The 52987-nt window shown below is 65.0% G+C and carries 41 protein-coding genes, 2 tRNA genes and 3 pseudogenes (1 of these 46 running past the window's edge); 27 read left to right on the top strand and 19 right to left on the bottom strand.

Annotation, left to right across the window (positions count from 1 at the left end; all coding sequences use genetic code 11):
* On the top strand, positions 1-133 hold the end of the coding sequence (locus ASF25_RS15455) for a serine hydrolase (protein ID WP_244473044.1). It extends 1166 nt beyond the left edge of the window; the window shows 133 of its 1299 coding nt (coding positions 1167-1299); the start codon falls outside the window, past its left edge; the stop codon is at positions 131-133.
* A gap of 174 nt (positions 134-307) precedes the next feature.
* On the opposite strand, the gene ASF25_RS15460 is transcribed toward ASF25_RS15455, so the two are convergent.
* Positions 308-820 carry a TetR-like C-terminal domain-containing protein gene (locus tag ASF25_RS15460; protein ID WP_056177026.1) on the bottom strand — a complete coding sequence of 171 codons (513 nt, stop codon included), beginning with the start codon at positions 818-820 and terminating at the stop codon, positions 308-310.
* Between the two features lie 391 nt (positions 821-1211).
* On the opposite strand from ASF25_RS15460, the gene ASF25_RS15465 reads away from it, so the two are divergent.
* From ASF25_RS15465 to ASF25_RS15480, 4 genes are all read left to right on the top strand, one after another.
* Positions 1212-4625 carry an acyl-[ACP]--phospholipid O-acyltransferase gene (locus ASF25_RS15465; RefSeq protein ID WP_056305653.1) on the top strand — a complete coding sequence of 1138 codons (3414 nt, stop codon included), beginning with the start codon at positions 1212-1214 and terminating at the stop codon, positions 4623-4625.
* 75 nt (positions 4626-4700) lie between these two features.
* Positions 4701-6101, top strand: a complete 1401-nt coding sequence (locus tag ASF25_RS15470; RefSeq protein WP_244473045.1) for an MFS transporter — start codon at positions 4701-4703, stop codon at positions 6099-6101.
* 144 nt (positions 6102-6245) lie between these two features.
* Entirely contained in the window at positions 6246-7103 is an 858-nt protein-coding gene (locus tag ASF25_RS15475; protein ID WP_056305732.1) for a DUF4239 domain-containing protein, read from the top strand.
* Between the two features lie 307 nt (positions 7104-7410).
* A complete protein-coding gene (locus tag ASF25_RS15480) occupies positions 7411-8904 on the top strand; it encodes a DUF4105 domain-containing protein (protein WP_244473046.1) in 1494 nt (497 codons plus the stop codon).
* A gap of 75 nt (positions 8905-8979) precedes the next feature.
* Here the strand turns inward: ASF25_RS15480 and ASF25_RS15485 are convergent, their stop codons facing one another.
* Both ASF25_RS15485 and ASF25_RS15490 read right to left on the bottom strand, forming a co-directional pair.
* The gene (locus ASF25_RS15485; protein ID WP_056305655.1) at positions 8980-10224 is read right to left on the bottom strand and encodes a CaiB/BaiF CoA-transferase family protein; all 1245 of its coding nucleotides are present in this window, start codon (positions 10222-10224) and stop codon (positions 8980-8982) included.
* A 156-nt stretch (positions 10225-10380) separates the two neighbouring features.
* A complete protein-coding gene (locus tag ASF25_RS15490) occupies positions 10381-11382 on the bottom strand; it encodes a catalase family peroxidase (RefSeq protein ID WP_082502786.1) in 1002 nt (333 codons plus the stop codon).
* A 344-nt stretch (positions 11383-11726) separates the two neighbouring features.
* Between ASF25_RS15490 and ASF25_RS15495 the strand changes: the two genes are divergently transcribed.
* From ASF25_RS15495 to ASF25_RS15530, 8 genes are all read left to right on the top strand, one after another.
* Entirely contained in the window at positions 11727-11930 is a 204-nt protein-coding gene (locus ASF25_RS15495) for a hemin uptake protein HemP (RefSeq protein WP_056305657.1), read from the top strand.
* Complete coding sequence (locus ASF25_RS15500; RefSeq protein WP_056305658.1) at positions 11927-12814, top strand: ABC transporter substrate-binding protein; 888 nt, start codon at positions 11927-11929, stop codon at positions 12812-12814. Before ASF25_RS15495 ends, ASF25_RS15500 begins: the two co-directional genes overlap by 4 nt.
* Complete coding sequence (locus tag ASF25_RS15505) at positions 12807-13856, top strand: iron ABC transporter permease (RefSeq protein WP_056305659.1); 1050 nt, start codon at positions 12807-12809, stop codon at positions 13854-13856. The genes ASF25_RS15500 and ASF25_RS15505 overlap by 8 nt, the downstream gene beginning before the upstream one ends.
* The gene (locus ASF25_RS15510) at positions 13843-14679 is read left to right on the top strand and encodes a heme ABC transporter ATP-binding protein (protein WP_056305660.1); all 837 of its coding nucleotides are present in this window, start codon (positions 13843-13845) and stop codon (positions 14677-14679) included. Before ASF25_RS15505 ends, ASF25_RS15510 begins: the two co-directional genes overlap by 14 nt.
* 196 nt (positions 14680-14875) lie before the next feature.
* On the top strand, positions 14876-17029 hold the full coding sequence (locus tag ASF25_RS15515) for a TonB-dependent hemoglobin/transferrin/lactoferrin family receptor (protein ID WP_056305661.1): 2154 nt from the start codon (positions 14876-14878) through the stop codon (positions 17027-17029).
* 280 nt (positions 17030-17309) lie between these two features.
* Positions 17310-18632, top strand: a complete 1323-nt coding sequence (locus ASF25_RS15520) for a dicarboxylate/amino acid:cation symporter (RefSeq protein ID WP_056176892.1) — start codon at positions 17310-17312, stop codon at positions 18630-18632.
* Between the two features lie 33 nt (positions 18633-18665).
* A complete protein-coding gene (locus ASF25_RS15525; RefSeq protein WP_056305663.1) occupies positions 18666-19502 on the top strand; it encodes a bifunctional allantoicase/(S)-ureidoglycine aminohydrolase in 837 nt (278 codons plus the stop codon).
* The gene (locus ASF25_RS15530) at positions 19499-19999 is read left to right on the top strand and encodes an ureidoglycolate lyase (RefSeq protein ID WP_056268206.1); all 501 of its coding nucleotides are present in this window, start codon (positions 19499-19501) and stop codon (positions 19997-19999) included. Before ASF25_RS15525 ends, ASF25_RS15530 begins: the two co-directional genes overlap by 4 nt.
* 98 nt (positions 20000-20097) lie before the next feature.
* On the opposite strand, the gene ASF25_RS15535 is transcribed toward ASF25_RS15530, so the two are convergent.
* On the bottom strand, positions 20098-20667 hold the full coding sequence (locus ASF25_RS15535) for an AraC family transcriptional regulator (RefSeq protein WP_056305665.1): 570 nt from the start codon (positions 20665-20667) through the stop codon (positions 20098-20100).
* A 17-nt stretch (positions 20668-20684) separates the two neighbouring features.
* Between ASF25_RS15535 and ASF25_RS15540 the strand changes: the two genes are divergently transcribed.
* The gene (locus ASF25_RS15540) at positions 20685-23618 is read left to right on the top strand and encodes an efflux RND transporter permease subunit (RefSeq protein WP_056305667.1); all 2934 of its coding nucleotides are present in this window, start codon (positions 20685-20687) and stop codon (positions 23616-23618) included.
* Between the two features lie 263 nt (positions 23619-23881).
* On the opposite strand, the gene ASF25_RS15545 is transcribed toward ASF25_RS15540, so the two are convergent.
* From ASF25_RS15545 to ASF25_RS15560, 4 genes are all read right to left on the bottom strand, one after another.
* Complete coding sequence (locus ASF25_RS15545; RefSeq protein WP_056268299.1) at positions 23882-24112, bottom strand: SlyX family protein; 231 nt, start codon at positions 24110-24112, stop codon at positions 23882-23884.
* A 26-nt stretch (positions 24113-24138) separates the two neighbouring features.
* Complete coding sequence (locus ASF25_RS15550; RefSeq protein WP_056305669.1) at positions 24139-24888, bottom strand: rhodanese-like domain-containing protein; 750 nt, start codon at positions 24886-24888, stop codon at positions 24139-24141.
* 110 nt (positions 24889-24998) lie between these two features.
* A complete protein-coding gene (locus ASF25_RS15555; RefSeq protein ID WP_244473047.1) occupies positions 24999-25904 on the bottom strand; it encodes an AprI/Inh family metalloprotease inhibitor in 906 nt (301 codons plus the stop codon).
* The gene (locus ASF25_RS15560; RefSeq protein ID WP_056305670.1) at positions 25901-26911 is read right to left on the bottom strand and encodes a 2-hydroxyacid dehydrogenase; all 1011 of its coding nucleotides are present in this window, start codon (positions 26909-26911) and stop codon (positions 25901-25903) included. Before ASF25_RS15560 ends, ASF25_RS15555 begins: the two co-directional genes overlap by 4 nt.
* A 297-nt stretch (positions 26912-27208) precedes the next feature.
* Between ASF25_RS15560 and leuC the strand changes: the two genes are divergently transcribed.
* The 3 genes from leuC to ASF25_RS15575 all read left to right on the top strand — a co-directional run bounded on the left by leuC (position 27209) and on the right by ASF25_RS15575 (position 30642).
* On the top strand, positions 27209-28621 hold the full coding sequence (gene leuC, locus ASF25_RS15565) for a 3-isopropylmalate dehydratase large subunit (RefSeq protein ID WP_056268222.1): 1413 nt from the start codon (positions 27209-27211) through the stop codon (positions 28619-28621).
* 151 nt (positions 28622-28772) lie between these two features.
* Positions 28773-28857, top strand: a tRNA-Leu gene (locus tag ASF25_RS15570).
* An 81-nt stretch (positions 28858-28938) separates the two neighbouring features.
* Positions 28939-30642 (top strand): tyrosine-type recombinase/integrase, encoded by a 1704-nt coding sequence (locus ASF25_RS15575; RefSeq protein ID WP_082502788.1) that lies wholly within the window; start codon positions 28939-28941, stop codon positions 30640-30642.
* A gap of 1145 nt (positions 30643-31787) precedes the next feature.
* On the opposite strand, the gene ASF25_RS22835 is transcribed toward ASF25_RS15575, so the two are convergent.
* Positions 31788-32006 (bottom strand): hypothetical protein, encoded by a 219-nt coding sequence (locus ASF25_RS22835; RefSeq protein ID WP_156369005.1) that lies wholly within the window; start codon positions 32004-32006, stop codon positions 31788-31790.
* Between the two features lie 117 nt (positions 32007-32123).
* Between ASF25_RS22835 and ASF25_RS22840 the strand changes: the two genes are divergently transcribed.
* A complete protein-coding gene (locus ASF25_RS22840) occupies positions 32124-32606 on the top strand; it encodes a hypothetical protein (protein ID WP_156369006.1) in 483 nt (160 codons plus the stop codon).
* Between the two features lie 281 nt (positions 32607-32887).
* Here the strand turns inward: ASF25_RS22840 and ASF25_RS15580 are convergent, their stop codons facing one another.
* The 5 genes from ASF25_RS15580 to ASF25_RS22090 all read right to left on the bottom strand — a co-directional run bounded on the left by ASF25_RS15580 (position 32888) and on the right by ASF25_RS22090 (position 40198).
* A complete protein-coding gene (locus tag ASF25_RS15580) occupies positions 32888-33253 on the bottom strand; it encodes a hypothetical protein (RefSeq protein WP_156369007.1) in 366 nt (121 codons plus the stop codon).
* A gap of 289 nt (positions 33254-33542) precedes the next feature.
* Entirely contained in the window at positions 33543-34445 is a 903-nt protein-coding gene (locus ASF25_RS22845; RefSeq protein ID WP_156369008.1) for a hypothetical protein, read from the bottom strand.
* A 628-nt stretch (positions 34446-35073) separates the two neighbouring features.
* Positions 35074-36297, bottom strand: a complete 1224-nt coding sequence (locus ASF25_RS22850; protein ID WP_156369009.1) for a hypothetical protein — start codon at positions 36295-36297, stop codon at positions 35074-35076.
* A 47-nt stretch (positions 36298-36344) separates the two neighbouring features.
* Entirely contained in the window at positions 36345-36758 is a 414-nt protein-coding gene (locus ASF25_RS22855; protein ID WP_156369010.1) for a hypothetical protein, read from the bottom strand.
* Between the two features lie 32 nt (positions 36759-36790).
* Positions 36791-40198, bottom strand: a complete 3408-nt coding sequence (locus ASF25_RS22090; protein WP_082502790.1) for a phage tail tip lysozyme — start codon at positions 40196-40198, stop codon at positions 36791-36793.
* Positions 40199-40551: 353 nt separating this feature from the next.
* On the opposite strand from ASF25_RS22090, the gene ASF25_RS15600 reads away from it, so the two are divergent.
* Positions 40552-41241, top strand: coding sequence for a recombinase family protein (locus ASF25_RS15600; protein WP_056305682.1), 690 nt, complete (start codon positions 40552-40554; stop codon positions 41239-41241).
* Positions 41242-41729: 488 nt separating this feature from the next.
* Here ASF25_RS15600 and ASF25_RS15605 read toward each other — a convergent pair whose 3' ends face one another.
* Both ASF25_RS15605 and ASF25_RS22860 read right to left on the bottom strand, forming a co-directional pair.
* Positions 41730-42233, bottom strand: coding sequence for a hypothetical protein (locus tag ASF25_RS15605; protein ID WP_056305683.1), 504 nt, complete (start codon positions 42231-42233; stop codon positions 41730-41732).
* A gap of 2 nt (positions 42234-42235) precedes the next feature.
* Positions 42236-42604, bottom strand: a complete 369-nt coding sequence (locus tag ASF25_RS22860; RefSeq protein ID WP_156369011.1) for a hypothetical protein — start codon at positions 42602-42604, stop codon at positions 42236-42238.
* A gap of 496 nt (positions 42605-43100) precedes the next feature.
* Between ASF25_RS22860 and ASF25_RS23700 the strand changes: the two are divergent.
* The 5 genes and pseudogenes from ASF25_RS23700 to ASF25_RS15625 all read left to right on the top strand — a co-directional run.
* Positions 43101-43297: pseudogene (locus ASF25_RS23700) on the top strand (IS630 family transposase); the annotation flags it as partial.
* 91 nt (positions 43298-43388) lie between these two features.
* Positions 43389-44053, top strand: a pseudogene (locus tag ASF25_RS15610) (IS5 family transposase); the annotation flags it as partial.
* A 349-nt stretch (positions 44054-44402) separates the two neighbouring features.
* Positions 44403-44870: a very short patch repair endonuclease gene (locus ASF25_RS15615; protein ID WP_056305685.1), complete on the top strand. Its 468-nt coding sequence runs from the start codon at positions 44403-44405 to the stop codon at positions 44868-44870.
* Entirely contained in the window at positions 44863-46203 is a 1341-nt protein-coding gene (locus tag ASF25_RS15620; RefSeq protein ID WP_056305687.1) for a DNA cytosine methyltransferase, read from the top strand. The genes ASF25_RS15615 and ASF25_RS15620 overlap by 8 nt, the downstream gene beginning before the upstream one ends.
* Positions 46196-47005, top strand: coding sequence for a hypothetical protein (locus ASF25_RS15625; RefSeq protein ID WP_056305689.1), 810 nt, complete (start codon positions 46196-46198; stop codon positions 47003-47005). Before ASF25_RS15620 ends, ASF25_RS15625 begins: the two co-directional genes overlap by 8 nt.
* Positions 47006-47380: 375 nt before the next feature.
* Here ASF25_RS15625 and ASF25_RS15630 read toward each other — a convergent pair.
* Positions 47381-47455, bottom strand: a tRNA-Glu gene (locus ASF25_RS15630).
* A 184-nt stretch (positions 47456-47639) separates the two neighbouring features.
* Here ASF25_RS15630 and ASF25_RS15635 point away from each other — a divergent pair.
* Positions 47640-48497: a hypothetical protein gene (locus ASF25_RS15635; protein ID WP_056305691.1), complete on the top strand. Its 858-nt coding sequence runs from the start codon at positions 47640-47642 to the stop codon at positions 48495-48497.
* 13 nt (positions 48498-48510) lie between these two features.
* Here ASF25_RS15635 and ASF25_RS22870 read toward each other — a convergent pair whose 3' ends face one another.
* A complete protein-coding gene (locus ASF25_RS22870; RefSeq protein WP_156369013.1) occupies positions 48511-49458 on the bottom strand; it encodes an O-methyltransferase in 948 nt (315 codons plus the stop codon).
* A complete protein-coding gene (locus ASF25_RS15645; RefSeq protein ID WP_056305694.1) occupies positions 49458-50813 on the bottom strand; it encodes an ATP-binding protein in 1356 nt (451 codons plus the stop codon). The genes ASF25_RS22870 and ASF25_RS15645 overlap by 1 nt, the downstream gene beginning before the upstream one ends.
* 315 nt (positions 50814-51128) lie before the next feature.
* Here ASF25_RS15645 and ASF25_RS22875 point away from each other — a divergent pair.
* A pseudogene (locus ASF25_RS22875) lies at positions 51129-51281 on the top strand (IS3 family transposase); the annotation flags it as partial.
* Between the two features lie 65 nt (positions 51282-51346).
* A protein-coding gene (locus tag ASF25_RS22095) for an IS630 family transposase (protein WP_156369014.1) occupies positions 51347-52443 on the top strand; the annotation gives its coding sequence in 2 pieces (ribosomal slippage) (positions 51347-51878 and positions 51878-52443; 1098 coding nt in all).
* Positions 52444-52987: the final 544 nt, after the last annotated feature.

Consider the following 52987-nt stretch of genomic DNA (forward strand, 5'->3'; position numbering starts at 1 on the left):
GTACATCTACATCAACCGCGACACCGGAACGGTGATCGTCAAGCTCAGCGACCATGGCGCCGAGCAGGACGAGGCCGACACCCTCGCGGCGATGCTGTCCCTCGCCCGCGGCCTCGCCCCGCCGCACCGGTGACGCGCGCCCGCGCCTTCCCCCTCGGCTGCCGGGCTCACGGGTCTGCCCGCCGACTCGTTCAGGGGCCGCGCCCGGCCGGCGTGGACCATCACGGCGCTCCCGCTCCACGCGGGCAGGGCGATCGCATCCGAATCGCCGCTATCCCGGGAATCGCCGCTATCCCAGGAATCGCCGCTATCCCAGGAACCGGCGCACGAGGAGCCGGGCGAGGTCGCGCGGGGGTTCGGGGGTCAGCACCGCGAGCTTGCGCGAGGTCGAGAGGGACGCGAGGCCGTGCAGGCCGGCCCACAGGGTCGCCACCGCCTGCCGGCGCTCGTCCTCCTCCGGGATCATCGGCTGCAGCACCCGGTCGACGAGGTCGGTGGTGCGCGCCAGGGCCTGGGCGTACCAGTCGGGAAACGCCGAGTCCGGCGCCAGGCTGTGCTCGAACACCAGACTCCACACCTGCGGGTCCGCTTGCACGAAGGCCAGGTAGGCATCCGCCAGGGCCACCGCGTTGTCGCGCGGCGGCGCATCGGGCGAGATCGCCGTCACCAGGGCATCGTGCAGGCGCTCCAGGGTGCGGGCGTTGACCCGCATCACCACCGTGTCGAGATCGCCCACCGCGTTGTAGATCGAGTTCGGGGCGTAGCCGATCACTGCCGCGAGGCGGCGCATGCCGAGGCCGCGCAGCCCCTCCTGGCGCACCAGCCCCTCGGCGGCCTTGGTGACGAGGCTCTGGAACTCCTCCCGGTTGTGGTCGCCGCGCGGCCCCGTTCCGCGTCGTACCGTCTTGGCCAAGCCCCTGCGCTCCCCGTGTCTGTGTTGGACCCACAAAGGTTAGTCTGGCACAGAACGCCCGCTCAACCGTCGGGTTCAGGGCGGGAGCCGGCAAGGATCGGTGCGTTTTGTAAGGGCTTCCCCCTCAAGACGTACGTCCGCGTCCCGCCCGTGCGCCGGCGCACGGGCGGGACGCGGACGGTCACGGAGCGGATTGCGCGCCCTGATTTTTTGAACGACGTTCAATAAGCACGGGTCGTGGCGGGATTTGACGCTTCGCCGACCGCCGGGCAGTCATGGTGCCGCCAAGGAGACACCCATGTTCCGTACGTTGATGACCACGCGCCGGTTCGCGCCCCTGTTCTGGTGCCAGTTCTTCTCGGCCTTCAACGACAATTTCCTCAAGAACGCCCTCGTGTTCCTGATCCTGTTCAAGGTCGGCGGCACCGGCGAGGGCTCGGGCATGCTCGTCACCCTGGCGGGCGCGGTGTTCATCGGGCCGTTCTTCATCCTGTCGGGCCTCGGCGGCGAGATGGCCGACCGCTACGACAAGGCGCTCATCGCCAAGCGGCTGAAATTCGCCGAGATCTTCGGCGCCGCCGCCGCCGCCGCGGGGTTCTGGCTGCATTCGGTGCCGGTGCTGTTCGTGGCGCTCGGCCTGTTCGGTACCATCGCGGCCCTGTTCGGCCCGATCAAGTACGGCATCCTGCCCGACCACCTGAAGCGCGAGGAGCTCACCGCCGGCAACGCGCTCGTGGAGGCCGCGACCTTCCTCGCCATCCTGCTCGGCACCATCGTGGCCGGCCTCGCCACCGCCATGGGCGGCGACGCCCTCGCGTTCAGCGCCCTCATCATGGTGTTCGCGGTCCTGTGCTGGCTCTCGGCCCGGGCGATCCCCGCCACGGGCGAGGCGGCGCCGGGCCTGCGGGTCGATCCCAACGTGGCGCGCTCCACCGCCGCCCTCCTGCGCGACCTCTGGCGCGACACGCGGATGTGGCGCGGCGCCGTCATCGTGAGCTGGTTCTGGCTCGTCGGCGCCGTGATCCTGGCCCTGCTGCCGGTGCTCGTGCGGACCAGCCTCAACGGCTCCGAGACCGTGGTGACCCTGCTGCTCGCCGTGTTCTCGGTGGGCATCGCGGTGGGCTCCGGCCTCGCCTCGTGGCTGGCGAGCGGGCGCATCGTACTGCTGCCGACCCCCATCGGCGCCCTGCTCATGGGCGTGTTCGCCCTCGATCTGGCCTGGACCGTCGCCCACTTGGCCCCCGTCTCCGGCGCCGTCCTGGGCGCCGGAGACTTCCTCGCCACGGGCACGGGCCTGCGCATCACGGTCGCGTTCGCCGGGCTCGCGGTGGCGGGCGGCCTCTACATCGTGCCGTCCTTCGCCGCCGTGCAGGCCTGGACCGACAAGGACCGGCGCGCCCGGGTCATCGGCGCCGTGAACGTGCTCACCGCCGCCTTCATGGTGGCGGGCGCGCTCGGCCTCGCCGCCCTGCAGGGGGCGGGCTGGTCCATGGCCGCCCTCCTCACCCTCATCGGCGTGCTCAACCTCGTGGCCGGCGTGGTGATCCTCCTCGTCCTGCCCACGAGCCCGTTCCGCGACTTCCTCTCCATCGTGTTCCGGGCGTTCTACCGCCTGGAGGTGCGCGGCCTCGACAACGTCGACAAGGCCGGCCCCAACGCGATCATCGCCCTCAACCACGTCTCGTTCCTCGATGCGCCGCTGGCCCTCTCGCTCCTCGACCGGGAGCCGGTCTTCGCCGTCGATCACGGCATCGCCCAGCGTTGGTGGGTGAAGCCGTTCCTCGCCATGACCAAGGCGATGCCCCTCGACCCGACCCGGCCGCTCGCCACCCGCACCCTGATCAAGGCCGTGCGCGACGGCGAGACCCTGATCATCTTCCCCGAGGGCCGGCTCACGGTCACGGGCAGCCTGATGAAGGTCTACGACGGCGCCGGCCTCATCGCCGACAAGTCCGACGCCATGGTGGTGCCGGTGAAGATCGAGGGACTGGAGAAGACCGCGTTCTCGCGCCTGTCGAAGGATCAGGTGAAGCGCCGCTGGTGGCCGAAGGTCACCGTGACGATCCTGGCCCCGGTCAAGCTCGCCATCGACCCGGACCTGAAGGGCAAGCACCGCCGCCGGGCGGCGGGCGCCGCCCTCTACGACGTGATGTCGGACCTCGTGTTCGAGACCGCCGACATCGACCGCAACGTCATGAGCGCCCTCATCCAGGCCGGCAACGACCACGGCTGGCGCCGCAACGCCCTCGAAGACCCGGTCACCGGCAAGCTCAGCTACGCCCGCCTGGTGATGGGCGCCAACATCCTCGGCCGCAAGCTCATGCCGCTCGCCCCCGAGGGCAGGCCCATCGGGCTGATGCTGCCCAACGCCAACGGCGCGGCGGTGACGTTCTTCGCGCTCGCCAGCGCCGGCCGGGTGCCGGCGATGATCAACTTCTCCGCCGGCCCCGCCAACGTGCTGTCGGCGTGCCGGGCGGCGCAAGTCGAGACGATCCTGACCTCCCGCGCCTTCATCGAGAAGGGCCGCCTCGGCCCCCTCGTCGAGGCGATCCAGGGCTCCGTGAAGCTCGTCTACCTCGAGGACGTGCGCGCCACCGTGACCACGGGCGACAAGATCCGGGGCTTCCTCGCCCCCCGCAAGCCCCTGGTGGCCCGCCGCGGCGACGACCCGGCCGCGATCCTGTTCACGTCGGGCTCGGAGGGCGCGCCTAAGGGCGTGGTGCTGGCCCATCGCTGCATGCTCGCCAACACCGCCCAGGTGGCCGCCCGCATCGATTTCGGGCCGACCGACAAGGTGTTCAACGTGCTGCCGGTGTTCCACGCCTTCGGCCTCACGGCGGGCCTGATCCTGCCCCTCGTCTCCGGGGTCCCGGTCTACCTCTACCCCTCGCCGCTGCATTACCGGATCGTGCCGGAACTCGTGTACGGCTCGAACGCCACGGTCCTGTTCGGCACCGACACCTTCCTCACGGGCTACGCCCGGATGGCCCATTCGTACGACCTGCGCTCCTTGCGCTACATCGTGGCCGGCGCCGAGCCGGTGAAGCAGACGACCCGCAAGACCTATTCCGAAAAATTCGGCCTGCGCATCCTGGAGGGCTACGGCGTCACGGAATGCGGGCCGGTGGTGGCCCTCAACACGCCGATGTTCAACCTCTTCGGCTCCGTCGGCCGCCTGCTGCCCGGCATCCAGTATCGCCTGGAGCCGGTCCCCGGCATCGACGAGGGCGGACGCCTCCACGTGAAGGGGCCGAACATCATGCTCGGCTACCTGCGGGCGGAGAAACCCGGCGTGCTGGAGGCCCCCGTGGACGGCTGGCACGACACCGGCGACATCGTTGCCATCGACGCCATGGGCTTCGTCACCATCAAGGGCCGGGCCAAGCGCTTCGCCAAGATCGGCGGCGAGATGGTGTCGCTCGCCGCCGTCGAGTCCCTCGCCGCCGAGCTCTGGCCCGACACGCCCAGCGCCGTCGCCGCCGTGCCGGATGCCCGCAAGGGCGAGCGCCTGATCCTGTTCACCGAGCAGGCGGACGCCACGCGCGCCGCCTACCTCACCTACGCCAAGTCCCGGGGCGCCACGGAGATCGCGATCCCCGCCGAGGTGGTGGTCGGCAAGGTGCCGATGCTCGGCACCGGCAAGGTTGACGCCGTGAGCGTGAGCCGGATGGCCCGCGAGCGCGCGGGCAGCGACGCCACCGCGGCGGCCTGAGGCCGTCGTCGCCGGTTCGGGCCCCTCGTACGGGCCGGAACCGGCGCCCCCCAGGAGCCCCCCCGGAGCCGCCCGTTGAGCCAAGCCCACGTCGACACCGTCGTGCCCGATGCGGGCCGGCGCGTTCCCACGGGCGAATCCGTCGCCACGGTGGCCCAGCGCCTCGACGGCCTGCCGCTCACCCGGCTCCACGGGGCGATCCTCGCCGTCTGCACCTTCGGCCTGTTCACGGACATCGCCGAAGTCGCCCTGAGCAACGCGCTCGCGGCGATCTTCAGCGCGCCGCCCCACGACATGCCGCGCGGCGGCCTCGCCCTGCTCCTGGCGTCGGTCTTCGCCGGCGGGGCGGTGGGCGCGCCCGTGTTCGGCCTGCTCGGCGACCGGATCGGGCGTCGGCGCGCCCTCCAGGCCTCGCTCGCGCTGATGGCCGTGGGGTCGCTCGCCGCCGCCCTCAGCCCCGGCCCCGCGTCGCTCACCCTGGCGCGCGCCCTGTCGGGCTTCGCCATCGGCGGCTTCCCGCCCCTCGCCGCCACCTACCTCACCGACGTGATGCCGCCGCGCCGGCGCGGGGCGATGCTGCTGGTCTGCACCGGCCTCGGTTCCCTCGGCGGTGCCGCCGTCCTCGGGCTGGTCTACGCCCTGGCGCCGGAGCCTCCCCTCGGCGTCGAGCCCTGGCGGTGGGCGCTCGGCCTCGGCGCGGTCCTGGCGCTCCTCGGGGCCGGGCTGTTCGGGCTGATGCCGGAATCGCCGCGCTGGCTCGCCCTGGTCGGCCGCAGGGCGGAGGCCGACCACGCCTGCCGGCGCTTCGAGCGCGCGGCCCGGATCATGCCGCCGCCCGTGGCGGACGGGGCCGGACCGGCACCGGCGCCTCCCGTGCGGGCGGGGTTCGCCGTGCTCCTGGCCGACCCCGGCCACCGGCGCAGGACCGGCCGGTTCCTGGCCCTCTACGCCATCGCCCCCTGGGCGACCCTAGGGTTTCCCCTGCTCAGCACGGTGGTGATGTTGCAGAAGGGGTTCCGGATCCACGAATCCCTCGTCTTCGGTGCCCTGTCGCTCCTGGGGCCGCCCCTCGGCACCACCCTCACGGCCCTCGTCGTCGACCGCCTGGAGCGGCGCGCCTGCCTCGTCGCCCTGGCGGCCGCCATGGCGGCCTTCGGCACGGTCTTCGCCGGGGCGAGCACCTTCCCGGTCCTGGTGGGGGCCGGCATCGCGTTCAACACCGCCGCGTCGATCTACGGCGGCATCCTGGCGATCTACGCGACGGAACTCCTGCCGACGCCCGTGCGGGCCACGGCCCTCGCCTGTGCCTGGGCCGGGGGGCGGGGCTCGGCCGCCCTGGCGCCCATCGTCCTGCTGCCGATCCTGGCGGCCTTCGGGGCCCACGCCATGTTCGGCGCGATCACCCTCGCCCTGGCGCTCAGCGGCCTGCTGCTGCTGCGCGGGCCGGGTGGCCTGTCCGGCCGGGCGGTGACCTGAGCGGGCCGAAGCGCCGGCGCGAACCCACCGTGTTCGGCGCGACCCCGCCGCGTCCGGCGGGGCCTCGGGGATTCACCAGCCGTTGGCGTCTTTGCCCTAAGGGTCGATCCGGTGACGCGTCGCGCGGCCGGTTGGGAGACGAACATGCTCTTGGGGCTCTGGCTCGATCAGCCGATGTGGCTGATGGTGGGCCTGATCATCCTGTTCTTCGTGATTGTCTCGGGGATCATGATCGCGATCACCGCCCTGCCGTTCACCCGGCCGACGTTCCTGCGCGTCGTCGACGGGGTCGTGCCGGCCTTCTTCAGCTCGATCAGCATCCTGCTCGCCCTGCTCACCGGCTTCGTCGCCAACGACGCCTGGGAGCGCCAGAAGCAGGGCGCCCACGTGGTGGAGAAGGAGCGCGCGAACCTCATCGCGGCCTTCGACCTCAGCATCGAGACAGCCTCGAACATGGCCGGCATCCGCCAGGCGCTGCTCACCTACACCGAGCGGGTCATCGACGACGAGTGGGCGAAGATGGCGAATGGCGGCCAGAGTTCGGAATCCGCCGGCGCGGCCTTGAGCGGCCTCATGCGGATCCTCGCCGATCCCGCTCTCACGAGCGAGGCGGGAGCCGTCGCCCACACGGCCCTGATGACCGTGGCCATGACCCTGCGCGACGCGCGCGGCGAGCGCCTGGCCCTAAGCGCCTCCAAGGAGGACGATTCGAAGTGGCTGACCCTGCTCTTCCTCGCCGCCCTCACCCTGGTGTCCATCGGGATGGTGCACGGCGACAAGCACCGCGCGCAGGTCCTGACGCTGTTCCTGTTCTCGGCGGCGATGGTCGTCACCCTGTGCGTGATCGCCCTGCACGAACGTCCGTTCGACGGACCCCTGGCCATCGGGCCCGGGGCGCTCGAGCGGGCCAGGCAGGTGATGCTCGCGCACCAGGCCGGCCAGATCGGCGGCCTCGCCCCGGCGCCGCTCCCCGGGAGCGGCGGCCAGCCGGTGCCGCGTTGACCGTCGTGTTCCGAACCTGCGCGTCCCGAACCTGCGCGTCCCCAACCCCCGCGCGCCAGATCGGCGCGCCCACGCCGACACCGGCGGAGATGGGACAGGGTGGACAACACTCCCGCTTGCCCGGACAAGATCCCGGCAGGACATCATTCCGTCGGCGCGGGACACCGGCGGCCGCGACCCCTTCGCCGAGGGATCCGTCGCTGCGGTGTTTCTTTCGTGCGTCGCGGCGGCGTTCCTTTGCTGCGTCGCGGCGGCGTGTCCTTCGTCCGTCACGTCCGGTGGCCGGCGCGCCCGGGGGAGTGTTCGCGTGACCCACCCGTCGAATCCGAGCCGCCGGAGCGAGGCCGCGCCCGGCCCGGCCCCCCTCAGCCCGCCGCCCCTCAGCCCAAAGGAGCAGGGCCTCCTGGGCCTCGCCGCGGGGGCCCCCGCCGCCGCGGGTGTTCCGGCGGGCCGGTCCGGGGCCTGGACGCCGCGGGCCCTCCCGCTCTGGCTGCTGCTGGTCGGACGCGAGGCGGTCCACCGGCGCTGGAGGTTCGTCGCCGGCGTTGGGCTGGTGTGGACCGGGCTCGGCGGCGCCCTGGTGATCGATGCCCTCGACGGCGCCACCCACGTCCCCGATCGCTGGTTCGGCCTGCTCCTCGTGGTCGAGGCGGTGACTTCCCTCGTGCGCGGCCTCGTCGCCACCGGGGCCGCGCGCCGCCTGCGCCTGCTCAAGGCCGGCATGCTCCTCGTGGTGGCGGTGCTGACGATGCTGGCCTCGGCCTCGAGCACCTTCCTCCTCGCGATGCTGTTCGGCACCGCCTTCCTGTTCGACGGCCTGTCGCGGATCGTCCTCGCGCACGTCCTGCGCTTTCCCGGCTGGCGCTGGTCGGTGGCGTACGGGGGCCTCGGCGCGGTCCTCGGACTCCTGACCCTGCAGCCCTACCCGACCTGGTACGCCGGCACCGTCGGCTTCAGCATCGGCGCCTTCCTGGTGCTGTCCGGGATCAAGGTCACCGTCCTCGGCCTGCGCCTGCGCCGTCCGCCGGACACCCTCGGGGCCGCCGCGTCGGGGGCGGGCTCCGACACGCTCACGGTCCATGTCTGGACGCCGACCGGAACGGCGACGATCCCGGCCCGGCAACGCCTCGTCCACCGCTACGTCGTCTCGGTGAACGGGGTCGGGCACGTCTCCACCGGCCACGCCGCCCTGGAACTCGCGGGCGCGCCCGAGGAAAGCCCCCTCTATCTCAGCCACTATCCCGCCGTGGAGATCGACCGCTCGCCCGACAACCTGCGGGCGATCCTGCGCGCCGGCCCCGAGAACGACGTGCCGGGCCGCTTCCTGCCGAGCTACCGCGCGGAGGCGGACGATTGGTGCGAGGCGACCGTGACGGTCACCCTCCAGGGGGTCGACGGGGCCCGCCTGCGCGCGTTCTGGGACGGGTATCGCCGGGACGCCACCTACAATCTCGTCGGCCGGAACTGCTCGACGGGGGTCGCCAACGCCCTCGACGCCGCCGTCGAGGGCAGCTTCGCCCGCGACGGCACCCCGTGGCGCCGGCTGGCCCGGGCGGTGCTGAGCCCGGAATTCTGGGCGGCCGCCCTCATGCGCAACGGCGCCTGCGCGATGACGTGGACCCCCGGACTCGTGCTGGACTACGCCCGCGCCCTCAGCGCCCTCATCGATCCGGTCTCGCCGGTGCCGGCCATCCGCTGGCAGGGGGTCCGGCGGCGCCTGCTGCGCAACTGGCGGGCCGAGACCGTTGCGCGCAAGCGCGGACTGGTGGCCAGGACCGAGCCGGCCACCCGCGCGGCCTGAGGCGGTGGCCGCCGCGACCCGCGACCGATCCGATCCCCCGGACGCCGCGTGGGTCCCGGCGCGGTGCCGGCACCCTCAGCCGATGGCCCCGGCCGCGCGCAGGGCCGCCAGGGCCGGGGCGTCGAGGCCGAGCCAGTCAGCCAGCACCGCCCCGGTGTGTTCCCCCAGGGACGGGGGCGGACTCGCATAGGTGACGGGCGTGCCCGAGAGGTTGAGGGGGTTCGCCACCAGCGCCACGGTGCCGGCCCGGGGATGGGGGAGATCGACGCGCAGGCCGCGGGCGATCACCTGGGGATCGGCGAACACGTCCGCCAGGGTGTTCACCGGCCCGCACGGCACGCCGACGCGCTCCAGGGCCGCCACCCATGCGGCGGTGCTCCGCTGCCGGGTCGCGGCCCCCATGAGGGGCACCAGCAGGGTGCGGTGTTCCACCCGCGCCCGGTTGGTGGAAAAGCGCGGGTCCGTGCCCCATTCGGGAAAGCCCAGCACCGCGCAGGCCCGCGCGAACTGCCCGTCGTTGCCCACCGCCAGGATCATGGCGCCGTCCTGCGTCGGGAAGTCCTGATAGGGCACGATGTTGGGATGCGCGTTGCCGAGTCGCCCCGGCGCCACCCCGGTGGTGAGGTAGTTCATCGCCTGGTTGGCGAGGCTCGCCACCTGGGTGTCGAGGAGGGCGAGGTCGATGTGCTGGCCCGTGCCCGTGCGGGCGCGGGCGGCGAGCGCCGCCAGGATGCCGATGGTGGCGTAGAGGCCGGTCACGATGTCGGTGATGGCGACGCCGGCCTTCTGCGGTCCGGCGCCCTCCGCGTCCCCCGGTGCGCCCGTGATGCTCATGAGCCCGCCCATGGCCTGGATCAGGAAATCGTAGCCGGCCCGCGCCGCATACGGGCCGGTCTGGCCGAAGCCCGTGATGGAGCAGACGACGAGGCGCGGGTTCAGGGCCCTGAGGGCGGCGTGGTCGAGGCCGTACTGCGCCAGGCCCCCGACCTTAAAGTTCTCGATGAGCACGTCGGCGTGCGACGCCAGCGCCCGGATCAGGTCCTGGCCCTCCGGCGTGGCGATGTCGACGGCCACGGATTTCTTGTTGCGGTTGGCGCAGAGGTAATAGGCGGCGACATCGGTCTCGCGGCCCTCCGCGTCGCGCAGGTAGGGCGGCCCCCAGCGGCGGGTGTCGTCGCCCTCGCCCGGCCGCTCGACCTTGACCACCTCGGCCCCGAGGTCGCCCAGGACCTGACCGGCAAAGGGACCAGCCAGGATGCGCGACAGGTCGAGGACCCGAAGCCCCGCGAGCGCCCCGCCGGGGGCCGGAATGCTGGTCATGTGCGTCGCCCCGCGCGCCGGTGTCGTCGAGGGGGCGCGCCGGCCCCCGAACGGAGGCTCGCCGGAGCCCCGAAAGCGCACCGACCGTAGCGAAGTTTCGCGCGGTCCACGACAGCGGGATGCCGTCGTGGACCGGCCGAGCCCATGCGACCCGGGTCAGTTCGCCCGGCGCGACAGGGACACGGCGTAGGCGGGCGAGCGGACCGCGAACATCGGATCGGTGGCCGGTCCGGCGACGCCCTCGGGCAGGTCGACCACGGGATCGAAGGTGGCCGCGTCGCAGGTGGCGTCGGGCTCGATCGCCGCGATGGCGACGGTGCCGAGCTTGACCGCCTTGCGGTTCTCCTCCGGCCACGCGACGGTGGGGTCGTTCACCGGATCGTTCGGCTCGCCGAGCAGTGCCACGAGGTCGAAGCTGGCCGGACCCTTCGCCAGACGCTCCTTCAACTCGTCGGCGTAGAAGCTGTCGGGCTTGGCCTTCAGCTCGTCGTCAGTGAGGCCGAGCTGGCCGGCGCTCGCGACCCATTTCAGCTTCGCCACCGTGGCCACGCCCTTGGCGTTCGTCAGGGTGTAGGCGTGCACGCCCCAGTAATCGACTCCGGCGAAGCTCGCCGGCACCGGCCGCGCGTTGAGCCACGCGCCCTGGCGCGTCGTCTCGGGGTTGGCGGTGGCGAACGCCTTGATCTTCTCGGCATCCGGCTTCCCGTCCGGGCCCGGTGCCCGCACGGTGGCGAAATCGAGGAGCTGCTGCGGGGTCTTCGTCGAGAACACCGGCGCGGAGATCACGACGAAGACCATGTCGCCCGACGGGTCGGTCATCCGCATGGCGAAGCCGCGGGTGACGGGCTTGGCCTTGTCTGAGATCTTCGCGTTGCTGCCGCCCATGGAGAAGCGGGCCGTGACCGGCACGGTCTTGGTGAAGTGCGGGGCCTTCGACAGGCCGGGCGCCTCGGCGGACGGCGTGAAGCTGCCCTTCACGCAGACGCCCTTGGCGCCGCTCGCGCGCACCTTCGGCTGGTTGCCGCCCGCCGTGACCAGGGCGTTCACGATCGCGCCCGGATCGGCGTCCTGGGCCTGCGCCGCCCCGGTGACGCCGCCGCCGGTGAGCAGGCCACCGGCCAGTACGACGACACCGAGATGGGAATATGATCGTGACATGAAATGCCTTTCCGCGACGTGATTCTGGACGCGGCCCTTCCGTTCGGGCTCGGCGCACGCGTCACCATGGAGTGATTCTAGATTGTGCGCAATTCTTCTCTGCGCGTCCGGACCGTGATTTCGTCGGACCGGGCAGGGGCGCGCCGGATCCCCTCGCTCGGGCCGCGGCGTTCGAGGCGTCCCGGTGGGACCGCAGGGCATTCCCAACGCCGATCTGCCGCCATACTGTTCGAAAAAGTCTTCGTTGCTTGTCGTCATGGGCGCGGAAAGGTTTTATGGTGGCGTGACGACGGAAGCTCTTTAGATCGATTGAAAAATAGGTTCGAACTTGGAATGATGACAGTATGTCCGATGTGAGCGACGCCGGCCGTGGCGACCCCGGCGCTTCGGGCCGGACGGGGGGGCAGCCCGCACAGCCGTCCCTGCCGGAGGGCGGCATCACGTCGGCGGCCCTCCTGCAGGGCCGGCGCGAGATCGTCATTCTCCACGCCGGCTCCCTCTACCGCCTGCGGGTGACCGCCAACGACAAGCTGATCCTCACCAAATGACCGGGCCGCACCTCATCCCCCCGTCCCGCCGCGCGGTGCTCGCGGGCGCCTTCGGCTGCGCCCTGGCGGGCCGGCCCGCCAGGGCTGCGACGCCGGCCACCCGCATCGCTTCCCTCGGCGGCGCCGTGACGGAGATCCTGTGGCGCCTCGGTGCCGGGCCGCGCATCGCCATCGTCGACACCACCAGCGTCTACCCGGCCGAGGTCCTGCGCGAACGGCCGAATGCTGGCTATCTCCGCGCCCTCTCGGCGGAAGGCCTGCTGTCCGTCGGCCCCGATCTCGTGCTCGCCGCCGAGGGTGCCGGGCCGCCGGCGGTGCTGGCCCTGCTGCGGGAGGCCGGCGTGCCCGTGGAGACGATCCGCGAGCCGTCGACCGCCGAGGGCGTCCTCGACAAGATCGCCACGGTCGGCCGCCTCGCCGGGCTCGAGGCGCCGGCCGAGACCTTGAGCCGGGCGGTCGCCGCCCGCTTCGCGACCCTCGCCGGGCAGCGCGCCCGGGTGACCCGGCCGGCCCGGGCCCTCGTGGTGCTGTCGCAGACCGGCGGGCGCGTCATGGTCGGCGGGCGCGGCAGCACGGCGGACGGCATCCTGGCGCTCGCCGGCCTTGTCAATGCCGCCGAGGGCATCGAGGGCTTCAAGCCCATCACCGACGAGGCCATCGTCGGGGCCGCCCCGGACGCCGTGATCATGATGGTGACCGAAGGGCGCACGCCGACGCCCGAGGGCGTGTTCGCGAGCGGCACGGCGCTGGCCCAGACGCCGGCCGCCGCCCGCCGCGCCCTCGTGACCATGGACGGCCTCGCGCTTCTCGGCTACGGCCCGAGGACTCCGGAGGCGGCCGCAGACCTCATGCGGGCGATCTATCCCGACCTGCCGCGTGACTGAGTCCGCCGTGCCGAACCGGCCCGGCGCCCTCGTGTTCGCCGGTCTCGGCGTTCTCGTGCTCGTGGCGATCCTGCTCTCGCTGGGGCTCGGGGCGGTGCGGATCGCGCCGGCCCGGGTTCTCGAGATCCTGACGCCCGGCGCGGCGGAGGCGGGGCGGGATGGCCTGGTGGTGCTCAACATCCGCCTGCCCCGCACCCTGCTGGGCCTGATGGTCGGCGCCGGCCTCGCCGTCTCGGGCGCCCTGATGCAGGGCCTGTTCCGCAATCCCCTGGCCGATCCGGCCCTCGTCGGCGTCTCGGCGGGCTCGGGCCTCGCCGCCGCCGCCGTCATCGTCCTCGGCGACCGCCTCCTCGCCGGGGCGGGGCTGCCGGGGCCGCTGCCCTACGCGGCCCTGCCCGTCGCGGCCTTCCTCGGGGGCCTCGGCGCCACCCTCGGGCTCTACCGGATCGCCACGCGGGCGGGCCGCACCTCGGTGGCCACCCTGCTCCTCGCCGGCATCGCGCTGGGCGCCCTGAGCGGGGCGCTGACGGGCCTCCTCGTCTACGCCAGCGACGACCGGCAATTGCGCGACCTCACCTTCTGGTCCCTGGGCAGCCTCGGCGGGGCGACCTGGACCAAGGTCTGGGCCACGGCGCCCGCCCTGCTGCCGGTCCTCGTCCTCGTGCCGTTCCTGGGGCGCGGCCTCAACGCCTTGGTGCTGGGCGAGGCGGAGGCGTTCCACCTCGGCGTGCCGGTGGAGCGCCTGAAGCGCCTCGCCATCCTCCTCGTCGCAGTGGCGGTGGGGGCCGGGGTCGCGGCGAGCGGGGTGATCGGCTTCGTCGGCCTCGTGGTGCCGCACGCCCTGCGCCTCGTCATCGGCCCGGACCACCGGCGCCTGCTGCCGGCCAGCGCACTCCTGGGGGGCGCCTTCCTCGTCCTGGCGGATGTGGCCGCCCGCCTCGTCGTCGCCCCGGCCGAACTGCCCATCGGCATCGTCACCGCCTTCGTCGGCGCGCCGGTCTTCCTGTGGCTGCTGCTGGGGCGGCGGCATGGCGTTGCCTGACGTCGCCTCCAGGGATGAGCCTGCGCTTCTGGCCGCCCGCGACCTCGCCTACGTCACGGGCGGTCGCCGCCTCATCGACGGTGTCTCCCTCGACGCCGCGCCCGGGACCCTCCAGGTGATCGTCGGCCCGAACGGGGCCGGCAAGTCCACCCTCCTGAAGCTCCTGAGCGGGGAGCTCAAACCCACCCACGGCACCGTCGCGTATGCGGGCGAGGCCGTGGCGGCGATTCCGCCCTGGCGGCTCGCTGGCTTACGCGCCGTGCTGCCGCAGGCCGCGCACCTCGCCTTTCCCTTCACCGCCGCGGAGGTGGCGCGGATCGGCCTCGACGGGATCGGCCGGGGTCTCGGGCCGCGCGACCGCGCCGCGATCCTGGCCGAGGCCCTGGCGCGCGCCGACGCCACGCATCTCGGGCCCCGCGCCTACCCGACCCTCTCGGGTGGCGAGCAGGCCAGGGTGCAGTTCGCCCGGGTGCTGTGCCAGCTCGCCGCCGGGCGCACCCTCGCGCCCGCGCAGGTGCTGCTCCTCGACGAACCGACGGCCAGCCTGGATCTGCGCCACCAGGGCGCGCTCCTCGACGCCGCCCGCGACCTCGCCCGGCGGGGCACCGCCGTGATCGCGATCCTGCACGACCTGAACCTCGCCGCCGCCTATGCCGACGCGATGCTGGTGCTGGAGGACGGCCGCCGCGTCGCCCACGGGCCCCCGGCCGCGGTGATGCGGGACGACCTCATCGCGCGGGTGTTCGGCGTGTCCTGGCCCGTCGGCCGGGTGCCGGAGGGCGACCAGCCCTTCCTGTTGCCGCGCCGGACTGTTGCGGGCTAGCAACGTCCTCGCGTCTCGTCTTGCCAAGTCTGGAACTGCTTCAGGTCAGCGCGACGCTAGATTGGATTTCCGACAATCTGGACCTTCGCCGAGGCCGTTGACCCCGCACCCTCGCGCGCGGCACCTGCGGATCAGCCAGCCAGCCCCATCGCCAGCCAGCCACTCGTCTCGACTGTGCTCTCTGGCGGATGCGTCCATGTCCCGATCGTCCCACCGCGCCTGGCTGGCGCTCGGCTGCTCCCTCCTCACCCTGTCGGTTGCGCAGGCCCAGACGCAGCCCCGGACCGCGTCGCCGGTGCGCCCGGCCGCGCCCGACGCCGATGTCAGCCTCGACACCATCTCGGTGACCTCGACCAAGACCCCGGGCAGCGCCGTCGACGCGCTCTCGGGCACGAGCGTGGTCACCCGCGAGCAGATCGAGCGCCTCCAGCCGAGCCGCCTCTCGGACGTGCTGCGCGATGTGCCGGGCGTGACCACCCAGGAAAACCAGAACGATCCGGCGCAAGCCATCAACATCCGCGGCCTGCAGGATTTCGGACGCGTCAACGTCCTCGTCGACGGGGCGCGCCAGGACTTCCAGACCTCGGGCCACAGCGCCAACGGGGTGTTCTACCTCGACCCCGAACTCGTCGGTGGCGTCGACATCACCCGCGGCCCCACGGCCACCATCTACGGCTCGGGCGCCATCGGCGGTGTGGCGGCCTTCCGCACCCGCTCCATCGACGACATCCTGGGCTCCGACGAGGTGGCGGGCGCCGTGCAGAAGCAGGGCTTCGGCACCAACGGCCAGCGCTTCCTCAACTCCACGGCGCTCGGCGCCCGCATCGGCACGGCGGCGGACGTGTTCGGGCAGTTCGTGTTCCGCAACAACGGCCCCTACCGCGACGGCCTCGGGACCCTGGTGCGCGACACCGGCAACGAGCTCACCTCGGGCCTCGCCAAGATCAACGTCAGGCCCGCCGACGGGCACGAACTCAGCGGCACGGCCCTCGTGCAGCGCTTCGACTTCGCCAATGCAGGCACCAGCAACGCGGGCGCGCGCTTCGCCAACGCGGTGCAGGCCGACACCTACACCCTGGGCTACCGGTTCAGTCGGCCGGACGTGCCGCTCGTGGATTTCAGCATCAAGGGCTATTCCACCACCACGCACAACGACCTGACGTTCCTGCAGGACACGGCGAGCGGCCTCTACGGCCGCCTCGGCACCCGGGCGGGCGACCGAATCAGCTACGACATCCAGACCACGGGCTTCGACGCCCACAACACCGCGCGCTTCGACACCTTTGCACTGAGCCACGCCCTCACGGTCGGCGGCGATTTCGTTCAGAACAGCGTTCGCACCACCGACAATGCCGGCGGTTTCGGCGGCGCCTTCACGCCGTCCGGCCAGCGTTCCCTCGCTGGCGCCTTCGTGCAGGACGAGATCCGCTACGCCGGCTGGCTCCGTGTCATCGGGGCGCTGCGCTACGACACCTACGATCTCTCGGGTGGGGCCTTCCGGTCGAGCGGCGACCGGCTCTCGCCGAAGATCACCGTGGGCGTGTCGCCCTTCGCCGGCATCGAACTCTACGGCACCTACGCCGAGGGCTACCGCGCGCCCTCCATCACCGAGACCCTGGTGCAGGGCATCCACCCGTTCCCGGCCTTCACGATCCTGCCGAACCCGACCCTGCGCCCCGAGGTGGCCCGCACCGTGGAGGGCGGCATCAATCTCAAGGTCAACGAGGTTCTCGTCCCCGGGGACGTGTTCCGCGCCAAGCTCAACGTCTTCCAGAACGAGATCGACGACTTCATCAACATCCAGGCCGTGGGGCCGACCTTCTTCGTCCCGGCGATCCCCGGCATCCCGGCCTCGATCTGCGCCCGCATTCCCGGGCGCTTCCCGTGCGTCATCCCGGTCCAGTCGTTCCAGTACCTCAACATCGCCCGGGCCGAGCTGTCGGGCGTCGAGCTGGAGGGGGCCTACGATTGGGGCGGCGGCTTCGTCTCGCTGGCCGCCACCCACACGCAAGGGCGCGACCGGGCCACGCGCCAGAGCCTGATCACCGTGCCGCCGGACCGGATCAGCACCACCTTGGGTCTGCGCTTCCTCGACGACCGCCTCACGGTCGGAACCCGCCTCAACCTCGTCGACGCCCGCACCGACGTGCCGCCCGGCGCCACCATCCTGGCGACCAAGGCCTACGCCTTGGTGGATGTCTTCGCCTCCTACCGCGTCAACGACCGGATCAAGGCGGACTTCATCCTCCAGAACGCCTTCGACAAGCGCTACACCCAGTATCTCAACGCCCTGCCGAACCCGGGCCTCGTCGCCAAGGCGGCGATCAGCATCAAGTTCGCCACGCGTTGAGGCGCCCGGGAGCGGGTGACATCGCCAAGGCAGGGCGCGATCCGATGCCGCTCCGACATCGGGCCCGCCTGTTCATACGAATTTCGTATCGATCGAGACCCAGGAAATATTTGACGTCTCAATATGCCTGACGGATCGTGCGAGCCGGTCCCACGAGCTCGGCTCGTCGCACCGCGCAGGAAGCGTGGCGCGGCATTTGCTGATCCCGACGGGACTGCCGACGCACCAGGGCCGGGCGTTCGGGCAGGATCGTGGCCTTCATAACCAGTGGGAGGTTCGCATGAGACGCTTCTTCGCGTCCCTGTTCGGGCAAGTCGTGGCCGCCCTCGTGCTGGGCGTCGTGCTCGGCATGGTCTGGCCGACCTTCGCGGTGCAGCTGAAGCCGCTCGGCGACGCCTTCATCAAGCTCATCAAGATGGCGATCGCGCCCCTGGTCTTCGGCGTCGTGGTGCACGGCATCGTGGGCGCCGGGGATCTGCGCAAGGTCGGCCGGGTCGGGCTCAAGTCCCTGATCTACTTCGAGGCCGTCACCACCCTGGCCCTCGTGCTCGGCATCGTGCTGGCCTACGCGTTCGAGCCCGGCCGCGGCATGAACGTCGATCCGGCCAGCCTCGATGCCAAGGCCCTGGCCGGCTACACCGACCGGGTCGGCCAGGTCACCGGCACCGTCGACTTCCTGATGAAGATCATCCCCACCACGGTGTTCGACGCCTTCGCCAAGGGCGACATCCTGCAGGTGCTGATCATCGCCATCCTGTTCGGCTCCGGCCTCGCGCTCCTGGGCGACCAGGGCAAGCCGCTGGCCGACAGCATCGAGCGCATCACCAACGTGCTGTTCAAGGTGATCGGCTTCATCGTGCGCCTCGCGCCGCTGGGCGTGCTGGGCGCCGTCGCCTTCACGGTGGGCAAGTACGGCGTCGGCTCCCTGAAGCAGCTCGGGATGCTGGTGGCTTTGTTCTACGCGGGCGTCGCGTTCTTCGTGTTCGTGGTGCTCGGCGCCATCCTGAAGGCGGCGGGCTTCAGCATCCTCAAGCTCCTCGCCTACCTGCGCGAGGAGCTCATGGTGGTGGCCGGCACCGCCTCCTCCGACAGCGTGCTGCCGCAGGTGATGCGCAAGCTCGAACGCCTCGGCATCAAGGATTCCACCGTGGGTCTCGTGATCCCGACGGGCTACTCGTTCAACCTCGACGCCTTCTCGCTCTACCTGACCCTGGCCACGGTGTTCATCGCCCAGGCGACCAACACCGACCTGTCCTTCGGCCATTTGCTCCTCATCCTCGGCATCGCGCTGCTGACGTCGAAGGGCGCCCACGGGATTCCGGGCTCGGCCATCGTGGTGCTGGCCGCGACCCTCTCGGCGGTGCCCGACATCCCGGTGATCGGCCTCGTCCTGGTCCTCTCCATCGACTGGTTCGTCGGCATCGCCCGGGCGCTCGGCAACCTCATCGGCAACTGCGTGGCCACCGTGGTCATCGCCGCCTGGGAGGGCGATATCGACCGGGCGCAGGCCCACCGGGTGCTGGACGGCGATGTCGCCGTCGACACGAAGACGGCCCTCGACGCCCCCATCGCGGCCCCCCGGGCGGCCCCTCGGGCCGCCTGACGCCATACGCCCGCGACACATCGGAGACACGCCATGAGCGCATCCGCCTACAATCCGCCCTGCGGCGGCCTTCCGCCCCAGACCGCGCTGATGACCGGGCGGGCGGTGTTCACCGAGGCCTACGCCGTGATTCCCCGGGGGGTGATGAGCGACATCGTGACCTCCGTGCTGCCGTTCTGGGAGGGCGCGCGGGCCTGGATGCTGTCGCGCCCGCTCTCGGGCTTCTCCGAGACCTTCGCGCAATACCTCATGGAGGTGGCGCCGGGCGGCGGCAGCGACCGGCCCGAGCCCGACGCGCAGGCCGAGGGTGTCCTGTTCGTGGTGGAGGGGCGCCCGAGCCTCGTCCTGGAGGGGCAGAGCCACGGCCTGCGGCCCGGCTCCTACGTCTACCTCGCGCCCGGCGCCGCCTGGTCCCTGCGCAACGGGGAGGCCACCGCCGCGCGCTTCCACTGGATCCGCAAGGCCTACGAGCGGGTGCCGGGCCTCGACGCCCCCGACTCCTTCGTCACCCACGAGAGCCGGGAGGATCCCGTCGCCATGCCGGGCACGGACGGGGCCTGGGCCACCACCCGGTTCGTCGCCGGGGACGACGTGCGCCACGACATGCACGTCAACATCGTCGCCATGCGCCCCGGCGCCTCGATCCCGTTCGAGGAGACCCACGTCATGGAGCACGGCCTGTTCGTGCTGGAGGGCAAGGCGGTCTACCGGCTCAACCGCGACTGGGTCGAGGTCGAGGCCGGCGACTTCATGTGGCTGCGCGCCTTCTGTCCGCAGGCCTGCTACGCGGGCGGCCCCGGGCCGTTCCGCTACCTGCTCTACAAGGACGTGAACCGCCATGCCGGCCTGACGCTCCGGGGCGCCCGGTGAGCGAACGCCACGTCGTCGCCGAGGCCCTCACGGCCGAGGCCTTCGCGCCCTTCGGCTCGGTCATCGACCGAAGCCAGGCGGCGGCGCGGCCCATGAACGCCGGCAAGGCGCGCCGCTTCCACGACCTGGCGGAGATTCCCGTCGCGGGGGAGGGCGCCCGCGTCGTCGTCGGCCTCGTCGAGGCCGAGCCCTACCCGATGCCCCTCGCCGTGAGCCTCGTCGAGCGCCATCCCCTGGGGGGGCAGGCCTTCGTGCCCCTGAACGCCAGCCCGTTCCTCGTGGTGGTCTGCCCGGACGAGGACGGCCGCCCGGGCCGGCCCCGGGCCTTCGTCACGGCGCCGGGCCAGGGCGTGAGCTACGCCCCCGGCACCTGGCACGGGGTGCTCACCCCGTTCGGCGCCCCCCAGGATTTCGTGGTGATCGACCGCGGCGGTCCGGGCGTGAACCTCGAAGAGCACGGGTTCGACGCGCCGTGGACGATCCACCTGCCCGGGTGAGATCGAAGCCCGGCGGCGTCCGCACACGCCGTCGCCCCCGCCCGCCAGGATGACGTTGACGAAGACGTGGTCCATCGGCGGTCCTGTCGAGGGCCGTATCATTGGCGATCTCGCCCGCGGTACGAGCCCGAGGGGTTGTAGCCCGTGAGGCGTCGCATCTGGCCGGCGAGCCGGCTCGGACTCCTGATCCCGACCCGGAGGGTGGCTTGCGCGATCGTCTTTGGCTCGTTCTTCAGAATCGCGATCGCGCGGCGAATGCGTCGCTCGCTGATGAAGGCGGAGGGCGTCAGCCCGGTCGCCGCGCGAAAAGCCCGGTGGAGATGCCCGGTCGATACAGCCGCGACATCCGCAAGATCCTGGACGCGGATGCCGTCGGTCATGTGCGCCTCGACGTACTCGGTGATCCGTCTGAGCTGCCAGGCCGAGAGGGGGATCGAGCTTGTCTCGGCGGCCGTGCCGTAGCGTTTGCCGATGTAACGGCCCATCGCGTGCGCCATGTCCTTGCAATAGACCGGCTCCAGCGCGTCCGCCGAATATTGACGAAAGAATTCGGCGGCCAGACCGTGAAGGAACGGATCCTTGCCGTTCGTGAAAGGACGGATGCCGAGATTCTTCCCCGAGGTCGGGGTCCAGCCGATCGAGGCCCACAAGGCCGCGACCCCCTTCATCCGCAAGCGTCGCTCGCATGCAGTCGCAGTCGACGCAGGACGGCAGCTTCAGCCTCACCGTGACGTTCCGCGTCGGCGCCGATCTCGATAAGGCGCAGGTCCTGGTGCAGAACCGGGTGGCCCTCGCCCAGCCACGCCTCCCGGAGGTCGTCCGCCGCATCGGCGTGACCGTGGCGAAGAACGCCCCCGACTTCCTGCTCGTCGTGCAACTCGTTTCGCCCGATCGGAACCGGGATCAGCTCTATCTGTCGAACTATGCGCTTCAACGCGTCGTGCCGGTGCTGAGCCGGCTGCCCACCGTCGGCAGCGTTCAGCCGGTGGGCGCGCGCGAATACGCCATGCGGATATGGCTCGATCCGAACAAGGTCTCGGAGATGGGCATGTCCGCGATGGAGGTCGTGGACGCGCTCCGCGCGCAGAACGTCCAGGTCGCCGGCGGCGTGCTCGCGCAGCCTCCCGCGCCCTCCGGCCGGGCGTTCCAGCCCTCGATTACCGTGCAGGGCCGGTTCCGGCAGCCGGAGGAATTCGAGAATCTCATCATCCGCAACACCGACGGCGGCCGCGTCGTCCGGCTGAGGGATGTCGGCCGCGCCGAACTCGGCGCACGGAACTACGGCACCGACGCCTACATCAACGACTCGGCCGCCGTCGCCCTGCTCGTCTTCCAGCGCCCGGGCACGAATGCGCTCCAGGGCTCCGAAACGATCCAGGCCACGGTGGCGGCGCTGGAGCGCGATCGGCCCTCGGGCGTCGAATTCCGGATGACCTACAATCCGACCGAGTTCTTCGTACGCACGTCGATCAAGGCGCTCGAAGTGACGACCTACGAAGCCATCGCCCTCGTCGTCCTCGTGGTCATCGTCTTCCTGCAGAACGTGCGCGCCACCGTCATTCCGCTGCTCGCGATCCCGGTGTCGCTCGTCGGCACGTTCGCCGCCATGGCGATGCTCGGCTACACCATCAACACGCTGACCCTGTTCGCCCTGGTTCTGGCCGTCGGCATCGTCGTCGACGACGCCATCGTCGTGGTCGAGAACGTCGAGCGCTACATCGTCGAAGGCCTGTCGCCGAAGGACGCCGCCCGAAAGACCATGGGCGAGGTCGGCGGAGCCCTCATCTCCATCGCGCTCGTGCTGACCTCGGTCTTCGTGCCGACGATGTTCATCGTCGGCATCTCGGGCGAATTCTTCCGGCAGTTCGCCGTCGTGATCTCGGTCGCGACGCTGATCTCGGCGTTCAACTCGCTCTCGCTCAGTCCGGCCCTGGCCGGCCTCCTTCTCAAGCCGCATCACCCCCACACCGGCGGCAAGGCCACTGTCTTCGCGAGACTGCTCCGGCCCGGCATCGACGGTTTCAATCGCTTCTTCGACGCCCTGTCGCGGGGTTACGCGCGGCTCATCCGAGGGGTGATCCGTCTGCGGATCGGCATGCTGGTCGTGTACGCGGGCCTCGTCGCCGCGGCCGCATGGGTGTTCGTCGTGGTCCCGCGCGGCTTCGTCCCCGCCGCCGACCAGGGCTTCGTGATCACGCTCGTGCAGTTGCCGGTCGGATCGTCGCTGGAACGGACCGACGCCGTCACACGGGAGGTCGGATCGCGGGTGCGCGCCATTCCGGGCGTGGAATATGCCCACATGTTCCCCGGCCGCAGCGTGGTGACGGGCACCCAGAGCAGCAGCGCCGGCGTGGTGTTCGTCCAGTTCGAGGGGTTCGAGAAGCGCACCGGTCCGGCTAAGTCCGCGGCGTCGATCCGTGCCGAAGTGAACAGACGCGTCGCCGACATCACCGGCGCGCAGATCACCGTCGTCGCCCCGCCGACCATCCGGGGGATCGGAGCCTCGGGCGGCTTCTCGCTCCGAGTTCAGGACCTGAACAACAACGGCCCCGTCGCGCTGGCGCGCGCGACCGACGACCTGCTGGCGGCGCTGAAGGCGGATCCCCGCATCCTGCTCGCGTTCACGCCGTTCTCGACCAACGCGCCGCAATTCTTCGTCGACGTCGATCGCACCAAGGCCGAAATGCTGAACATGCCGGTTCAGAACGTTCATTCGACCCTCGAGGCCTATCTCGGCAGCGCCTACGTCAACGACTTCAATCTGTCCGGGCGGACGTATCAGGTGATCGCCCAGGCCGAGGGACTGAGCCGCCTCGACGTCGAACAGATCGGCCGTCTCAAGGCCAGAAGCGACACCGGCGCCATGGTGCCGCTCGACTCGGTCGCGTCGTTCAGCACGCAGAGTGCGCCGGATCGCGTGCCGCGGTACAATCTGTTCCCGACCGCCGAGATCATCGGCTCGGCCGTCCCGGCGGTCAGTTCCGATGCGGCGCTCACCCTCGTCGACGAGATCGCCGCCCGAACGTTGCCGGAAGGGTTCGCGATCGAGTGGACGGAGCTGTCCTATCAGCAACGCCTCGCCGGCGACGGCATCGTCACCTTCCTGTTGAGCGTCGTCTTCGTCTACCTCGTCCTCGCGTCGCAGTACGAAAGCTGGACGTTGCCGTTCGCCGTCGTCCTCATCGTGCCGATGTGCTTGCTGTCGGCCATCAGCGGCGTCCTGTGGATGGGACAGGACAACAACATCCTGACCCAGAACATCCTGACCCAGGTCGTCCTCGTCGTCCTCGTGGGTCTCGCCGCCAAGAACGCCATCCTCATCGTCGAGTTCGCCCGCGACCTGGAGAACCAGGGGCGATCGATCGTCGACGCCGTCGTCGAAGCCGGCCGCCTGAGATTGCGACCGATCCTGATGACGTCCCTCGCCTTCATCCTCGGCGTCGTCCCCCTGATGATCGCCAAGGGCGCCGGAGCTGAACTGCGCCACGCCATCGGAACGACCGTGTTCTTCGGCATGGTCTGCGTCACCGTCTTCGGACTGATCTTCACCCCGATCTTCTACGTGTGCCTTCGCGACCTGGCGAAATCGAAACTGACGGCTCGCATCTTCGGCCCCTGAGACGACCTCCGTCGCGATCGATCGAGGCCGGTGCCCGTCCCCTCCGGGGTGGGGGGCTCTGCCCGGCGATCGGCGCGCGCAGGACCGCCCATGTGGATCGCGCCTCGTACGGCGTGCCCGCCCTCGCGGACGGGCGGCCATGGAATCCGTCACCGAGCATGGGGTCCGTCATCGGGAAGGTGTCGCCCGTACGCATGAGCATGGGTTCGGGCCCAATCGACGAAGGGATTCGTATCGCGAAGGACCGGTGCGGGAAGGCGCGCTCAATAATGCGGCGGCGGTGGTTCCGGCGCGTTCGAACCGGGACGGTGGCCCGCCTCCTCGACCTCCTCGACGAGTTTCGCCATCCGCCGCGACAGGGCATCGATCTGGCGCCACTGCGCCGTGATGGTGGCGTTGAGGTCGTCGATGACGGCGTCTTGCTCGGTCAGGCGCATCTCGAGGGCGTCGATGCGGGTGCCGAGATCGGGCTCGCTCGTCGCCGGGTCGCGCATCGCCGGGTCGCTCATCGCCGGGTCGATCATCGCAGTGTCTCCGGAGCGTGGTCTGGCCTTTCGACCAGGGCGGGGCCGAGGGCGATGCGACCGTCGAAGACGAAGCAGTCGCCCGTCCAGCGGTTCTGCGCATCCGGCACCGTTTCGAGGTAGCGCAGGATCCCGCCCGCCAGGGTGTGGACTTCGGAAAAGCCGCGCGCCCGCATGTAGGCTCCGGCCTTCTCGCAGCGGATGCCGCCGGTGCAGAACATCGCCACCTTCGGGTGCGCCGCCGGGTCGAGACCGTCCACGTAGGCGCGAAACTCGCTGAACCGCCTCGTGCCGGGATCGACGGCTCCGGGAAAGCTTCCCAGGGCCACCTCGAAGGCGTTGCGGGTGTCGATGAGCAGCAGCCCCGGCGTGTCCAGGAGCGCATTCCAGGCCTCGGGGGCCACGGGACTCGCCGGCGCCAGGGCCGGATGGGTGGCTCCGCCGTCGAAGGTCACGATCTCGGGTTTCACCCGCACCTTGAGGCGCCCGAACGGTGGGGCCTCGGCCGAGGACATCTTGACCTCGACGGCACCGAAATAAGCGCCGAACGGCGCTCGGTTGCGCAGGGCGTGGAGGAAGGCTTCGATGGCCGGCGCCGCCCCCGCCACCGTGCCGTTGATGCCCTCGCGGGCGAGCACGAGGGTGCCGGTAATCCCGAGGCCACCGCACAGGGCTTCCAGGGGGGCACGCAGCGCCAGCGGATCGGGCAGATCGACGAAGCGATAGAGGGCGGCGACGGTGAGCATCGCGTCGGCATAATCCGGGGCCGCGCACGGGGCAAACCCGTGCGGCCTCCTCACGGGGCCGCGACCCGGCTCACGGGGCCGCGACCCAGCTCACGGGGCCGCGACCCGGCTCACGGGGCCACGACCCGGCGCAGGATGAAGGTGGTGCCGACTTCCGGGTCGCGGCGCCAGCGCCCGTCGCCCGTGGGGATCAGCGTGACCGTATGCCCGCGCCGGGCGGTGAGGGTGAGCCGCCCCCGCGCGAACTGCCAGGACACGGGATCGAACACGCCGAGCCCGGTGTCGCGGCATCCCTCGAGGATGCGGACCGGGGCGGGCGGCTGGGCCGGCGTCAGCTCCAGCCGGCAGGTATCGGGGTCGCGGTACCGGTCGAGGGTATAGATCCCGGCCGGCGGCGGCTCGCCGCCCAGGTCCGTCTCCGGTGCCGCCGGACGCTGGGCGTCCGACCGGGACGCGGCAGATTCCGGTCTCGCCGGCACCGGCACGGCCGGCAGCATGGCGAGGATCTGGAGGGGGACGAGGCTGTACTGCTCGCCGGATTCGGTGGTGGCGGCGAGGCTGCGCGCGTCGGGCCGGCGGGTGAAGGGCAGGACCGGCCGCACGTTCCTGTCGACGAAGCGCAGGGTGCCGTCGGTGAACAGCCAGCCGGCGACGCCGTTGAGCACCGGCAGGGCCCGGCGGCACCCGGCGGGGAAGGACAGCCGCCGCCCCGCCTCGCCGCTCTCGCTCGACAGGGTGATGACGCAGCGCCGGGTGCTGCCGTCCCGCGACAGGTCCCAGGTGCCCGGCACCCCGGCGATGTCCTTCGGCAGGCTCTCGACGAAGGGCGCGGCGGGCGCGACCTCGGGCGCGGCCACGCCCTGCGGATTCTGAGGGGGGGAGGCCTCTACCGGCGGCTGCGGCGGTTGTGGAGCCTGCGGCGGTTGCTGAACCTGCGGTGCTTGCGCGAACACCGCGCCGCCCACCGTGAGGACCGAGAGGAAACCGAGGATGCGGGCCGGCGCGCGGGGGCTCACGCGCCCGCGCTCCGAAACGTCTCCGGCCCCGGTGTCTCCCGCCCCGCTGTCTCCCGCACTGGCGTCTCCGGCACCGGCGTCAGCGGTCCCCGGCCGTCGAACCAGTGGAGCAGGTTGTCGACGACGAGGCGGCCCATGGCCTCGCGGGTGTGGACGGAGCCCGAGCCGACATGGGGCAGGAGCACCACGTGATCCAGGGCGACGAGGTCGGCCGGCACGTGCGGCTCGCGTGCGAAGACGTCGAGCCCGGCCCCGAGGATCGTCCCGTCGCGCAGGGCCGCGATGAGGGCGGCCTCGTCCACCACGCTGCCGCGGGCCACGTTGATCAGGATCCCCTCCGGACCGAGGGCGGCCAGCACGGCGGCGTCGACGAGGCCGTCCGTCTCCGGTCCGCCGGGCGCCACCAAGAGGAGCACGTCGACGGCCCGGGCCATGCCGAGCAGCGTGGCGTGATAGGTGTAGGACACCTCCGGCTGCCGGCGGCGGCCGTGATAGGCGAGGGCGACGCCGAAGCCTTCGAGCCGCGTCGCGATGGCCCGGCCGATGCGCCCGAGGCCGAGAATGCCGATTGTGCGCCCGCGCAGGGTGGGGGTGAGGGGGTAGGGTCGGGTCGGCCAGTGGCCCGCGCGCAGGTAGCGGTCCGCCTGGGGGATCTGGCGCAGGGTGGCGAGCAGCAGGCCCATCGCGAGGTCCGCGACCTCGTCCGACAGCACGTCGGGCGTGTTCGTCACCACCACGCCCCGTGCGGCGGCCGCGGCGGTGTCGATGGTATCGTACCCGACGCCGAAGCTCGCCACGATCTCGAGGTTGGGCAGGCGCGCCAGGAGGGCGTCGTCCACGGGCGCCTGCGCCCCCGTCGCCATGGCGCGGATGCGCGGGCCGACCTCGGCGTAGAACGCCTCCGCGTCCGGAGCCGTGTCGGCCCGGTGCAGAGTGAAGCGCGTCGCCAGGGCTTCCATCACGCTCGGCTGCATGGGTTTGAGCAGCAGCAGATCGACGGGCGTCATGGCGGACCTTCGGGACTCCGGTGCACGACCCCGGCGGGGTGCCCTTCCGCTTTAGGACTTGGGCCGGGACCGGTCCAGTGAGCCGGCGCGGGTCCCCACAGCCGACGCCCGCCGCCCCACCCCGAAATCGTCCGGGCCGATATGCGAAAACCGCGCCGCAGCCATCCGCCAGAGGGGGCGGGCGCCCCACTTTCGCCGGACGGTCTGGAATACTACTAAAGGGAGAACCGGGTGCCCAAGCCCGCCTTCCAAGCCCGTCTCCCAAGCCCGTTCAGAAAACGCGAAGACAGCCCGATCATGACCGCGCCGCGCACCCTCTACGACAAGATCTGGGACGACCACGTCGTCGATGTCGAGCCGGATGGCACCAGCCTCCTCTACATCGACCGCCACCTCGTCCACGAGGTGACGAGCCCGCAGGCGTTCGAGGGGCTTCGCGTCGCCGGGCGCCGGGTGCGCCACCCGGAGAAGACCCTGGCGGTGGTGGACCACAACGTCCAGACCTCCGACCGCAGCTTCGGCATCGAGGACCCGGAGAGCCGCATCCAGCTGGAGGCGCTCGCCGAGAACGTGCGCGACTTCGGCATCGAGTTCTACGACGCCCTCGACCGGCGCCAGGGCATCGTCCACGTGATCGGGCCGGAGCAGGGCTTCACCCTGCCGGGCCAGACCATCGTGTGCGGCGACAGCCACACCTCGACGCACGGCGCCTTCGGGGCGCTCGCCCACGGCATCGGTACCTCGGAGGTGGAGCACGTGCTCGCCACCCAGACGCTGCTGCAGAAGAAGGCGAAGAACATGCGCGTCACCGTGGACGGCGCCCTGCCGCCCGGCGTGACGGCCAAGGACATCATCCTGGCGATCATCGGCGAGATCGGCACCGCCGGCGGGACCGGCTACGTCATCGAGTATGCGGGCTCGGCCATCCGCGCCCTCTCGATGGAGGGCCGGATGACCATCTGCAACATGTCCATCGAGGGCGGCGCGCGCGCCGGCCTCGTCGCGCCCGACGCCACCACCTTCGCGTATGTCGAGGGGCGTCCGAAGGCCCCGCGGGGCGAGGCGTTCGCGCGTGCGCGCGCCTATTGGGAGACCCTGGTCTCGGACGAAGGCGCGCATTTCGACCGCGAAGTGCGGCTCGACGCGGCGAACCTCCCCCCCATCGTCAGCTGGGGCACGAGCCCGGAGGACGTGGTCTCGATCTCCGGCGCCGTGCCGGACCCGGCGACGATTCTCGACGAGAACAAGCGCCAGTCGAAGGAGAAGGCCCTCGACTACATGGGGCTGGTTCCGGGCACGAAGATCACCGACATCGCCATCGACCGGGTGTTCATCGGCTCCTGCACCAACGGCCGCATCGAGGATCTGCGCGCCGTGGCGAAGGTGGTGGAGGGCCGCCAGGTCCACGCCAGTGTCTCCGCCATGGTGGTGCCGGGGTCCGGTATCGTGAAGGCCCAAGCCGAAGCGGAAGGCCTCGACCGCATCCTCAAGGCGGCGGGGTTCGACTGGCGCGAGCCCGGCTGCTCCATGTGCCTCGGCATGAACGCTGACCGCCTCAGCCCCAACGAGCGCTGCGCCTCGACCTCCAACCGCAACTTCGAGGGTCGCCAGGGCCACCGGGGCCGCACCCACCTCGTCTCCCCCGCCATGGCGGCGGCGGCGGCGGTGGCGGGTCACTTCGTCGATATCCGCGACTGGCCGAGCGCCTGAGGGCAGGGGACACGGCGCGGCGACCGCAGGGACGCCGCGCCCCGACGCGGACCGGACCGACCGTTTCGTGCGCCACCTCAAAATCACGATTGACGGGTGCCCCCGCGCCGCCTAAACGAACCCACGTCGGCGCCGCACGCGGCCCCGACAGGCCCAGGTGGCGGAATTGGTAGACGCGCTGGTTTCAGGTACCAGTCTTGCAAGAGGTGAAGGTTCGAGTCCTTTCCTGGGCACCATCAGTTGGCTAAGCCGCTGATCCGCTGATATTAAAGGGTTTTTTGGGACAGACCGGTACACAAAACCGGGTCACACCCCACATGATCCTGACGATGAAACGTCACGCTTCCCGGCCCGATTCGGGATCACTCCAATTCAAGCTTCGTGTGCCTGCTGACGTTGTCGAGCGGGTGCGTAGTCGTGTCGTGACCGTGGAGCTTCCCGGTACGGCGACTGATCCGGCGTGCCCCGTCAGCTTCCGGCTGGGGGAGTTCGCCAAAACGTCCCTTCGCACGAGAGACGCGGCAACAGCTGACACCCGGCGGCTCGTCATCATCGCCACGTTGTCCAAGCTGTACGCCGCCGTTCGGAACGGTCCCGCTCCGCTGAACCAGCGTCAGATCGTGGCGCTGTCGGGCGAAGTGTATCGGCACTTGATTGCGGAGCATGGGGACGACGCTGGCACCCCGCAGGAGTGGGAAAGCTGGAAAGCGCTTCTCCGTGCGGCGGCTGAAGGTCGGATTCCCGGTGCGCCTACGATCCCGGTTCATGGTCGGACAGACGAACGAATCGCGGCCGACCTTCTCTTTGGAGAGGACGATCTTACCGAAACGATCAATGCCCTCCCGGCGGACTATGACTCGACGGCTCTTCGACAGCGGGTAGGCCAACTCGCGTTTTGGGTTCTTGGCCGCCACGGGATCGAGATCGACAGCGAGACCCACCTACGCCTGTTGCAACAAATCGCACGGGCCGCCTTGGAAGCTGGATGGCGGCTCAAGCGGATGGCGTCTGGCGACTACCGGCCTGATCCCGCCGCTGAGCGTTTCCCAGCCTTCCAAGATCGAACCGCTGGCGTCACACTGACGGAGATTTTCGACCGTTGGGCAAAGGAGACGAAACCTGCGCCTAGCACTCTCGCTACCTGGACGGGAATTCTCGCCTCGTTCCGTGGGCACCTGAAGCATGACGACGCGAGGCGGGTCACGGATCAGGACGTGGTGGCGTGGAAGGACAGCCGAATTGCCGCCGGTAGGGCGCTCAAAACGGTGGCCGACAGCGATCTCGCCTGCCTGAAGACCCTCTTCAGATACGCGAAAGCGAACCGCCTCCTCACAACGAATCCCGTCGAGGGCGTGCGCGTGACCGTGAAGCGGAAAGCAGGCGCGCGGATGCTTGGCTATTCCGATACGGACGTTGCGCGGCTGCTGGATTTGGCCTCCCGCGAGACCCATCCGGCTCGGCGGTGGCTTCCGTGGCTCGCTGCATTGACGGGAGCCCGGATCGGGGAGTTGGCCGCTCTATGGGGAACGTCCGTCATTGAAAAGGATGGCGTCGTTGGGATCGAGATCGCACCTTCCCCCGATGGCTCGACGCTGAAGAACGAGGGGTCGGAACGGTTCGTGCCGCTCCATCCCGAGATCATCCGGCAAGGGTTCGTGACGTGGGCCAAGGCGAAGGGAAGGGCGCCCCTGTTTTACGCGAAACCCGCCAAGGCGAATGCTGAAGGGCGGCACCCGTCCAAAGGGACAAGCAACCATTTGGCATCATGGATTCGACAGCAGGGCTTCACGAACGTTCGGATCGCTCCTGCTCACGGGCTGAGGCATTTTTTCAAAACTACCGCGTCGCTCATCGGGATCGCAGACAGTGTGGCAGACGCCCTCCAGGGCCATGCCGATCAATCGAGTTCCGGTACGTACCGCCATGTGAAGACGGTGCAGATGGCGGATGCGATTGCTCGGTTCCCCGTACCCACCCTTGCCCCTGAAGCTGACGGATCGATGCCCGCTTTAGGCGGTTAGGGTATCCCCTCAACGGGGGAGACCACCACATGGGGCGCAAACGGCCGGGGTTTGCATTCTTCGCGTGCAAACCTCCGAACGCCTCCGGTGCCGTCAGGGAGACCGACGCAAAATTGCGTTCGTTCGGTGTTGTCTTTGTAGCTGCCCCCAAAACTGGGGCCAATGAGTGCAAGACCCGAAGAGGGATCGAGTGCCCCGAAACAAGGATGATGCACTCGCGCTCGGGCAGGTTGAAGCAGGGGACCGTACGCCCGGTGCTGTCTTTGTAGCTGCCCTCAAATCTGAGGGCATTGAGGGTATCCCCAAAATTGGGGAGACCTTGCCAAGGGTAGGGGGCAACGGTTTCGCGGGTTCCGCCCGCAAAAACTTCTAAACGCCTTGGGTCAGTCTCGGTTATGTGCTGATGGCAGGTTTCGAATCATGAGCGAACGCTAGGATGCGATCGGAGAGGCTCTGCCGCTCAATCCATGGTGAGGTGCCCGTTTTCCAATCAGTTGCCTTCCACATTATTGAGCCTCTCACAGAGGTTGCGGACGGCATTATGTGTGCCCTTGATTGCCAATCTTTAGATTCCCGCTTAGCTTTGTCATAGCTGGGATAAATATATACCGTCCGCTTCAGGCCGCGTCGTTTGTGCGTCTTCATTGTGAGGGGGCTGCGAAGCTTGGTATCAGATGGAATTTCATGTTTCGCCAATGGCATTCTAAGTAAGTCAAAATCAGTCTTTAAATTGTTCAAATCAGTATTATCAGGAAAGAGGCTGGTTCTTTCATGTATGATTCGTATGGTTTCATATGTGCTGATGATCCAAGACTCTGACAAATAAACAAGTTCATTTATCGATCCGGGTGCAAATGAATGCAAATTGGAGGCGTTCTCAGATTCCATTGACCGCAAGAGCATGTCTAGGCGGCCATGATTTTGTATAGTTGATCTGAGCCGGGACTGGGGAAGCCTGCCGCCCCAGCGGGACGATAAAATAATCCACGATCGATGGATGCCAAGATGTTCTTGAGTGGCAGTTGCGAAAGCCTGAGCAATAAGATCTGATACAGACATCGCGTTTTTACCCTTAGGCCGCTATTTTAGATCAGGAACGGTGATTTCCACAATCTTGCCTGAAATCGGGTCGAGGACAAAGATCGTCACGCGCCCATCTCCCGCATCATGGCATCGATCGATTGATCTGGCGGGAGCTGGATACACAGGATCGCAAACGTCAGCAGATTGCGGACCATCTCACTGCGAGACATGACAGAGCCATCGACTCGGTTTTCACACAGGCGGTCAATATCTTCGACAAGGCTTTGTTCTAGGCTGAGGGAGTAAGTCCCCAATTTCTGCTCAGGGTGGAGTCTGCTCATGATTATTTCTCTGAAATGATAGGGTTATGAAATCCGACCAGGGAATGATTGGACGTGGATACCGGCTGCCGGTACGGGTTCTTCTCAGTCGTTTCGGCTGCCTGAATCGGAACTGCCGTGAACGACGACGCCCCTAAGAGCCGGCAGATCGCGGTCCGTATCGCTGAGTCTGTCTCGCCCACTGAGGGGACTGCCCTGAGGGCGTGGGCGGAACGTCTCCTTTCGATCAAGGAAGGCGAGGGCACGCCAGCTTCGAAGGCGAGACAGGCGGTTGCGGATACACTGAACGCCAAAACGATATGGCCCGCTGTGAAGATCATTGCCCGCCAGACGCGGCGGATCGCGTGGGACGAACGCAAACCGGGGACTCGGGTGCTGTTCGGCGGTTTCGCGGTCGGTGCGGCGCTGTTTGGCGGCCAAGGTGCCGGGATTGCCGCTCTTGGGTCCGCAATCGGCGTTCCCTTATGGGTCGTGTTCGGCGCCGGAGCATCCTTCCTTGCAATTCTTCTAGAGGAGTTGAGGGGTAGAGATAAGAAGTTGGCCTCAGAGGCACCGCCAACGGCCGACAGCCAAAACCGCTATACGGGTAGCGAAAATTAGTCAGATGCCACCCTGAGGTAATTCCAACGATCCTACGGGCATTCCAGTTATCTATTTGAGGAATGCGAAAAGGACTGGAACCGCGTTTCGAATCGTGATGTTCTTAATAAGCAATCGGAATGGTGCGCGGTCCTGCGGGGCTTACCATTGCTCCTACGGCCTCAGATCAAACAGGAACGTCGAAACACCATTTCGACCTGACCGCTTGAACTGTAGCTGAGGGTCAGAAATTCATGGGGTACCCCGCGAATTTGTCGAATGATCCCGGACCAAGCAAATCCCTACTGCAAGTTCGAAAACGATGCCGGTTTCGTCTGTTCCGCTAGGACGGTCGCCACGTCGGCAACTTCCTCGATCTCGTCAGCTTCCTCCGCAGGGAGAGCTATGAGGACGGCGGACGGCTGAAACTTCCGCCTGCGTTTCTCTTCCTTGACGGCCTCGTTCCGTTTGAAGGCTAGGGCTGCACGAACGAAACGCTCCGCTTGCAGTTGTGCCAGGGCATCGGCCTTGAGACCTACCGCCTCGTCACAGATTTCCGTCGTCGTCGTCCTCGCCAGCGTGGGAGGTGACCTGAACTTCAGTCGGCTTTCGGAGCACATCTTCTCGATATGAGAGACTGAGAACGACTTCTTTGGATTAGAGCGCACGTAATGATGTTCCGTATTGAGCTGCCTGATCTGTGTTAGAGGACTCTACACCGAGTATCAATGCGCCGCATCTAAAGAAGAAACCACACACCGTTCCCTATCATGTCCAGTCGTTCTCATGGTCTGGCGTTTCAACCTTCCAGGGAGAAGACGGACTGCGGTGTGACAGTTGGGCAGCGCGCTCCTATGAGGGGTAGAGCCGCCCCCATCGTCACCACACCCTGGCAGGGATCTTGGGAACGCGAGGGAGCGGGCGACCGATACGACGTGGGCGGTGTCTGGGATCGGATTACGCTGCCATCATCATAGAGACGATCTTCGCCTGGATCACCGGCAGGGGTTGAGCGCGTACAGGGCTCACAATCCGCACGACTACGCGGAAATGCTCAGTCAGGTTCAAGGTTTCTCTGTCCGTCTTCGTCTCATCCTTCGGCATGGCGTCCTCATCGTTCGAGAGCGGACAAAAAGTGTCCGGTCCATTTGTATCAAGAGGCTCCCTTTCGATCTGGTCGATCTCAAGAGAAGGTGTGGTCTCAGCCAAAAACTGCCGTGGGCACTTTTCGTCTTCAACCCTACACGTAAGTACTGTTGCCGACGAAAAGTGCCCATCCGACGAAATGTGCCCATCGGGAGCCATGTCAGGCATCCGGTTCGGATCGATCATCTTGCCTTCTTTGATGTGGCGCCGAACCGTCTTCAGGGGTTTGTCTCCGAACTCGCCACGGGCATGTCGAGCGGCGATTTTCATATCCTGCGGGATCGCACCGTTCGCGACACGCTTGGCCGCCTGATACTCCGCGTCTGCCTGCGCACGCTCCTTCTTGCGGACGGCAGGAGGACGATCCAGCGAGACCATGGCCTCAAGGCGGTAGCCAAGCACTTCGTCTTGGACCGTGCCGAGGTCTTGGGCGATCTGATCAACGGTACGGAACGATCCGAACCGCTCTTCACGGATTTCCAGAAACCGGCGGTGGACCCACGTCGAGCCTTCAGCCTCGACAAGCTCGGGAACCCAACGGTCCGCCCAGCGCATCAGGGCTTCTGAGGGGTTCTTATGACGGGCATTGGCTCTGGCGATGATACGCGGTGCTGCCACGTCGAAGATGGCTTCAGCGATATTGAGGCTCCACGGTCCCATCCCACGACGCCCGGTGATCAACTTCTCGCAATCGGTGATCAGGAGGACGTTCAAGCCGATGCTACGGCCCGTCCCCTTGGCGCACGTCTGCTTCGCGGGCTCCCAGAACTGAACCTTCGTATCGCCTCCGGTACGCTCCCGGGGGGAACGGCGGGGCTCACCTTTCGCTTGCCCTGTCGGCGTGTTCGTGTTATGTTCTTTTGTCACTATGATCCATTGGCGCCCCTCGTCATCCCTGGCAGGACTTGCGACGAGGGGTAGCCCCCTATAAATTCGATATATTTCCTGTGTTAGAGCGAAAAACGCTCAGTTACATAGGTCCAATTTCGTACGATCCGGGTATCGGTTCGCTCCTGACCTTCAGATATACTTCCGGTGGAACAAAATAGCAACTCGCGGAATCTGCGGGTGTAGCTGACTCATGCCTGAGACATGATCTCTTTGCATGGTTGTTCTTTTTATTCCTGCTAGTTATGCTCCTGATGCATCCGAAGCGGTGCAATATTCCCTCAACACATATCGGATATGCATAATGTGCATGAATAAGAATGCCTTATGATTTGACAGACCTAATATGCTTGACGAATCAAGGTCGAAGAAGTATAGATATCTCGACTCCGGGCAGGAGTTATTCATGCTGCCCCGCGACGAACGATAAAACCCGGCGCGGGGCGGCTATAGACTATGGCGTTGGGATCGAGGGCGGGTTGAGAGCGAAGATCGGGAGGCTTCCGAACGCTTGGCCTAGCTCAGTTCCGGGGAGTTGCGGGAGCATTTGGCCGAAGACTTGGCCGGGCTTTGGTGCGATGAAGTCTCGCGACGTAGGACCGGCGTCCGCGTAAGCCTCTGGTAGGCCCTCACTCCCGCCAACACCTGAGAACGTGGTTCGAATACCAGAACCTTTCGTAAAAACGTGCCGCACGATCTCCAAGAGATACGCGCCGTCTATTCCGGGTCTACAACCTGTGATTAGTATCCGCTGAGCGTCTCTCACCCATGGATCACCCTCACTGAGCGTCCCGAAGACTTTTGACGTACTGCGATCAAGCTGAGCTTGTACGGCTTCCGCCGCTGCCTTTGCGGTCGCCTCGTCAAGGAAGGGCTGAGACAGTCGGTGTTCAGCTTCCGTCCCTACGTCAGAAAGTGTAGACTTAGCCTCGACATCTACACGTTTGTTTGTAGTTTTATCAGTAAAAGACGCCACAGTTTTAGCGGTTGCACCCTTACTGTCTTCGAGGGCTTCAAGATCGGTAAAATGTTCGGGGCGGAACACAAAGGTACTCATAGAGATATCGGATACGGATTTACCGGACCCCCGAGGAACCATGGTGACCTGCCCGTCTGTGATCTTTGCTACAGCGGAGTATTGTTGCTCAAGCTTTCCCACCAAGTGGCCGAATGACATGGTTTGATTGAGAAATGGAATCTTCTGATCGGCGATATCTTTGTGAATTTTGACTTTCATGCCTATCTTCGAACCCGCTTCGGCTAGAATTTCCTCGACGGTTTTACCTTCGAATTCCTGAATCTTGTGGGTTTTGATGTCGTTTAGGGATGAAGCCGCCGTACCACGGACAGTGATGAGCGCTGGAACGAGGCTGTAGCGAACGGAATTGATCTCAAAATCCCCCATGTACGCGAGACCAACGTCTTTGTAACCAAGATATACTTGAAGGCGATCACCTACTTTTGGGCTTTTGATCATGTTCGCCCGGTCGTCTAGCACAATATCGACCGCATCTTGCTGCGATTGACCGGCTGCAAGTTCGACAGTTAAGCTTACAGTTCTATCTTGGAAGCGCGCAGTGATGTTCTCGCCCCCCTTGTATATTGCGAAGTCGGGAATGAAACCTGTAGACACGATGTGACCTAAAAAATAATAGGGCAAATAAAAAAGGTCGAGCAAACCCTTGGAAAGGTCTACCCGGCCTGTTCGATAATATAAGTCTTAGATCAGAGGCTTTGAGAGTCTATGTCATGCGTACCGCGTGATACATTCTCATTCCATCGGCGCTGTACTGCATTGGCGATGCTGTGTGCGTCGAGGTTCTGGCCCTGGATATTAATGACCGCACCGCTGCCACCACCGCCACCACCAGAAGCGCCAGCATTCGCACCGCCGGTCTTGCCGGGTGATACGAGGTTTCCTTGACGAACGGGTGTTGCCGCCGTCATCGCATCTGCTGATCCACCGAAAGCGTTCGGAGCGTCGGGCTTTTTCCAACCTGACGACGCGATACTTTCACCAGACTTCTTCATATTGGAAGTATAGTCAGAATAACGCTTGGCGGCTTCCTGATTATTAAACTGCGTATGGATATGCCCGCCAGTAGAACGCGCGGACGGGTTCAGGTATTCATCGATCACCTTATACGAACTGGCGTCGAGTCCAGCGGCCTTCAGCTTGTCGCGGATTGCCTGAGAAGCTTCCCGAGACTTGCCAGGTCCAGTAGAGTCGTATCAAATGCGAGGCCCTGAGCGTGCTTTGATCGTGTGCCCTGGTGATACTTATCGTTGAAGGCGCCGAAGTGCTTCACTCCACCGGGAAGGTTCTCTTGGACCTGTCGAGCGAGATCAGTGATCCCGACATGAGAAGCGCCGCCGCCGTAAGCCTGACTGCCCTTGGCACGGAGTCCTGAATACTGTCCCGCACCACCGATACCGCCGCTGTTTGGTCCGAACTCACGAGCGAACCCTTCAGCCATAGCACCGCGCGACGCTCGTTCATCCTTTGCGGGACGTTCGAAGTGCTGGACGAATGCGCCACCGGCATCCCGTGCGGTGATACCCGGCGTTTGGAGAATCTTGCGAGCCCGTTGAGCCCCCGCATCTCCGTGGTTCATCTCCCACCAAGCGCCTTTAAGCTGATCGGCAACAGAGGCATTGGACATATCCACGCCAGTGCCCCGCATGATCGCTGCCCGTCTGTCGGGATGGTGTTGAAACAGGCCATGTGCCTTGCCGCCATCGCCACGGGCACCCGGATTGAAGCCGGACTCCTGTTTCACGGAAGCGAGAATTCCGCTTGTCGCCTCGTGACTTAGCCCCTTGGAACGGAAGAAATCGTATGCGGTTTTAGCGTTGGCCTGAGCGTCGCCCTTGAGCATGGGAGCCGTGATGCCACCACCACCGCCGCCATATCCGCCACCGATGATTCCCCGTCTGGAAAGGCCAGAAGCCCCACCAAGGGATGAGCCCGGTACGGACGTGCTGAGCGGACTACCGGACACGCCACCGCCACCGATGGAGCCTGACATAGCGGCTTGGATTGAGCCTGCCGCACCCGTCATTACCGCCTTGACGGACTCAGCCGGGGCAGTCGTGGAGAGAGACGCCTTGTGAATCAGGCCACGGAACCCGTTCTCGGCTTCGAAGTTCTGACGATGAAGAAGAGTATTCTCTTCGACTGCCTCTTTCAGGGTCTCTATGGCATTTCGTGCTGGTGGATCGATCCAAGGTGTTGCGGGCGTGGATGGAGCGGACAGCTTCTCACGATCCTGAGCCCATGAGCCGAGCCGCTTAGACAAGGCATCCTGTTCGCCCTTCGAAAGGCTGGACGTTCCCGCAAATCCAGCCGCCGCACCAGCCGCACCGAGACGGCCACCAAGCCGAGAGATGCCCTTGCCCGGTGTCTCTGGCACCTTTGGTGTGGAGCCGATCCCGGTAGCACTAACGAGACCCGCCGCCCTCAAGATGCGCCATGCACCTAGAGCCACGGTCGCAACGCCCATGACGGCGAGACCAATGCCGTTTAGCAAAGCGATAGCCGGACCAGAGACGATCAAAGCCGCCGTCAGAGCTAGGAATTGTCCGGCGAATCTGCCGATGGTCTCGGCCGACGCATTGGAACCGGCGAACACCTCAAACACGGATCGGACGCCACGGACGAAGCCCATAATGCCTTCAGTCAGACCCTTTCCAAAGTCTCGGATTTGCTGTCCGTAGTTCCCGAGGTTCCCGCCAAAGGTATTATGAAGCAACTCTTGCCAAGTTTTTACGCCAAGCGCGTCCTTCACCCCGTCAAAGAACGAGACGACGTAGCTCTTAACCTTGTTATAATCGAAGGATGAATTGAGATCGAGAAAGTACCTATTGATCGAGATTAGAATATCCTCGAACCCGGCGCCGAAGCTATCCCAGAACCGCGAGAAAATCGATTTGGTGCTGTTCCACTGGCCCTGAAGGGACTCAGCCCTCTGTCTGGCGGCTTCTTCACGGAAGTTGGCCGATCCGGGGGACATGATCTCAGCATAAGTTTTCTTCTGACCCTCTACAGCTTGGGCATTCTGAAGTGTTTCATCCGACCACATGCGGCCCATTAGGGCTTCAGCAACGTTTGTACGCTTTCCTGCCTCCATAGCATTAAGGCGTTCACTGAGTTTGACAATTGTATTATAAGAGTCGCTCGTATAAGTCTTAGCCATCTGGCGGGCGTCGCCAAATCCAAGCTCTTTCGCAGCGAAGTTTAGTTCTTTCCGGTTTTTGGGATCGAGGAACTTTGATGATCCCATTGAGAGTTGCTTGCCAAGTGTTGAGATATACGTTCCGGATTTTACAGCCTGTATGCCGGACGACTGCGCCCCACTGACGAGTGCTGTCATTTGCTCAGGCGTCATGTTGCCTGTGCTCAGGGATGAGAAGCCCCTTTTTACACCTTCTACAATCTCTCCCGCATTCGTAGGATCTTCTCTAGCAGCAACGGCCACGGCGTTAAGAGCAGACTTGAGCTTAGCCGGGGTGGACGACGCTCCGAAGTTACGATCCAGAAGACCCGCAAGCTTCGTTGTGCTTGCAAGGTCGAGTTCAAGGGCCGAAACCGCTTGCATGATCGTCTTGGTGTTGAGTTCCGGTGACTTGATGCCGGCTTTCAGGACTTCGTTATAAGTGTTCAACCCGCCAGCGATGCCGAGACCGTTTTTGATAGCCTCGTTGTCCAAAAATCCTCTGCGGGCCGCCTTGATCTGCTCCGTGGTCTGACCGCTGAAAATCCGTAGGTTCGTCTCTGCCGTGTCCACTTCCATGCGGGTGCTGATACCCTTTCGGGCTGCGGACCCGGCGGCGGCTGTCCCGGCTGCGGTGATGACACCCGCACCCATCGTGGCCCGGCTCAAACCCTGTCGGAAATCGCTCCCACCGCTTCTCAGGTCGGAATAGCCACGGCTGCGCTGGGACTCGTGACGGGCGATTTCCCTTTCATGGCGTTGGGTCTCAGCGATCTCCCGGCGGTGTCCGTCACGAAGCTCGGCCGCCCTCTCTCTCATGCGCTGAGCATCGGCACGGGCTGTCTCAGCTATGGAGCGCTGAGCCTCACGGGCACGTGCCTTTTCCTCTTGGACGGCTTGGCGCCCCATACGGGTTCCGAACGCAAACCGTTGGCGGAATGCCTGAGCCTCATCGCGCATCCGGCTCTGAAGGGGCCGGGCTTCTTCTTTCTCGGCCTGAGCCGTGGCGCGGGACTGGAATGAGACTCGATCCTTGTACGCCTTCAGGGAGTCGCGCTCTTCCTTGGCGTGTTGAGCCGCCATCCGGGTTTTGAGCGTCAGCTTTCTGCGGAACTCGGCCACTGAGGCGCGATCCAGCGCTAGGAGATCACTGGCGGACCGAACCTCAGCCTTCGAGTCCGTACTCGACGTTGCGGACCGTCCAGGGGATGAGACCACCGAAGCCGCCTTACGCATGTTGGCCGTGATAGCCGCCATGGACTTTGCGAGGGCGTTCACCTTCCTCTGGAGGGCATCGATCAATTCGGTGCCGTTAGCGTCTACGTCGAGGGTGATCCCCAACTTCATCTTGTCGTCTTGAGCCATAGTTGTGCTTCCTTAGAATGATATTCCGAGCAATATTTTGAAAATATTCTACGGAGATTTGATAATTTCGAATTGGCGCCAGTAAAAAAGGCAGCCTTCGGTTTCGTTGGCGGTAAATCCGAACGAAAATTGATATTCACAATAGGGATGTTAGACACCCACCCGGCCTATGCTGCACAAAAAGATGCGTCTTCAGAAGTTGACGGAACAAAACTCATCGTCACGTCGAGAGTGTCCCCGACATGCTTTGCGAATATTGTTTGGGTCGTGTCGTTTTCGGATTGCCAGCACGGACCCTGAAGTATAACGTTTAGAACATCGAACGATGCACGAAACGTTTTGCGAGTGTGGACATGGCTGAGGGTCGATACGTCTCCTACTTCCGGGTCTCGACCGGGAAGCAAGGTCGCTCAGGTCTCGGCCTTGAGGCTCAGGCGCAGACCGTGCGGGAGCGGTTGAACGGTGGAAGCTGGACCGTCGTCGGGACCTTCACCGAAGTTGAGACCGGCACGGCCAAGCGGGAGCGTCCCGAGTTGGACCGCGCTCTGGCCTACTGCCGTGTGATGGGTGCCAAGCTCATCGTGGCGAACGTCTCACGTCTGACGCGCAACCCCGACTTCATGGCCAAGCTCGTCGCCGCTGAGGTTGAGGTTGAGTTCTGCGACATGCCGAACGTTGAGGGTCCGGTCGGTACCTTCATGCTGAGGCAGCTTCTTTCCGTGGCCGAGCTTGAGGCTGGCATGATCTCGGATCGCACCCGGAAGGCTCTGGCAGCGGCTAAGGCGAGGGGCGTGAAGCTTGGTGGTGATCGGGGCAACCTCGCTGACGTAGCAGCCAAGGGACGGGAAATCGGTTTGGTGAAGCGTCAGGCCAAGGCCAATCGACGGGCCGGGGACTTGTCCGGCATCATCGCTGAGATTAGGTCCGAAGGGTCGGTGACGCTCAAGGAACTTGCGGACGGTCTGAACGCCAGGGGCATCCCTGCCGCACGTGGCGGGAAATGGTCATCCGTTCAGGTCTCGCGCGTTGTCGCCCGTATGTAGGATGAGCATCGAACAGGCCAACGCTACCAGCGCCGGAAGGTGGATAGCGAACAGCATGGCAAATTATCCTATAAATAGCCGATAAATAGAATATTATTCTTATATTTATCTGAAGGCGGTTTGAACCTCGTTTCCTCTGCGGAAGCGGGGTATATCTGTGCATAATTCCCAATCATAATATCGATAAATCAATAAATGCCCTTTTGTTGTGCAGTCAGTAGGCAGAGGACAGACATACACGACTGTTGACGAAGGATCGTTATGCTGTCGGGGAGACCATTGCATTCGGCGCGTGCAATGATCCGTAGTCTCTGTCTCGATGGTCTCGCTTCTCTTTGAGGGTGTTCTTCCCTACCAGGGGTGGAGCAATAGACACGGCGGCCCTCGATACCCATGCGATGATGGGCGACCGAGCCTATCCAAACCCGGTCGCCCCGCGCCATCACTGTGCAACACCCTCATGGCCGAACACAGCGGGCGCGATGTCGTCAGTCCTCGATCAAGGCGCCGTCAGAGAGAAAAACCGTCTTCTTCCCCTTGGTGGGGGCCTTGGGTGTCTCGACCGCAACGGGTGTGATCTCGACGGACGGGGACACATGACCGGGGGCGGGCGAGATAGACCCGTAACTGAACGTCACAACCGCAGCACCCGGCGGATTAGGGTTTCCCTTCGCGATGGCGTCGAGGGCGATGACCGTCTGACGCGAGGGCTTGTATCCTTGAAAGCCGAAATTATGCATCGCTTCGATGATGCCGGCGGCCTTGGTGATCGTCGTCCGACCCGTTCCGCCACACGCAACGCACCGGCACGTCGACTCCACAAGAGCGGCATCTTGAGCGGCCTTGGCAGCTTCGGCGTTGGCGGCTTGTTCGTCGTATAGCTTCTGACGCTCGCGCCGGATCGCAAGCCGTTCCTCATCGGCATTCTCGTAACGGTTAATCTCCGAGAGCTTGCGCCTGTTAAGCCATCCTTTTGAATTGTGCTGTTCCATGTTCAATTCTTCTTTTGTGCTTCAGCTTCGAGACGACGCGCAGTATCGGGGTCCGATCGCATCATACGCATTTGATTTGTAACGTTATAGGCAGGGCCACGGACGAAAGGGTTTCCAGCGGTTACTGTCTTCTCTGACGATGGTTCGAAGCAATCGGGGCGTGCCGTCTTGATCGTCTCAACGAACTCTTCGTAACTCTGTCCTGTCGGAGTGCCATCATCTGAGACCACCACAAGGTCATCATCAATGACGCGTGTGCGGTTATAAAGAATTTCGTTCACTTCGAAGGACTTGATACCTTCCAGGGGCTTCAGGTCTCGGAGCGTCTGAGCGTAAATCCGCTGCCTTAGCTTATGCAAAGCCGTAGTCATGCGACAGAAACCCTCCGCTTTGTCGCCTGATCTTTCTCGAATTCGTCAAGGCGCTCAAAAGAAAGGTAACGCATAAATGAAGGGACATCGGTGCCGTAGTATGCGGCAAGAGTCCGAAGGGAAGTAAGCCGATCTTCTGGAATTCGCACGATCACTTCGATCACGCGTCCAGCACCCGAGAACATATTTGGGCGTGACATTGTAATTTATCCTTATGAAATAGAAATGCCGCCCTACAGTTAGTGAGGCTGAATCAATGCAATAATCCTATCTTATTTAAATACTAACATAGATCGTTTGCTTTGTCAACTTACTACCGGTTATATCAGTCTTGTATCGGGAATATAAACGTTCCAGCCATCAGTTCTTTTAGTATTTACTTGTTTTTTTAGGTACGCGACAATAAGCTGAGCTATGGTACCGACTCCCTCGATGGCGTGAATCTTCAGATCGCGCATTGGATCGTTGGAGTCCGTCACCGACCCTGTCCTTCACCTTAGGCGGCATCCGCGAGCGTATCGAGGTAACCGGCGCCTACCTGCTCTACCCGCCGGCGTACTCTCCCGAACAGAAGGACCGCGAAGCAACTTAGATCCGGTCGAACATGTCTTCGCCCTGTTCAAAGCGGGGCTGCGTGCCCATGCTGCCCGCACGGTCGCGGATTTCTACGTCACTATCAAACAGACCTTTAGGGCCTGTCGTCGCCTGAACAGATTGGCTGGGCTTGCGTTTTCGTCTCTCTGATGGAGGAGGGACGATGCTGAGCGACGCGCAATGGGCTGATCTTTGGCGGCATCAGAACGGAGCCAAATGGCGAGCTATTCCCGAGGAATTGGGACCCTGGTGGCGGGCTGCCCAGATCTTCATCCGCTGGTCGCGTGCCGGCGTCTGGGAGCGGCTTCTTCACCTCGTGCAGGAGCGCGGTGTCCAACTCGGTATGGTGTTCCTCGACGGCACGAACGTTCGGGCGCACCAAAAGRCGGCGGGAGCCGCCAAAAGGGGGGATCTGCAGCCGAGCGAGACGCTCGTGAAGCTGTTGGCCGCTCGCGTGGCGGGTATGGCACCAAGGCTTGCGTGATCGCCGACGGGCAGGGCCGCGCCATCGCCTTCCGGCTGGCGCCCGGTCAGGCCCATGAACTTCCTCACGCTGTTCCCCTGCTCGACCAACTSCCGGGKGTGCCCAAATGGGTCGTRGGGGACCGCGGCTATACCAGCCACGTCTTTCGCGAACACATCTGGGATATGGGCGCTCGGCCTGCGATCCCGCCTCAGCGCCACGAAGCGCCCGTGGCCTGCCCGGATTGGATCTACAACAACCGTAACCAGGTCGAGCGTCTCTGGGCCAGGCTCAAAGAGTGGCGCGCCATCGCCACMCGCTACGAGAAGACTGCCGTCAGCTTCATGGGCGTCCTCTCCCTCGCAGCCGCCCTCGATTGGCTCAAGCGATGACACGCCCTAGACGCTTCACACCAGACGAATGCTGCGACTACCTTATAGCCGCAGACTTCAATGCCTTTGACCTACCCTGATCGGATGCGGCTCTAGTTCCGAACCGCACTTGATAGAGGCCGTCGACGAACGCCCTACTCGCACTCTTCGTTTGACGATGCCCAAGCGAAAACGGGTTCCGGAGGAACGGTGTGGACTGCTGCATCATCCCGACCCCAGGGGAACGCTTCGGACTCGGCGTTGATAAACGCCCAAGGTATCGGCCCAATCCGATAGGCCATACGATATGCATAGCGCTAGAACCCTGACTCTCCCTTGCCGCACCTGAGACCAGCGCGATATCTCAAGGATGACGGACACCCGTAGCCCTGAGCAGCGACGGCGCATTATGCAGAGCGTTGGCCAGAAACACACTGGCCCTGAGATGGTCGTGCGCAAGCTCGCCCACTCACTCGGCTACCGCTTCAGACTCCACCGCAAAGACCTGCCGGGCAAGCCCGATCTCGTATTCCCATCCAGGCGCAGAGTGGTGTTCGTGCATGGATGCTTCTGGCACGGGCACGGCTGCGCCAAAGGGAAGCCCCCGAAGTCTCGCCCCGAGTTCTGGGTCCCCAAGATCGAGGGCAACAAGGAGCGCGACATCAGGGCCGAAAAGCGATTAGGCGAGCTTGGTTGGGAATCGTTGACTCTTTGGCAATGCGAGTCGAAGAACCTATCTGTCGTCACGGAGAAGCTCGTTGCGTTCCTGGGGCCGCCTCGGACGCGGGCGAATGGCGCTGCATCCCGGGGCGACCGTAGCGTGGGCATCGATGAGTAGCAGACCGATAGGCATTGACCTCTTTGCCGGGGCAGGAGGCATGAGCCTCGGCTTCGAACAGGCGGGCTTCGACATCCGGGCCTGCGTCGAGATCGACCCGGTCCACTGCGCGGTCCACAAATTCAATTTCCCCGACTGCGCTGTCATCCCGCGATCCGTAGCCGCCGTCACCGCCCAGGAGATTCGCGCCGCGGCCGGCATTGGCGACGCGACCGTGGACTGCGTGTTCGGCGGCCCCCCGTGTCAGGGCTTTTCCCTTATCGGACACCGGGTGCTGGACGACCCGCGCAACGCGCTTGTCCAGGAGTTTGTGCGCTTAGTCGCCGAGCTCGGTGCCCGGACATTCGTGTTCGAGAACGTAAAGGGTCTGACCCTCGGTCTGCATCGTAAGGTACTGGACGAGATCGTCTCCGCCTTCGACGAGGTCGGCTACGATGTCCGACTCCCCTGGCAAGTCCTCGATGCGGCCGAGCACGGCGTTCCCCAGCGTCGCCAGCGCCTCATCCTTTTTGGCGCCAAGCGAGGCACCCCTTTGCCTGTCTACCCGGCTTCGATCACTAGGCCGGCTGACCGGGTCCGAGGGACCGCCGACCTTCCGCCGGGGCCGACCTGCAAGGAAGCGTTGGACGACCTACCGGACGCGAACGCCTTCGATGTACTGAACGCCTCCGACGCGGTGAGAACGGCCGCTTACCGTACACCGAGCAGGTACGCCGCTGAGATGCGTTGCCTGTCCAACGACGCATGGCATCACGGCTATGCGCGGACTTGGGACCCGGCCGTGCTCACCTCATCCTGGAGGACGGAGCATACTGCGATCTCCCAGGCTCGGTTCGCGGCGACCCTGCCCGGCCTGACCGAGCCGATCTCGCGGTTCTACAAGCTCCGGCCGGACGGCCTCTCGAACACCCTGCGGGCCGGGACGGACGGGGCACGCGGCGCTTTCACGTCCCCCCGTCCGATTCACTACGCCCACCCCCGCTGCATCACAGTCCGCGAGATGGCGCGCCTGCATGGCTTCCCGGACTGGTTCAGGCTCCATTGGACGAAGTGGCACGGTGCTCGACAGATCGGGAATGCGGTGCCCCCACCCTTGGCGCGCGCCGTTGCCACTGAGGTGATCCGCGCCCTCGGGGTTGTGGCGAAGCGGCCGCGCAAGGTCATGACCCTCGGAGCTGTGGACCTGCTTTACATGGGCTCGTCCGAGGCGGCTCGGCACTTCGGCGTTCCAGCGCCGAACGGAAAGCGGGACCGTAAGAGCGGGGCGCGGAAGCGCTCTCAGGGTGAGACAGAGCAAGCGCGGCTCGCAGCCTTGGCTGCGTACCATGGCTAAAGCGACCGCCGCTCCTGAGAACCGTTACAAGTTATTGGTCGAGAAGATTTTCAACGAAACGCGGAAGGCACAGGGCAAGGAGGCGACCTATTTGACCTTTCCGCGCAGCGCCATTGAGGAGGCCGCTAGGGAGCTGGACATTAAGCTCCCTAAGAACCAGGGCGATGTGATTTATGCCATCCGGTATCGCATCCCGATGCCAGAGAGCGTTCTAGAAACTCAGCCCCCAGGAATGGAATGGATCATTGAGGGGGCCGGTCGTGCGCTCTACGCTTTTAAGCTGGTCCGCTATAACCGCGTGCTGCCGCGCACAGACCTAGTTACGATCGGCATACCGGATGCGACCCCGGAACTCATTCGCGTCTACGCTCAGGACGACGAGCAGGCCCTGCTCGCAATTGTCCGCTACAACCGTTTGATCGACACATTTCTGGGCCTCACGACCTATTCGCTCCAGAACCATCTACGCACGACCGTAAAGGGAATTGGTCAAATCGAGATTGACGAGCTTTATTTTGGCCTTGACCGGTATGGTTGTCATTATGCTATTCCAGTTCAGGCGAAGGGCGGTAAGGACCAAATTTCAGTAGTTCAAGCACGTCAAGATATCTGCTGGGTCGAGCAGCGATATCCAGGGATGCGGTGCAAGGCTATTTCAGCGCAGTTCATGAGTGACGAGCGCGTCGCCATGTTTGAGCTAACTGTCCAAAATGATATGGTGCGAGTCGTGCAAGAGCGGCACTATAGGCTGATGCCCGCTCGTGATCTTGATCGAGCCAGCATCGTCGCCTACCGGGAATGACGCAGAAGACCAGTAAGACGAACCCCACCACCGATGCGGAAAAGGCTGAGATCGTCCGCCTCCGAGAGGAGGGGGTCACCAAATCGGCCATTGCTAGGCGGATGGGGAAAAGCATCGGGACGATCACCCATTGGTGTCTGATGCTTGGTGCTGAACCACCTGAGGCTTGGAAGCCTAGCAAACGACCACGTCTTCCATTCGTGCGCGATGGTCGCAGCGTTGTGCCGTTCACGAACGAAGAAGACGTGCAGATGCGTGCGTGGGCCGCAGAAGGCGTCCCGTACACCGAGATCGCACACAAGCTCCAGAGAGCCCCGACGTCGATCCGGTACCGTATGCTCACCCTGGCCAGGCACGAAGGCCTACTGGACTAAGTGGCGCGCCCACGGGGAATCGAACCCCGGTCTGATCCGTGAGAGGGACCTGTCCTAACCGCTAGACGATGGGCGCTTAGCCATGCGAATCTCCTTAAACTCTCATCATCCGTTTAACAAGCGGTTTCGTGCCTCGCCATTTGATGCATCATAAGCCAGATATGTTGTCGTATATGCCACGCCGGCATGAGTCGCCGAAGAAGCGGAAGGCATGTTCGTGAGCGTCGAACACCATCTTCAAGGCAGGTTAAAGATCACCAATGGCTGATATGGAAGAAGTCGACCTGCGCGAACCGGTTGCTGAACTGATTACGCCTAAAAAAACTCAAGCATACCGCGCGATCATAGAGTCGATATTTTTCGATCATTTCGTTGAAGGTGCCGACGATTTCGAGTTCGCTCGTGAAGAGATCGAAGTTACTGCAGCCAAGATTGGTGTCAAAAAACCTAAAAACCTCGGCGATGTGGTCTACACGTTCCGCTACCGGCGCAAGCTCCCGGATAGAATTCTTGCAACGCAGCCGGACGGCAAGCATTGGCTTATTCTCGGAGCCGGCGATGCGCGTTACCGGTTTCGTCTCAGCACGCTCGCTTATATCCAGCCGACCAAAGGGCTGCTAGTTCGAAAAATCCCCGATGCCACTCCTGAAATCATCGCTCAATATGCGCTTACCGACGAGCAAGCTCTCCTTGCGAAGATTCGGTACAATCGCCTGATCGACATCTTTCTCGGGGTTACGGCTTACTCACTCCAAAATCATCTTCGGACGAAAATTGCGAACTATGGTCAAATCGAGATCGACGAACTCTATGTAGGCGTCGATGCGCGAGGTGCGCAGTATATCGTTCCTGTGCAGGCTAAGAGTAAGAACGACGTGCTCGGCGTCATTCAGACCATTCAGGACACCGTTTTCTGCCAATCGCAGCTGCGGTATTCGCATTGCATTGCGCGCCCGATTTCAGCGCAGTTTATGGCAAACGACGTGATCGGCCTGTTCGAACTCACGTTCGACGGGAGCGACGTTTCGATCATTCGCGAGCGTCATTATCGTCTCACCAAGGCATCGGCGATCACCCAAGCTGACTTAGCTGTGTATCGAACGCCCGAGCCAGATTAAAGCCGATACTTGATTACTCTATGAATGTCGTATTCGGGAAATATCGATAGATATTAGTATATTGCTTTGCATCCTTTGGTGGGATTGCCGCTAGATCAACGGTATCGAACGAACGCGGCATCTGACTTTCCAGAAAGCCGATTTCTCTCGGTGTTAGCTTAGGAATGACGATTTCGAAGGTATCGCTACCATCGCGATAAAAGCTCAAATCCTCAAACCGGCATTGTCCGAGAAGACCTTCCTGTCCCGCATCGTAAAATATGACTCCGACCGTCATCATCCGGACGCCGTCCTCATAACCGAAATGGATGAACTGCCGGAACTTCATGTGTTGACCGGGATGGCGAGCGGCGTTCCGGTCGCTGATCGACCTGGTGATTTCTTCGATGATGACGTCTCTGAAAAGATGGCCGGTCCCGATGCCTCGCAATTGTTGCGGAGTCGTTTCAATAGGTATCCGGTCGAGGCCCAACGACTCTTGTATGACCGCCAGTGATCTATCCCCTCCATCGTCCCCCGTGGAACGGTCGTATTTAGATTGAACGGTGACGGCTAGTACCGTGCCGCCGGCCGCCCGTCCGGCAACTTCTCGAATATCCCCGAGGATCGACTTACTGAGTCGTCCGTCATAATCCAGCCAGATGATCGAACGCACCCCAAGATCGATTTTGGGCAGCTCGGAAGCCGTATCTCCCCACGACATTTCGATGCAACCATAAGGAATATTCGCTTCGAAGCGCTTCCGATCATGCGCAGCTTTTTCCACGCTAACCATTTTTGTCATACCGAGCGCTCTATGGAATAGTCTAAAATCGCTAAAGTAGACTGAGCCTAGCCCGATATATTGATAACTTTCGAGCGATCCGAATTGAAGGCGGCGGAACGCCTCCACCATCATTAGGCGTTCGGCATGCTTCCCAGGCCTGATTCGATAGTCGATTTCGCGGTAACTAGCGGCCATTAGTTGCGGTCGCTCGCTTTAAAGGCCTCGTCGAACAGGATACCTCCGAGTTCGGAGTTGGAGCCTGCGTCGTAGTGTGTCCTCAACTCATCAACTTGAGATTTCGGCCGTGAAAATTGGATGGAAGTCCACGGCGGAGGTTTCGGACCGCTTCGCGCCACCGGGGTGGAGAACGGGCCGGACCGGACGATTGATCGTACCGAAACCGCCATGCTTTTCGCAATGGCTTCGGTCAGCGACCGATCATTCACGGGTCGTTCGTTTTCGTCGCTAACTTTGTTTAAAAAGTCGATGATTGGGCGCATCGCACGGCGCATTTCGGAGTATGTATTCCTCCAAACGTCCGTATCTGTATCAACGCCGGTTTTCGTCGTATTCCACGGTAGTACAGAAGCGTCTTCTGCATCCAAAAAGACGTAGCCCCTGAAACGAGAAAATTGCCCGTGAAATTTGGGCATAGTCACTCCTTCGGAGCCTTCGTCTCGCTCCCACCCGGTCGTCTTCGACTGATCCGCCGCAAGGATCAGTCGTCCGTTGCAGAAAACATACCATCCAGCCTCTTGTGGACTGGACTGCCCGAGGCCTGCGTAAATGCGCCGTTTAATCTCACCGACGCCGATGCTCAAGCTGTCTTCGGTAAACATCGGCTCCAGACCGCCGCCCTGCAACAGCTTCCAAGGAGTTGCGAGCAGAGACTTACCGTCGAAAACGATCCGCAACCCTCGGTCCAGATATTGCTGCTGAACAGACTGAATTTGCCGGCCAAGGGCGTTTTGAAAAGTCTTGCTTCCGAACTGCGCCTGCGTATCAGATCGGAGCGGCGATACGCGGATGGTCGTTCCGGTATTTTCGATGGGTTTGCTTAAACCCGTAGCGCTGGACTCGAAAGCGAACTTCCACGGCCCGGTTGCCTGCTCCCACTCGTCGACGTTCACTCTCAGTACAAATTCATCGGAAATTGTTGTGGAAACGACCTCGAACCGGTGTCCGAATTTGAACAGGGCGCGCTTCATTCCTACGCCGAACTGTCCGACCGATCCGGGGGTGGCGGCCATACCCTTCGCTCTACCGAAGCGGAACGCGTATCGCCTCGCGATGTCGTGGCCTATGCCGCCGCAGTTGTCGCTGATCTCGAATTTGTCGCTATCGAGCACGATTTTCAGCTCTAGCCCGGTAAGGTCCGAGTCGTGGCCGGGGCGCAGGCGTTTAGCGCCGTCGATACTGTTGTCAACCAAGTCGAGAACCGCACGGTCGAGTTGGATATCGCGAGTCAACATCTCGACGAAGAGGGCGCGCGTCGGCGTTACGTCGATCTCGTCGTCGGATAGGGGAGTGTCATCCTGCAGATCTACCATGCACGCCCTCGAAACATTTTCGCGACCGTAGCATGTATGTCTTCGGAAGTTACTAGCGAATGCGGGCGTGTCCTGTGGACCGGGCTCTAGGCACGGCCCGGTGCCGTCGCTGGCGTCACGGCCCTCCGGGTAACGATCCCTCACGCGGATTAAGGGCGCCGTCCCTCCCCGCACCGCAAGGGTAATCGGTCGGGGCGGGCCGGGCCGTGTCGTCGCTTCGCTCCAGCCCGCACCGAGACCTGAACGATTCCTATTGTCGGTCTGCACACCCCATTCTCGCCGAGGGGCAAGGCTGCATGGCGCGCTCATGCAGCCAGCATCCGGATTGATCGTAAGCTCAAGGCGCTGGACGTGATCGACGTGCTCTCGGACCGGTTCAACCTACGCGGGGTGCTTGGCCATTTCCGCTCGGTCAGCGGGCCGGAGTTCATTGACGAGGCCGTTCAGGACTGGATCGCAGCGGTTGGTTGAAGGCGGCTAATACCAAGCCTCGCTGAGCAGGACTCACGCGGGGTAGCGTCTGCATCTCGGTCGTGATTCTTTCCTTGGGTTTGGAGCCTGAGGAGGATGCGATGGCTGCTCCGGTGCCGCTGCGATCGGACTTCGATGCCGAGGCCTTGCGCGGTCTGGCCAAGGGTTCGCGTGATCCGGCGCAGACCCGCCGCCTGTTGGCGCTGTCGGTGATCGCCGCGGGTGGTCTGCGCTCGGAAGCGGCCGAGATCGGCGGTGTCGGGCTGCAAACGGTGCGCGACTGGGTCGTGGCCTTCAACGCCGATGGACCGGACGGGCTGATCGACGGCAAGGCCCCCGGGGCCCGTCCGCGCCTGAACGCCGCCCAGCGCGATGTCCTCAAGGCGCTGGTCGACCAGGGACCGACGCCGGCTGCACACGGTGTGGTGCGGTGGCGGTTGTGCGATCTGGCCCAGATCCTGTCCGAGGATCACGGCGTGTCGGTCTCCGAGCAGACCTTGAGCCGACTCTTGCGGGCCATGGGCTTCGCCAAGCTCTCCGCCCGCCGGCGCCATCACGCCCAGGATCCGGACGCCGCGGCTGTTTTTAAAAAGACTTCCCCGACCGTCTGGCGGACATCGCGCAGGCTGTCGGCGGCAAGCCGGTAGAAGTCTGGTTCTGCGACGAGGCCCGTGTCGGCCAGAAGAACACCCTGACCCGGCGCTGGGCCAAGCGCGGAACGCGACCCGCGTCCCCCAAGGACCAGCGCACGGCCTCGGCCTACATCTTCGGGGCGATCTGCCCGGCCCGGGGCGTCGGTGCAGGCTTGGTCATGCCCCGCTGCACCACGTCAGCGATGGCCCATCATCTCGAAGAGATTTCGGCAACCGTGGCTCCTGGCGCTCACGCCGTCCTCCTGCTCGATCAGGCCGGCTGGCACACCACCAGGAAGCTGCCGGTTCCCGGCAACATCACCCTGTTGCCCCTGCCGGCGCGCTCACCCGAACTCAACCCGGTCGAGAACCTCTGGCAGTTCCTTCGCGACAACTGGCTCGGAAACCGGATCTTCCAATCCTACGACGACATCCTCGATCACTGCTGCGACGCCTGGAACACGCTCATCGCCCAACCCTGGCGCATCATGTCCATCGGACTGCGCCGATGGGACCATGAGTTCTGATCAGTGAGGGTTGGTATAACGTGTCGCGGAGGCTGCTGTCGAAGGGCGACGCGCTTTTGTTTCGCGAGGTGGACTCCGGTTCACAAGACCGGTACACAAAGAAATGCCGGCAGCCTAATCGAATTGTGTAATATCAATGGCTTAGCGGAAGGGCTTGCGAGTCCTTTCCTGGGCACCATCAGTCGGCTAAGCCGCTGATCCGCAAAAGCAAACAGCAAAATCAGAGACTTAGGGCAGCCCGAGTGGTACAATTGGGTGGTACAAATGGCCCTGAGAATGGCACAGCTCTGGCCCCACCCCAAGACCGGTGTTTTTTGGTTCCGTCGCGTAGTTTCGATGGACCTTAGGGCGCTCTGGCCTGCCCCCATTCAGTGGCCCAGGTTTGAAGTTAGTGCATCGTCGGTCGTGTGACGATGGCAGGGCGAGCGGACGGCACTTGGCCTGCCCCCTGAAAAGTGGTCCTCCCTGATGTATGGCCTTGGGTCATTTGGAGGATGTTTTTATGGGACGGAAGAATCATACGGCTGGAGAGATCGTCGCTAAG

The organism is Methylobacterium sp. Leaf100 (genome assembly GCF_001422845.1).
In the GTDB taxonomy this organism is placed as follows: domain Bacteria; phylum Pseudomonadota; class Alphaproteobacteria; order Rhizobiales; family Beijerinckiaceae; genus Methylobacterium.

Bases quoted from the DNA above. Each gene is read 5' to 3' on its own strand.
- ASF25_RS15495 (WP_056305657.1), top strand. From the start codon at position 11,727: ATGTCCGATGTGAGCGACGCCGGCCGTGGCGACCCCGGCGCTTCGGGC.
- ASF25_RS15560 (WP_056305670.1), bottom strand. From the start codon at position 26,911: ATGACGCCCGTCGATCTGCTGCTGCTCAAACCCATGCAGCCGAGCGTG.
- ASF25_RS15635 (WP_056305691.1), top strand. From the start codon at position 47,640: ATGGCTGATATGGAAGAAGTCGACCTGCGCGAACCGGTTGCTGAACTG.
- ASF25_RS15605 (WP_056305683.1), bottom strand. From the start codon at position 42,233: ATGGAACAGCACAATTCAAAAGGATGGCTTAACAGGCGCAAGCTCTCG.
- leuC (WP_056268222.1), top strand. From the start codon at position 27,209: ATGACCGCGCCGCGCACCCTCTACGACAAGATCTGGGACGACCACGTC.
- ASF25_RS15615 (WP_056305685.1), top strand. From the start codon at position 44,403: ATGACGGACACCCGTAGCCCTGAGCAGCGACGGCGCATTATGCAGAGC.
- ASF25_RS15525 (WP_056305663.1), top strand. From the start codon at position 18,666: ATGAGCGCATCCGCCTACAATCCGCCCTGCGGCGGCCTTCCGCCCCAG.
- ASF25_RS15515 (WP_056305661.1), top strand. From the start codon at position 14,876: ATGTCCCGATCGTCCCACCGCGCCTGGCTGGCGCTCGGCTGCTCCCTC.
- ASF25_RS15510 (WP_056305660.1), top strand. From the start codon at position 13,843: ATGGCGTTGCCTGACGTCGCCTCCAGGGATGAGCCTGCGCTTCTGGCC.
- ASF25_RS22860 (WP_156369011.1), bottom strand. From the start codon at position 42,604: ATGACTACGGCTTTGCATAAGCTAAGGCAGCGGATTTACGCTCAGACG.
- ASF25_RS15645 (WP_056305694.1), bottom strand. From the start codon at position 50,813: ATGGTAGATCTGCAGGATGACACTCCCCTATCCGACGACGAGATCGAC.
- ASF25_RS15575 (WP_082502788.1), top strand. From the start codon at position 28,939: ATGATCCTGACGATGAAACGTCACGCTTCCCGGCCCGATTCGGGATCA.
- ASF25_RS22870 (WP_156369013.1), bottom strand. From the start codon at position 49,458: ATGGCCGCTAGTTACCGCGAAATCGACTATCGAATCAGGCCTGGGAAG.
- ASF25_RS15485 (WP_056305655.1), bottom strand. From the start codon at position 10,224: ATGACCAGCATTCCGGCCCCCGGCGGGGCGCTCGCGGGGCTTCGGGTC.
- ASF25_RS15625 (WP_056305689.1), top strand. From the start codon at position 46,196: ATGGCTAAAGCGACCGCCGCTCCTGAGAACCGTTACAAGTTATTGGTC.
- ASF25_RS15500 (WP_056305658.1), top strand. From the start codon at position 11,927: ATGACCGGGCCGCACCTCATCCCCCCGTCCCGCCGCGCGGTGCTCGCG.
- ASF25_RS15550 (WP_056305669.1), bottom strand. From the start codon at position 24,888: ATGCTCACCGTCGCCGCCCTCTATCGCTTCGTCGATCTGCCCGATCCG.
- ASF25_RS15620 (WP_056305687.1), top strand. From the start codon at position 44,863: ATGAGTAGCAGACCGATAGGCATTGACCTCTTTGCCGGGGCAGGAGGC.
- ASF25_RS15520 (WP_056176892.1), top strand. From the start codon at position 17,310: ATGAGACGCTTCTTCGCGTCCCTGTTCGGGCAAGTCGTGGCCGCCCTC.
- ASF25_RS15540 (WP_056305667.1), top strand. From the start codon at position 20,685: ATGCAGTCGCAGTCGACGCAGGACGGCAGCTTCAGCCTCACCGTGACG.
- ASF25_RS15490 (WP_082502786.1), bottom strand. From the start codon at position 11,382: ATGTCACGATCATATTCCCATCTCGGTGTCGTCGTACTGGCCGGTGGC.
- ASF25_RS15465 (WP_056305653.1), top strand. From the start codon at position 1,212: ATGTTCCGTACGTTGATGACCACGCGCCGGTTCGCGCCCCTGTTCTGG.
- ASF25_RS15475 (WP_056305732.1), top strand. From the start codon at position 6,246: ATGCTCTTGGGGCTCTGGCTCGATCAGCCGATGTGGCTGATGGTGGGC.
- ASF25_RS15600 (WP_056305682.1), top strand. From the start codon at position 40,552: ATGGCTGAGGGTCGATACGTCTCCTACTTCCGGGTCTCGACCGGGAAG.
- ASF25_RS15535 (WP_056305665.1), bottom strand. From the start codon at position 20,667: ATGAAGGGGGTCGCGGCCTTGTGGGCCTCGATCGGCTGGACCCCGACC.
- ASF25_RS22090 (WP_082502790.1), bottom strand. From the start codon at position 40,198: ATGGCTCAAGACGACAAGATGAAGTTGGGGATCACCCTCGACGTAGAC.
- ASF25_RS22835 (WP_156369005.1), bottom strand. From the start codon at position 32,006: ATGAGCAGACTCCACCCTGAGCAGAAATTGGGGACTTACTCCCTCAGC.
- ASF25_RS15545 (WP_056268299.1), bottom strand. From the start codon at position 24,112: ATGCGCGACCCGGCGACGAGCGAGCCCGATCTCGGCACCCGCATCGAC.